Annotated in this window: 48 protein-coding genes (2 of these 48 only partly in view); 17 read left to right on the top strand and 31 right to left on the bottom strand. The window is 35.5% G+C overall.

The annotated features are described in order from the left end of the window. The 5 genes from gldG to kbl all read right to left on the bottom strand — a co-directional run. Positions 1 to 1,282, bottom strand: partial view of a gliding motility-associated ABC transporter substrate-binding protein GldG gene (gene gldG, locus CJF12_RS07585; RefSeq protein ID WP_034681572.1) — the 5' portion only. Its footprint begins 386 nt before the window's first position; the window shows 1,282 of its 1,668 coding nt (coding positions 1–1,282); the start codon lies at positions 1,280 to 1,282; its stop codon lies off the left edge, out of view. A 4-nt stretch (positions 1,283 to 1,286) separates the two neighbouring features. Continuing rightward, complete coding sequence (locus CJF12_RS07590; protein WP_034681574.1) at positions 1,287 to 2,015, bottom strand: ABC transporter permease; 729 nt, start codon at positions 2,013 to 2,015, stop codon at positions 1,287 to 1,289. Between the two features lie 97 nt (positions 2,016 to 2,112). Continuing rightward, a complete protein-coding gene (locus tag CJF12_RS07595) occupies positions 2,113 to 2,667 on the bottom strand; it encodes a CopD family protein (protein ID WP_034681576.1) in 555 nt (184 codons plus the stop codon). A gap of 11 nt (positions 2,668 to 2,678) precedes the next feature. Further along, positions 2,679 to 3,056, bottom strand: a complete 378-nt coding sequence (locus CJF12_RS07600; RefSeq protein WP_051887172.1) for a hypothetical protein — start codon at positions 3,054 to 3,056, stop codon at positions 2,679 to 2,681. A 179-nt stretch (positions 3,057 to 3,235) separates the two neighbouring features. Then, entirely contained in the window at positions 3,236 to 4,432 is a 1,197-nt protein-coding gene (gene kbl, locus CJF12_RS07605; protein ID WP_034681578.1) for a glycine C-acetyltransferase, read from the bottom strand. 158 nt (positions 4,433 to 4,590) lie between these two features. Between kbl and CJF12_RS07610 the strand changes: the two genes are divergently transcribed. Further along, the gene (locus CJF12_RS07610) at positions 4,591 to 5,460 is read left to right on the top strand and encodes a cupin-like domain-containing protein (protein ID WP_034681580.1); all 870 of its coding nucleotides are present in this window, start codon (positions 4,591 to 4,593) and stop codon (positions 5,458 to 5,460) included. Between the two features lie 139 nt (positions 5,461 to 5,599). On the opposite strand, the gene CJF12_RS07615 is transcribed toward CJF12_RS07610, so the two are convergent. The 3 genes from CJF12_RS07615 to priA form a co-directional block, all read right to left on the bottom strand. Further along, positions 5,600 to 7,453: a M1 family metallopeptidase gene (locus CJF12_RS07615; protein ID WP_228379055.1), complete on the bottom strand. Its 1,854-nt coding sequence runs from the start codon at positions 7,451 to 7,453 to the stop codon at positions 5,600 to 5,602. A gap of 157 nt (positions 7,454 to 7,610) precedes the next feature. After that, a complete protein-coding gene (dacB, locus tag CJF12_RS07620) occupies positions 7,611 to 9,083 on the bottom strand; it encodes a D-alanyl-D-alanine carboxypeptidase/D-alanyl-D-alanine endopeptidase (RefSeq protein WP_051887173.1) in 1,473 nt (490 codons plus the stop codon). Between the two features lie 161 nt (positions 9,084 to 9,244). Further along, entirely contained in the window at positions 9,245 to 11,692 is a 2,448-nt protein-coding gene (gene priA / locus CJF12_RS07625; RefSeq protein ID WP_034681582.1) for a replication restart helicase PriA, read from the bottom strand. Positions 11,693 to 11,796: 104 nt separating this feature from the next. Here priA and CJF12_RS07630 point away from each other — a divergent pair, with 104 nt between their 5' ends. Beyond that, positions 11,797 to 12,546: a sulfite exporter TauE/SafE family protein gene (locus CJF12_RS07630; RefSeq protein ID WP_034681583.1), complete on the top strand. Its 750-nt coding sequence runs from the start codon at positions 11,797 to 11,799 to the stop codon at positions 12,544 to 12,546. A 35-nt stretch (positions 12,547 to 12,581) separates the two neighbouring features. On the opposite strand, the gene CJF12_RS07635 is transcribed toward CJF12_RS07630, so the two are convergent. Continuing rightward, positions 12,582 to 13,490: an AEC family transporter gene (locus CJF12_RS07635; RefSeq protein WP_034681584.1), complete on the bottom strand. Its 909-nt coding sequence runs from the start codon at positions 13,488 to 13,490 to the stop codon at positions 12,582 to 12,584. 694 nt (positions 13,491 to 14,184) lie between these two features. Between CJF12_RS07635 and CJF12_RS07640 the strand changes: the two genes are divergently transcribed. After that, positions 14,185 to 15,186: an IS110 family RNA-guided transposase gene (locus CJF12_RS07640; RefSeq protein ID WP_034683537.1), complete on the top strand. Its 1,002-nt coding sequence runs from the start codon at positions 14,185 to 14,187 to the stop codon at positions 15,184 to 15,186. A gap of 81 nt (positions 15,187 to 15,267) precedes the next feature. Here the strand turns inward: CJF12_RS07640 and CJF12_RS07645 are convergent, their stop codons facing one another. From CJF12_RS07645 to CJF12_RS07665, 5 genes are all read right to left on the bottom strand, one after another. Beyond that, positions 15,268 to 17,748 (bottom strand): beta-mannosidase, encoded by a 2,481-nt coding sequence (locus CJF12_RS07645; protein ID WP_034688194.1) that lies wholly within the window; start codon positions 17,746 to 17,748, stop codon positions 15,268 to 15,270. Beyond that, positions 17,741 to 18,127, bottom strand: a complete 387-nt coding sequence (locus CJF12_RS07650; protein WP_034688191.1) for a GxxExxY protein — start codon at positions 18,125 to 18,127, stop codon at positions 17,741 to 17,743. Before CJF12_RS07650 ends, CJF12_RS07645 begins: the two co-directional genes overlap by 8 nt. Positions 18,128 to 18,451: 324 nt before the next feature. Then, positions 18,452 to 19,114: a copper homeostasis protein CutC gene (locus CJF12_RS07655; protein ID WP_034688187.1), complete on the bottom strand. Its 663-nt coding sequence runs from the start codon at positions 19,112 to 19,114 to the stop codon at positions 18,452 to 18,454. A gap of 94 nt (positions 19,115 to 19,208) precedes the next feature. Continuing rightward, complete coding sequence (locus tag CJF12_RS07660) at positions 19,209 to 20,201, bottom strand: isoaspartyl peptidase/L-asparaginase family protein (protein WP_034688184.1); 993 nt, start codon at positions 20,199 to 20,201, stop codon at positions 19,209 to 19,211. A gap of 39 nt (positions 20,202 to 20,240) precedes the next feature. Further along, positions 20,241 to 22,427: a glycoside hydrolase family 20 protein gene (locus CJF12_RS07665; protein ID WP_394336997.1), complete on the bottom strand. Its 2,187-nt coding sequence runs from the start codon at positions 22,425 to 22,427 to the stop codon at positions 20,241 to 20,243. Between the two features lie 172 nt (positions 22,428 to 22,599). Here CJF12_RS07665 and CJF12_RS07670 point away from each other — a divergent pair, with 172 nt between their 5' ends. Both CJF12_RS07670 and CJF12_RS07675 read left to right on the top strand, forming a co-directional pair. After that, positions 22,600 to 23,409, top strand: a complete 810-nt coding sequence (locus tag CJF12_RS07670; protein WP_034688179.1) for a DUF4197 domain-containing protein — start codon at positions 22,600 to 22,602, stop codon at positions 23,407 to 23,409. A gap of 394 nt (positions 23,410 to 23,803) precedes the next feature. Continuing rightward, positions 23,804 to 24,778 carry an IS110 family RNA-guided transposase gene (locus CJF12_RS07675; protein WP_051887338.1) on the top strand — a complete coding sequence of 325 codons (975 nt, stop codon included), beginning with the start codon at positions 23,804 to 23,806 and terminating at the stop codon, positions 24,776 to 24,778. Between the two features lie 169 nt (positions 24,779 to 24,947). On the opposite strand, the gene CJF12_RS07680 is transcribed toward CJF12_RS07675, so the two are convergent. Next, positions 24,948 to 25,601 carry a CoA transferase subunit B gene (locus tag CJF12_RS07680; protein ID WP_034686666.1) on the bottom strand — a complete coding sequence of 218 codons (654 nt, stop codon included), beginning with the start codon at positions 25,599 to 25,601 and terminating at the stop codon, positions 24,948 to 24,950. Positions 25,602 to 25,722: 121 nt separating this feature from the next. Between CJF12_RS07680 and CJF12_RS07685 the strand changes: the two genes are divergently transcribed. Next, positions 25,723 to 27,525 (top strand): ABC transporter ATP-binding protein, encoded by a 1,803-nt coding sequence (locus tag CJF12_RS07685; RefSeq protein WP_034686665.1) that lies wholly within the window; start codon positions 25,723 to 25,725, stop codon positions 27,523 to 27,525. Positions 27,526 to 27,590: 65 nt separating this feature from the next. On the opposite strand, the gene CJF12_RS07690 is transcribed toward CJF12_RS07685, so the two are convergent. After that, on the bottom strand, positions 27,591 to 28,292 hold the full coding sequence (locus tag CJF12_RS07690; protein ID WP_034686663.1) for a CoA transferase subunit A: 702 nt from the start codon (positions 28,290 to 28,292) through the stop codon (positions 27,591 to 27,593). 168 nt (positions 28,293 to 28,460) lie between these two features. Next, a complete protein-coding gene (locus tag CJF12_RS07695; RefSeq protein ID WP_099668551.1) occupies positions 28,461 to 29,069 on the bottom strand; it encodes a hypothetical protein in 609 nt (202 codons plus the stop codon). 307 nt (positions 29,070 to 29,376) lie between these two features. Between CJF12_RS07695 and CJF12_RS20390 the strand changes: the two genes are divergently transcribed. Genes CJF12_RS20390 through CJF12_RS07705 form a run of 3 tightly spaced genes read left to right on the top strand, consistent with a single transcriptional unit; the run spans position 29,377 to position 30,263 of the window. Further along, positions 29,377 to 29,544 carry a DoxX family protein gene (locus tag CJF12_RS20390; RefSeq protein WP_316930830.1) on the top strand — a complete coding sequence of 56 codons (168 nt, stop codon included), beginning with the start codon at positions 29,377 to 29,379 and terminating at the stop codon, positions 29,542 to 29,544. Positions 29,545 to 29,585: 41 nt separating this feature from the next. Beyond that, positions 29,586 to 29,753: a DoxX family protein gene (locus CJF12_RS20395; RefSeq protein WP_316930829.1), complete on the top strand. Its 168-nt coding sequence runs from the start codon at positions 29,586 to 29,588 to the stop codon at positions 29,751 to 29,753. Positions 29,754 to 29,771: 18 nt separating this feature from the next. Further along, on the top strand, positions 29,772 to 30,263 hold the full coding sequence (locus CJF12_RS07705) for a DoxX family membrane protein (RefSeq protein ID WP_034686661.1): 492 nt from the start codon (positions 29,772 to 29,774) through the stop codon (positions 30,261 to 30,263). A 55-nt stretch (positions 30,264 to 30,318) separates the two neighbouring features. Here the strand turns inward: CJF12_RS07705 and CJF12_RS07710 are convergent, their stop codons facing one another. Next, positions 30,319 to 33,054, bottom strand: a complete 2,736-nt coding sequence (locus tag CJF12_RS07710) for a fibronectin type III domain-containing protein (RefSeq protein ID WP_034686660.1) — start codon at positions 33,052 to 33,054, stop codon at positions 30,319 to 30,321. Between the two features lie 299 nt (positions 33,055 to 33,353). Here CJF12_RS07710 and rplS point away from each other — a divergent pair, with 299 nt between their 5' ends. Next, the gene (gene rplS / locus CJF12_RS07715) at positions 33,354 to 33,710 is read left to right on the top strand and encodes a 50S ribosomal protein L19 (protein ID WP_034686658.1); all 357 of its coding nucleotides are present in this window, start codon (positions 33,354 to 33,356) and stop codon (positions 33,708 to 33,710) included. Between the two features lie 57 nt (positions 33,711 to 33,767). On the opposite strand, the gene CJF12_RS07720 is transcribed toward rplS, so the two are convergent. Further along, positions 33,768 to 34,550 (bottom strand): AraC family transcriptional regulator, encoded by a 783-nt coding sequence (locus CJF12_RS07720; RefSeq protein ID WP_034686656.1) that lies wholly within the window; start codon positions 34,548 to 34,550, stop codon positions 33,768 to 33,770. A gap of 79 nt (positions 34,551 to 34,629) precedes the next feature. On the opposite strand from CJF12_RS07720, the gene CJF12_RS07725 reads away from it, so the two are divergent. Then, positions 34,630 to 35,775, top strand: coding sequence for an MFS transporter (locus CJF12_RS07725; protein WP_034686654.1), 1,146 nt, complete (start codon positions 34,630 to 34,632; stop codon positions 35,773 to 35,775). Between the two features lie 18 nt (positions 35,776 to 35,793). On the opposite strand, the gene CJF12_RS07730 is transcribed toward CJF12_RS07725, so the two are convergent. The 4 genes from CJF12_RS07730 to rpsA all read right to left on the bottom strand — a co-directional run bounded on the left by CJF12_RS07730 (position 35,794) and on the right by rpsA (position 42,620). Then, on the bottom strand, positions 35,794 to 36,789 hold the full coding sequence (locus tag CJF12_RS07730; RefSeq protein WP_034686653.1) for an alpha/beta fold hydrolase: 996 nt from the start codon (positions 36,787 to 36,789) through the stop codon (positions 35,794 to 35,796). Between the two features lie 80 nt (positions 36,790 to 36,869). After that, entirely contained in the window at positions 36,870 to 37,850 is a 981-nt protein-coding gene (locus CJF12_RS07735) for an EamA family transporter (protein ID WP_034686652.1), read from the bottom strand. A gap of 124 nt (positions 37,851 to 37,974) precedes the next feature. Further along, positions 37,975 to 40,581 carry a T9SS-dependent M36 family metallopeptidase gene (locus CJF12_RS07740; RefSeq protein WP_228379113.1) on the bottom strand — a complete coding sequence of 869 codons (2,607 nt, stop codon included), beginning with the start codon at positions 40,579 to 40,581 and terminating at the stop codon, positions 37,975 to 37,977. 245 nt (positions 40,582 to 40,826) lie between these two features. Further along, entirely contained in the window at positions 40,827 to 42,620 is a 1,794-nt protein-coding gene (rpsA, locus tag CJF12_RS07745) for a 30S ribosomal protein S1 (RefSeq protein ID WP_034686649.1), read from the bottom strand. Positions 42,621 to 43,314: 694 nt separating this feature from the next. Between rpsA and CJF12_RS07750 the strand changes: the two genes are divergently transcribed. After that, entirely contained in the window at positions 43,315 to 44,622 is a 1,308-nt protein-coding gene (locus tag CJF12_RS07750) for a DEAD/DEAH box helicase (protein ID WP_034686648.1), read from the top strand. Positions 44,623 to 44,738: 116 nt separating this feature from the next. On the opposite strand, the gene CJF12_RS07755 is transcribed toward CJF12_RS07750, so the two are convergent. Next, positions 44,739 to 45,632, bottom strand: coding sequence for an SMP-30/gluconolactonase/LRE family protein (locus CJF12_RS07755; protein WP_034686671.1), 894 nt, complete (start codon positions 45,630 to 45,632; stop codon positions 44,739 to 44,741). A 285-nt stretch (positions 45,633 to 45,917) separates the two neighbouring features. Here CJF12_RS07755 and ccoG point away from each other — a divergent pair, with 285 nt between their 5' ends. After that, on the top strand, positions 45,918 to 47,366 hold the full coding sequence (gene ccoG / locus CJF12_RS07760) for a cytochrome c oxidase accessory protein CcoG (protein ID WP_051887366.1): 1,449 nt from the start codon (positions 45,918 to 45,920) through the stop codon (positions 47,364 to 47,366). Positions 47,367 to 47,368: 2 nt separating this feature from the next. On the opposite strand, the gene CJF12_RS07765 is transcribed toward ccoG, so the two are convergent. Further along, the gene (locus CJF12_RS07765) at positions 47,369 to 48,250 is read right to left on the bottom strand and encodes a helix-turn-helix domain-containing protein (protein WP_034686647.1); all 882 of its coding nucleotides are present in this window, start codon (positions 48,248 to 48,250) and stop codon (positions 47,369 to 47,371) included. Positions 48,251 to 48,418: 168 nt separating this feature from the next. Between CJF12_RS07765 and CJF12_RS07770 the strand changes: the two genes are divergently transcribed. From CJF12_RS07770 to CJF12_RS07780, 3 genes are all read left to right on the top strand, one after another. After that, positions 48,419 to 48,763 carry a MerR family transcriptional regulator gene (locus tag CJF12_RS07770; protein WP_034686646.1) on the top strand — a complete coding sequence of 115 codons (345 nt, stop codon included), beginning with the start codon at positions 48,419 to 48,421 and terminating at the stop codon, positions 48,761 to 48,763. 182 nt (positions 48,764 to 48,945) lie between these two features. After that, positions 48,946 to 49,365, top strand: a complete 420-nt coding sequence (locus tag CJF12_RS07775) for a copper resistance protein NlpE N-terminal domain-containing protein (protein ID WP_034686644.1) — start codon at positions 48,946 to 48,948, stop codon at positions 49,363 to 49,365. A 241-nt stretch (positions 49,366 to 49,606) separates the two neighbouring features. After that, positions 49,607 to 50,875 (top strand): helix-hairpin-helix domain-containing protein, encoded by a 1,269-nt coding sequence (locus CJF12_RS07780; protein WP_316930828.1) that lies wholly within the window; start codon positions 49,607 to 49,609, stop codon positions 50,873 to 50,875. Between the two features lie 220 nt (positions 50,876 to 51,095). Here CJF12_RS07780 and rluF read toward each other — a convergent pair whose 3' ends face one another. The 5 genes from rluF to CJF12_RS07805 form a co-directional block, all read right to left on the bottom strand. Beyond that, on the bottom strand, positions 51,096 to 51,818 hold the full coding sequence (gene rluF, locus CJF12_RS07785) for a 23S rRNA pseudouridine(2604) synthase RluF (protein ID WP_034686643.1): 723 nt from the start codon (positions 51,816 to 51,818) through the stop codon (positions 51,096 to 51,098). Next, positions 51,818 to 52,552, bottom strand: coding sequence for a tRNA pseudouridine(55) synthase TruB (truB, locus tag CJF12_RS07790; protein ID WP_034686642.1), 735 nt, complete (start codon positions 52,550 to 52,552; stop codon positions 51,818 to 51,820). Before truB ends, rluF begins: the two co-directional genes overlap by 1 nt. 23 nt (positions 52,553 to 52,575) lie before the next feature. Further along, complete coding sequence (locus CJF12_RS07795) at positions 52,576 to 53,394, bottom strand: undecaprenyl-diphosphate phosphatase (RefSeq protein ID WP_034686641.1); 819 nt, start codon at positions 53,392 to 53,394, stop codon at positions 52,576 to 52,578. Positions 53,395 to 53,474: 80 nt separating this feature from the next. Further along, complete coding sequence (locus CJF12_RS07800) at positions 53,475 to 53,771, bottom strand: DUF3098 domain-containing protein (RefSeq protein WP_034686639.1); 297 nt, start codon at positions 53,769 to 53,771, stop codon at positions 53,475 to 53,477. Between the two features lie 4 nt (positions 53,772 to 53,775). Further along, on the bottom strand, positions 53,776 to 54,675 hold the full coding sequence (locus CJF12_RS07805) for a cell division protein FtsX (RefSeq protein ID WP_034686637.1): 900 nt from the start codon (positions 54,673 to 54,675) through the stop codon (positions 53,776 to 53,778). Between the two features lie 91 nt (positions 54,676 to 54,766). Here CJF12_RS07805 and rsmA point away from each other — a divergent pair, with 91 nt between their 5' ends. Beyond that, entirely contained in the window at positions 54,767 to 55,537 is a 771-nt protein-coding gene (gene rsmA, locus CJF12_RS07810; protein WP_034686635.1) for a 16S rRNA (adenine(1518)-N(6)/adenine(1519)-N(6))-dimethyltransferase RsmA, read from the top strand. Positions 55,538 to 55,602: 65 nt separating this feature from the next. Here rsmA and CJF12_RS07815 read toward each other — a convergent pair whose 3' ends face one another. Beyond that, positions 55,603 to 57,671 carry the 3' portion of a T9SS C-terminal target domain-containing protein gene (locus tag CJF12_RS07815; RefSeq protein ID WP_034686634.1) on the bottom strand. 304 nt of this gene lie beyond the right edge of the window, so only the last 2,069 of its 2,373 coding nucleotides appear in the window; its start codon lies beyond the right edge, outside the window; it ends in the stop codon at positions 55,603 to 55,605.

Raw genomic sequence — 57,671 nt, forward strand, 5'->3', positions numbered from 1 at the left:
TAAATTTACCTTCTAAGGCTACCGCAAAGATTTTCGGAGTACTTGGTTTTTCCATCTGTCCAAGACTGTCAACACTTGAAATCTCCTTCAGGTCAACATAGTTAGGAACTTGCTTCAGTAAAGTTCTTTCGCTTGATTCAAAAAGAACCTGGGTTTTAATATTTTTTCTTCCTAAAGTATCAATCGATGTCGGAAATTCAAACTTCACCGGATTGATATTTTTAGTAATCGGATTATCTTTTTCAGCAATTCCCAATGGAAAATACGGCCACGGCAGACTGGTATATTGTGGATTACCACTCACCTCACCTGTTACGAGCCTTAGCAAGGCAAATTTCTTTACATCCTTTACCAAAGCAGGATTAATCCGGATCCCGTAATTGAAGAAGAAATCCGTCATATTGATATCTACAGGGAAAGGCATTACTTTTTTAGATCTTGTCAAAGTATCCATTTCAGCATTTACGGCATCGATCATCCATAAGGTTTTCCCGCCATTCATAATATACTGATCCAGGATTACCTTTTCTCCATCGGTAAATGCTTTTCTTGGTTTTGCAATAACTAAAGCGCTCATTTGTTTCAGTAAAGGAACATCGGCTATGCTTAGCTCAGTTTGATTTTTAGGAATAATAGGTCCTGCATCATAACTTTCCAACGCCAGATGCATAAATCCCTGGAACTGTTCAGGACTCAATTCATCCTGATTCACCAGAATTCCTATTTTTTTTCTCTTATCGGTTGCAATATTTTTGATATTGGAAACAAGATTGTATTCTAAATTTTCAATAGACCTGGTCAGCTGCTCATCTGCACTGATATTAGCCTGCTGTACAACCAACGGAATAGAAGCGCCTCCTTTGTTGTACTTCAGTACTGCATACGGAAACAAAACAATCTGTGACACTTTACCATCTTTTACATCCGGAAGAACCGAAGGCTGCATTCCCATAGCCATCAATGTGTCCTGAGACATTTTGGTTTTAATGGGATCAATAAATTTAAAATCTATTTTTGGATTGATTTTCCTGAACTCTTCCAGCATAAATTTTGTTTCACTCTGCAGCTGCTTGAAACTTGCCGGAAAATCGCCCTCCAGATAAACCTCAACGGTTAAAGGCTTTTTTACCGATTCCAGAACTTTAATGGTATTATCTGAAAGGGTATATCTTTTTTCTTTGGTTAAATCCAACCTGATTCCGGAAACTGCGAGGATAATCACCAACGGCAGAATTACAAACAGTAAAATTCCTAATGGAGATTTAAAAGGGATCTTCTTCATAATTCTACTTCTTTTTATTGATAAAATGGTTGGACAATACTAACGAAACACTTATGATTAAAACAAAATAAGCTACATCTTTAAAGTCAATCAGTCCTCTTGTAAATCCAAGAAAGTGCTGATAAAAGCCAAGATTCTGTAAAATAAAATCGGCTCCGCCTAATAGTTTATAACTTGCCAGCTGCTCAATCCCGAAATACATGATGAAACACATAAAAACCCCAAGCAAATAAGCCATAATCTGATTCTGAGAAAGAGAAGACGCTAAAATTCCAACCCCGGAAAAAGCTGCAATAAGCATAATCAGCCCTATATAACTTCCCAATGTCATTCCCAAGTCAATATTCCCGGCAGGAACGCCCAGAACATACACTGTATAAAGATAAATCAGAGAAGGAATCAGGCACAGGATCCCGACCACCCAAACGGAAAGAAACTTTCCTAATACCAGATCAGAAACCTTTAAAGGTTGTGAAAAAAGCCAGTTTAAAGTTCCGGTCTGCTGTTCTTCTGCAAATGTTTTCATGGAAAGTGCAGGAATGATAAACATCAATAACCAGGGAACCAATACAAAATAGCTCTGTAAAGAAGCCATCCCGATCTCAAAGATATTGGAATCATTATCGAAAAAAAACAAAAAAAGAGTCGCTATCAGACTGAAGGCCTCGATGATGATCCACGCACTCCAGTTCCCGAAGTAACTCCAAAGTTCTTTTTTAAAAATTGCAAGCATGTTTTTTAGTTATGAATTATGAGTTTTTAGTTATGAGTTGAATGGTATTGATCGTTTAATCGAAGTTGCTCTTGTCTCAACCTAACTTATCACTCTTCTATTTATTTCTTTTTTTGTTTTTATTGACGAGTTTTACCGTCATCATGATTAAAAATACAAGAACGAAAAATCCGGTAATTAATTGCCACCAATATTCAATTACTGCAGATTTTAAAATAACCGTGAAGACTACCAGAAATAAAATAAACGTGGCAATTTCATTCGCCTGTCTTAATTTAATATTAGCAGTTTCTAATCTATTTCCGTTAAGCGCTTTTAGTTGAAGTACTTTTTTCCAACACCAGTAATGGTAAATGGCAAGGCAAACCAGGAAAGTCAGCTTCAAATGAAACCACGGGGTTTTCATTAATCCAGTATTCAGAAAGATCATGACCAATCCGCAAATCGTCATAATAACACCTGCAGGAACCGTAATAATATTCCACAGCCTTCTGGCCATAAAAGTATATTGCTCTCTTAAGATATTCTTTTTGTCTTCAGCAAATTCATCGGTATCTTTATAGTAAACAAATATTCTAACGAGATAAAAAATTCCCGCAAAATAACTGACCATAAAAATAATGTGCAGTGCTTTGATTATTGTGTAAAGCATGGTAAACTTATCTATTTTTTATAGGAAATGCTGTCAATCTTTTTTCCATCATGGTATTTTTTCACATACAAAAGTCTTCCTTTTTCATCATAATATTTCCAGTCTCCCACATAATACCAATGGCGCTCATTTTCAGAAATATCTAATTGGGTCTGCCCTCGCTCCATGATCTTCCCATTGGGAAAATACCTTTTCGTTTTGGTGAGATTTTTTCTGATCCGTTCTTTCTGATACAACTTGTCTTCAAAAGTAGTTTTCCAGATTCCTTTTCTCTCCCCCATTTTATATTTCCCAATAGCAACAAGAGTTCCTTCATTAGAGGAATATTCCTCTTTCCATTTACCATTTCTCTTATTGGTATTATTCTGATCTTTTACATATTGATTCATTTTAGTTTGACATGAAACTAAAAACACACAATACAAAATCAAAATGAACCTTTTCATATAGTATAGTGGAATCTATTTTCATCTTTGAAACGATTTTGGGATCATCAGCTATAAAAATAGCTGAACAATCCCAAATTCTTTCAATTCCTTATTTTCTTTAATATATGTAAGATATTCTTTTAAGAAATCACATTAAGCTCTTTCCCCACTTTTTCAAAAGCGGCAATAGCCTTATCCAATTGTTCTCTGGTATGAGCTGCAGAAAGCTGAACTCTGATTCTCGCTTTTCCTTTAGGAACTACCGGATAGAAGAAACCAATTACATAAATTCCTTCATCCATCAGTTTTTCCGCCATCTTCTGAGCTAATGGTGCATCATAAAGCATTACCGGAACGATTGCGGCATCACCATCAGGAATATCAAAGCCTTTAGCTTTCATCTCTGTTCTGAAGTATTCCGCATTTTCCATTACCTGATCACGAAGTGAAGTATCATCAGAGATCATATCCAATACTTTCAAAGCTGCTCCTACAATTCCCGGAGCCAATGAGTTTGAAAATAAGTACGGACGTGAACGCTGTCTCAACATATCAATGATTTCCTTTTTACCGGAAGTAAATCCTCCCAATGCTCCTCCTAAAGCTTTTCCTAAAGTAGAAGTAATGATATCTACTCTACCCATAACGTCACTCGCTTCATGCGTTCCACGACCTGTTTTCCCAATGAAACCAGTAGCGTGAGAATCATCCACCATAACCAGAGCATCATATTTATCTGCTAAATCACATACTCCTTTCAGATCAGCAACAATACCATCCATAGAGAAAACCCCATCTGTAACAATGATTTTGAAACGGTGATTTTTTTCAGAAGCCGCTTTCAGCTGAGCCTCCAAATCTTCCATATTGTTATTTTTATAACGGTATCTTGCCGCTTTACAAAGACGAACACCGTCAATAATTGAAGCGTGATTCAATTCATCCGAAATAATAGCATCATCTTCTGTAAACAATGGCTCGAAAACTCCTCCGTTAGCATCAAAACATGCTGCATACAGAATCGTATCCTCCAATCCTAAAAATTGAGCGATCTTTGCTTCCAGTTCCTTATGAATATCCTGAGTTCCACAGATAAAACGAACGGATGACATTCCGTAGCCATGAGATTGAATCATATCCTGAGAAGCTTTCATCACTTCCGGATTGTTTGATAATCCCAAATAATTGTTCGCACAAAAGTTTAACAGCTTTTTGCCGTTGGCTTCAATTTCCGCACTTTGCTGAGAAGTAATAATTCTTTCTCTCTTATAAAGTCCGTCGTTTTCGATACTTTGAAGCTCGTTCTGTAAGTTTTGAAGATATTTTCCAGAGATCATTTTAGTAAATTTTTAGATGCGCTAATTTAGTAAAAAGGCAGTAAAGTATAGTCTTTTATGACTATGAATCTAAAAGATTGAATTAAAAAACTCATTTTAACGATTAGTCTACTAATTTAGTAGGATAATAATTTATATTTGTCCTTTAAATTCTGAAAATGAAACTATCATCAGTACCAAAAGTTAGAAAAATATCATCCAGAAATTTCCAGAATCAGTATATGAAGCTTCGCCTACCCGTTATATTAGAAGATTTTGTAGATCCTAACAGTCCTGCTTTCCAAAAATGGAATTACGATTATTTTAAAGAGATTGCAGGAAATCACAAAGTCAATATTTACGGCAGCGATCTGGAATCTCTAGACCGGGTAGCCAGCAAGCCCATCGCTCACACTCATTTTTCCGAATACCTGGATCTTATCAGCACCCAGCCTACAGAACAAAGACTTTTCCTTTTTAATTTATTAAGCATTAAACCGGAGCTCAAGAATGACCTCTATTACAATGATGTCACCAATGGAAAAATTTTAAAATGGCTTCCTTTTATGTTTTTTGGAGGTAAAGGATCAATTACCCGAAATCATATTGACATTGATATGTCACACGTATTCATCACCCAGTTTCAGGGCATCAAAAAAATATGGCTATTTCCATGGGAACAATCCGACCTGATGTACAAATTACCCTACAACTTTCACAGCTTAGCTAATATCAAAGAACCGGATTATAATGAGTATCCCGCGTTAAAATATGTAAAGGGTTATGAAGCTATTATCCATCCCGGAGAAACCCTTTATATCCCTTCCGGATGGTGGCATTACATCCAATACGAAACAGAAGGATATTCCGTATCCATAAGGGCCCTACCCTCCAGTCTGCTTGAAAAATGGCGCGGTTTTAAAAATCTTGTGATGATCAGGCATTTCGATAATGCCATGCGGAACCTGTTTAAAGAAAAATGGTTTCATTTTAAGGTCACGAAAGCACATAGAAAGGCTAAAAGGGGAATGGTAAGGATTAGTAAGTAATTCAAAAGCCTTCGTAATGAAGGCTTTTGAATTGAGTTTCAATGTAACTCAAACTATATTTTGGAATTTAAAAATATTTTTAAGGATTGTATGGATTGTATGAATACAATATATCTATATGATTATAAAATCAGAAAATTCACTCTTTCACAAACTTAATATTTCTGTCTTTTATTTTGAATACATATACTCCCGGAATGAGCTCAGAGATATTGATAGATGAATTCGGCTGATAAATTCCGGCTTTCACTAATTTTCCATCTGTAAAATAAATGGTATAATCGGCAGTTTTATCTAACCCTCTCAGATATAATTCATTTTTTGCCGGGCTTGGATACAATGCAAAGCTATTTTTTTCTACATCCTCAGTGCTTAAGGTTGTATCTTTTGTTACCGTAGAGTTCTTTTCCAACACTTGATATTCATAATTGAACTCTACACTGACAACAGGAAATGGTACTGATTGTACAAAATATTGATTATTTGAGGTGTTATTCAACGTAAAATATGCCACCTGTCCTGATGTACCGTTTACCTTGATAGGCAAAGGCATTTCATAAAAACTTACTGAAGGATGGCTTTGGGTTTGAGCAATTTTAAAAGTAATGGTCTGATTCGAAGATTCCCGCCACCTGATATCATATGTGGGATATCCTTCCCCATAAACCCAGTTATTAAAGAATTCAGTGAAATCTTTCCCGGTCGACTGTAGTAAAGAAGCATTTAAATCTGCTGTTTTCGCATAGCTGTAGGCTAAATTTGGTCTTGAGTGATACTCTTTAATGGCCTGATAAAAGGCAGTATCACCTAAAATCCATTTAAGCATTCTGACAATATATCCTCCTTTGGCATAAGATAATCTTCCGCTGAAGATTGCTCCCTGATTCCCCAGATTGGCATCAGCAACATAGGTACTTCCTCCCGGAGAGCTTGTAATATAATTTTTCTGATCCTGAAGATAGCTCATAAACTGAGCCTGGGTCATCAGTAATTTTTCATTGGCCAGATGCTCTCCAAATGTCGCAAATCCTTCATTCAACCAGATATCGTTCCATGCGCCACAAGTTACCTTATCACCAAACCATTGATGAGCCAGTTCATGAGCAATAACCGATTTTCCCCAACTGCTCATCGAAGACATGGTCTGATGTTCCATACATACCCCTCCATATTGAAACTCCATATGGCCATACTTTTCATTACGGAAAGGATAAGCTCCAAAATAGGTTTCAAAAGTATTCATGATCTGTTTTGTCCATTCGATATTAGACATAACAGCCGTGTTATTTACTGTTGTTGGATATACATAATTCACAAAGGGAAAAGGCGGATTTCCCATCGTGTCATTCAGTTTAACAAAATTGGTAATCACAAGAGCTATCAGGTAAGCACTCGTAGGATACATCGTTCTCCAGAAAGTCAGCTTCTTATTGTTGGAAAGAAGAGTTTCTGACATCAGCTTTCCGTTGGCAGCTACACTATACTGGTTCGGTGTGGTAATTTTAAAATCAAACCTATCGATTTTATCATTTAAACTTTGCTTTGTAGGAAACCAGTCTTGAGCTCCGTAAGGTTCACTTAGTGTGGAAAGAATAAACTCTCCGTTCTGAGATCCTGTAGAAAATGCATTATTATTTATTGCAGGTGGCCCCGAATATTGTATCGTTAAAGAATCAAGGACATTCGCTGCAATAGAAGCCGGAAAATCAATTTTCACTTCTTTCGTTGCCAATTGCTGAAAATTTAGATTAACTCCATGATACTTAACCTGAGAAACCGTTAGACTGTTAGCCAAATCAAAATAGATACTGCTCATCGTCTGATTCGGCTTAAAATGCGAAGTTACTGAGCCGGAAATATTATACACCGCAGGATCTAAACTGACATCCATTCGCTGATATTGTAAATCATAATTTAATGTATTAGGATTGATATTTGGAGCAGTCATCTTTTGCATAAAAGACTTCATCTCTTTTGCTATTAATCCTTTCATTTCAATATTTTGATTTTGACTATGCAACGATCCAAATAAAACAGTGCATAAAATTAACGGATAGAGTTTTTTCATTTTAAATTTTATAATACGCTCAAAGATAAAAAAACCTTCTAATCATTGATTAAAAGGTTTTCACATATTGAATTAATATCTTTTAAAGATCCAGAGCCGGCTCAAGAAGTTTTTCCATTCTTTTCTTCACCATATCTACAGATCCTGCGTAATTGTTTACCATTAAAGAGAAAACCAATGTTTTTCCCGAATTGGTTTTCATATAACCTGCTAATGTTTTTACTTTATTTAAAGTACCCGTTTTAGCAAATATCTGCCCGTTTCCAGTTCCAAGGAACATTCTTTTCAAAGTTCCCGATTGTCCGCCAACAGGTAATGAAGTTAAATAAGTTTTATAATACTTTTCTTCCATTAAAGAAGTTAAAAACTTAGCCTGAGAAATCGGAGTCACCGAATTGCTTCTTGAAAGGCCACTTCCGTCCATATAGCTTAGACCATTGATATCAAAAGCATTTTCTCTTAAGTGACTTGTCACTACTATCCTGCCTGATTCCGAAGTCTGGTCTCCCAGTTTCTGGAATCCTACTGTTTTCAATAAGGCTTCAGCCAGAGAATTATCACTGTGCTGGTTGGTGTAATAAATAATATCACCTAATGTCGGAGATTTATAAGAAGAGATCATTTTTCTGCTCTCCGGTGTCGGGTCTGTCATTTTAGGACTTACTTTACCTGTAACACCAATTCCGTTTTTTACCATTGTTGCTCTTAAAGTATTGGCAAGATACGCAGGTGCATCCGGAAGCTTAGTGGTCAGAAATCCTTCACCATCATACTTTTCAGCATACACCATTTGATTGGCGTAAGGAGAAACATAAAAATATTTTTTCTCATTTGAAAAACTACTTGCTTTCTTTACGATAAGCTTTTCATTAGCAGGATTGATCTCACGTGTGGTTCCAACCGGCAAATAATAATTATTGTTTTCTAGCCACACAACATTTTCCGGAAGTCTTGAAATATTACCTTTGAAAAGCGCTGTCTGAATAATAATATCACCATTTACCTTTTTGATTCCCTCATGTGAAATTCCGCTCATGAAGTCTGAAATGATTTCTCTATAGGATAAAGCCCCTCCTTTATTGGTTCCAAGAGACGGATCTCCACTTCCTATAACATAAAGATTACCATTTAAAACTCCATTTTCATCAATACTTCCTGAATATTCCAGCTGAGTCATCCAACGATAATTTTCCCCTAACAGGTTTAATGCTGTTTCTGTGGTTAATAATTTCGTGGTAGAAGCCGGAACCAAAGGCGTATTTTCGTTATACGAAGAAATAATTTTCTTTGTTTTCGGGTCGTACACTACAAATCCCCAGGTTGCATTTTTAAGCACGGGATCTGACACCATTGTGTTTACATTAATATCTACGAGCTCTTTGGCAGACAGAACGGTTCTCTCCACAACCGAAGTTACTGGAGCAGGTAAGTTTAAATTGGTTCTTTGATTGTCGTAAGCCTGAGAATAGAGAACGGTAGAAACGGTAGATTGAGCAAGGAAAAACCCAGAAGCCAATACCGCTGCACTTGAAATATATTTTCTGAAATTTACCATCTATCTTAGTATTTGTTTTTATGTTTGTCTCATAAAAAACGATTGGTTACAATCATTCAATAAGAGCGCCAAACATTTAATCAACGACCAAAAGTAGAGATTATTGTTAGAAATCAGACTATTATAGTCTTATAAAAGGCTATAAATTTTGTTAAAAATTGTTAAAAATCGACAAAAACGTCTTTTTTGATGCTCTGATAAGCAGTAATTTCATCAAAATCTTTCAAACTTAGCAAAACCATACTCTTATACTTTTCATAGTTTTTACCTCGTGGTAATTTTAATAAAATCTGAAACTGATAGAGATTATTAATCCGGGCAATCTGAGACTTTTCAGGTCCCAGGACACACTCTTCAGGAAGGTACTTTCTCAATACAGATCCTAAAAACTGAGAAGCACGGTTAACCTTGTCTTCTTTCCTGTGTTTCAGCTCTATCATAATGAGCTTTGTGAAGGGTGGATAATGGAATTTCTGACGTTCTTTCAGAAAATAATAATAGATTTTTGAGACCTGATTCATTTTAATCAACTGGAAGACAGAATGATCTGGATTAAAAGTCTGAATTAAAATCTTTCCTTTTCCGGATACCCTTCCTGCTCTTCCTGAAACCTGAGTGATCAATTGATATGCTCTTTCTTCAGCTCTGAAATCCTGAACATACAACAAGGAATCGGCCTTAGGAATGGCCACAAGCTCAATGTGATCAAAATCCAGCCCTTTGGAAATCATTTGAGTTCCTACAACAATATCGGTTTCACGGTCCTCTATCTTTTCATATAATTTTTCATAGGCAAATTTCTTTCGCATGGAATCCACATCCATTCTGTCTACCTCATTATCAGGAAACAGTTTCGACACTTCTTCGTGAATTTGTTCCACACCAACTCCCCTTTCATTAAGATTTTCAGAATGACATTTCGGACATGTTCTCGGTTTAGAAGCACGTTGGCCACAATAATGGCACTTCATTTCATTGGCAGATTTGTGATACGTCATCACCACATCACAATTGGAGCAGTAGTTGACATAACCGCAAGATTCACATTCCAGAACATTGGCATAGCCACGCCGGTTATGAAGAATGATCGCCTGATTTCTTTCTTCAAGCGTCCTTTTAATCTCATCGAGAAGCTGCAAAGAGAAGTTTCCTGAAACTTTTTTAGAATCCTGGGCTTCCTTAAAATTGATCAGTTCATATTCCGGCAGCTGCACATTTCCAAATCTTTCATTCAGAAAAATATATTTCATTTTTTCTTTACGGGCCAGATAGTAGCTCTCAACCGAAGGTGTCGCAGAACCCAAAATAACCCGGGCATCATAAAAACTGCCAAATACTAATGCTGAATCTTTTGCATTAAAATAAGGAGATACTTCTCTTGCTTTATAAGCAGAATCATGTTCTTCATCTACAATAACCAATCCTAAATTCTGATAAGGTAAAAACAAAGCATTTCTTGTTCCTACAAGAATCTGGATATCATTATTTTTAATTCTTCTCCAAACTTCCACCTTTTCAAAATCAGTTAGTTTTTGATGGTAGAACCCTAGTTTTCTGCCGTATTTTTTTTCTAATCGCTGTGTAATCTGCTTGGTTAAAGAAATCTCAGGAAGTAAAAAAAGTACATTTTTACCTTCATTCACACATTCTTCGATTTTCTCTAAATAGATATGGGTCTTTCCTGACGAAGTAATCCCGTGAAGCAAGACATTTTTCTTTTCATCAAAAGCTTCATCAATATCTATTTTCGCTTTTTTCTGAGATTCGGAAAGTTCTTCTATTTCTTCAATTTCACCTTCATAACTTTCCAGACGGTCTTTTTGAAGATAATATTCTTCAACAAAATTTTTGTCAGCCAGCGGCTTGAAATGAGAATGTCCAAAAGTCCCGTCTTCAAAAAGATCTGATTTTTTTATAAAAGCATCAGGGTTTTCTGTCTGCTTAGATAGTATAAGGAGAAAAAGATCTTTTTGTTTAGGTGCTTTATTAAGCTTTGCCAGAATTGCCGTAAGGCTTTCATTATCTAAAAGACTGTTATTAATCTTGACATAAGCCACTTCTTTAGCTTTGTACTTTTCTCCAATCTTTTCGTCAATTTCAATATATTGAAGATCAATCAGCGAATTGATGGTTTTAATAATATCCTTTTTAGGAATAAATGCTTCAAGGTCCGTAAGGTTAATTAGCTGCCTTACTTCCAGCGCCTGAATAAGATACATCTCATTGACATCCAGATTTTCAAAATCCACCGTTACATTTGGTTTCAGCTTCAAATAAGTTTCACTTTCCAGTTTTAAAGAGGAAGGAAATGCAAAACGATAAATCTCCCCCAGATTGCATAAATAATACCCGGAAAGCCAGTTCCAGAAATTGATTTGTTCCTGTGGCAGAATCGGGAGCTCATCCAGAATGCTGATCACTTCCCTTGGGACAAAATTTTCAGGTTCAATGTCATGAATTTCAAAAACAATTCCCGTATAAATCTTTTTTCCACGAAATGGAACCAGAACCCTCATTCCTGTCCGGATAACCGGCATAAGTTCATCGGGCACTTTATACGTAAAAGAACCTTTTAAATTTAAGGGTAAAACAATTTGGACGTATCGCAAGAGAACTAATTAAAGTGTAAAATTAAATCTTTCTTTACAGAACTGCAATTTTTATTAACGATTGATTTTTTTCTGACTTATATTTGCTTTATAATTTCTTGTTCATGGAAAATTATATCTTGTTATTTTTTATTGGACTATTAGCCGGGGCTATTAATGCCGCTGCAGGAGGAGGTTCATTTATTACTTTTCCAGCGCTCATTTATGCCGGAGTTCCTCCTATCCAGGCTAACGCATCAAGTACAGTTGCCTTATTTCCGGGAAGTCTTGCCAGTGCCTGGAAATTCAGGGAATACATTCGTCCGTTTCCCAATATTTCAATTACGACCATGATTATCCTGACTTTATTAGGCGGATGTGCGGGCGGATTATTACTACTTTATACCCCATCTACCGGCTTTAAATTGGTGGTTCCATGGTTATTACTGATAGGCTCATTAGCATTCGCATTTGGCAAGCAGGCCGGTAACTGGCTTAGAAAAAAGATTAATATCGGTTCGGGGCTGGTATTAGGAGCCCAGTTTGTTCTAGGAATATATGGTGGTTATTTTGGTGGAGCTGTTGGTATTATGATGATGGCCGTATGGGCATTATTCGGATTGTCGGACATTAAAGTGATCAATGCCAATAAAACACTTTTTACCGGGATCGCTAATGCGGTTGCCGTAATCTTATTTATTGCAGCAGGAAAAGTCTATTGGCCGGAAACCTGTACCATGATGGTAGCAACCATTTTAGGAGGTTATTATGGTGCACATTTCACCAAGAAGCTCAACCCGGTGAAATTACGTATGGGAATCGTCATTTTTAATTTTGTTATCACTACCGTATTCTTTATCAAAACTTATTTTTAATCCATTACGGCATCCCCATTCCTACAGAAAGTCTACTAAAAAATAAGCTCCGTAATCTGATACCAGACGGCTGAAGTCAAAAACCCAACCAGAATACTGAAACCTATCGTTAAATTGGTAAGCTTGGTGTTCAGACGAAACTGTTCTGCAATGATACTAGAAGTGACCAGCGTCGGCATTGCAGCCTCAAAAATGGTAATCTTTGCAACATCTCCTTTTATTCCTACCAAAAGTGCCAATCCTAAAACCAAAGCCGGTGCTAATATCAGCTTATAAAGCATGGATACGGACATCTGCGGAATCAGTTTTTTCCAGCCATTGAATTTCAGTTGTAATCCAACAGAAAATAAAGCGAGCGGACTTACCGTTGCTGCCAGCTTATCAAATAAAGGTTCTGCAACGGTAAAATCAATAAATTGAGAAAGCACCAATGCACTGATACATCCTACTAACGGTGGAAATGTGATCAGTCTTTTTAAAATAAAGTGGGCGCTTACTTTCCCTGATCTGCTCCCTCCTTTTACTGCTGCAATAATTCCCAAAGTCGAAAGACTGAAAAACATGGTCTGATCACATATAATAGCAATACTTAAAAGACTTTCTCCATAAAAAGCACTGATTAAAGGAAAGCCGATAAAGGAAGTATTACTATAGCCGCTAATCAGCTCCATAGTACTTTGCGAGCGCCTTGAATACCCTTTTTTCTTACTGTACAACGACATAAATATAAAGCTGAAAACAGCGATAAGAAAAGTAGCAACAATCGGAAAAAGCATTTCCATTGTCCATTGAACTTTCGGCAGGTACTTAAAAGATACCGCAGGCAGAGCCAGATAAAGAATCCAGGTATTGATGCCTTTATGGGCATCGGGGTGGATGGATTTTGTTGCTTTGAATACCATTCCCGCCAGGATACATATCCCTATCAAAACAAAATTCACCATAATTGTATCAAAATATAATGCAAATTTAAGCTTGATTTTTTACTAAGTAATGAAAATTTTTATTTTTTTGAAACAGAACTGGAATTTAATGTAAAAAATATGGAAAGGAGTTTCCTCAAAATCTCATAGATCATGCAGATTGAGCAGATTTATTTAATTGTCTTAATGTAATAATTAATGCGATTACCTTGCTGAGTGGAACGCCTTTGCGTCTTAAAAACGTATTGGTTTTAAAACTCTTTGCGTCTTTGCGATTAACTACTTCAATATTTTTTTTAACGCAAAGATGAATAATAATGCTATAAATTTAGGGTTAGCAAAAAAATAGCCTCACTGATGAAGCTAGCAATATAAAGACAGAATCGCTGATTTGTCATTTCAGCAGCAGAAGAAATCTCTTAATGTTTTTTTTAGGTCTTAAGTGTTTTAAAAACTTTTATGGTTTAGTTTTTTACCACAGATTACCTTTAGATTTACACAATGAATTAGTATTAAATTAGATAATAATTATATTCTGAAGAACCAGAGAAAATAAAGTGAACTAAACAGATTTCCAGAACAGAACTATTCTGAGTATCAGACTTTATTTTCTCTTTTGAATATCTGCCATTTAGAATGTTAAGCATTAAGGCTTATTAAAGGTTTTAGCATTATTCAAAATGGTTCATTCAGGATAAATCCTAAATCCAAAGTTATGAAAAGTTATTTTATAGGAATTGATATTTCCAAAGATACCTTGGATGTTTGTATCATGAGTGATTCTGAAGAGAAAGACATTTTTTTTAAAGTTGAAAATACTCTATCAGGAATTGAAAGTATGATTTCAAGAAACATCCCAGAGAATGCTCAATTGTGGTATTGCTTTGAAAATACAGGAAATTATGGGCTGCTCCTTGCCAGGATATTGGAAAGCCAAGAAATAAGCTATTATCAGGTCCCGGCTCTCGAAATAAAATTAAGTCAGGGAATACAAAGAGGAAAGAATGATCGAGTTGATGCCTGGAGGATTGCCAAGTATGCAAAAACATATTGCAAAGAACTTAAACCTTATCTCCTTCCCAGTAAAGAACTGCTTAAGATAAAAAATCTTCTTACCTACAGAAATCATTTGATAAAGGTAAGAACACAGTTCAAGAATGAGATAAAAGCTTTTTATCAGATCAATAAAATAGCTGATGTAAGTTTTGAAATTAATGATATTATGGGCCATATACAGCAACTGGATAAAAATATAGCATTAGTTGAAGAAAAAATAAAACAGGAAATCCATAATCAACAACACCTCAACCGAAACTTTGAAAAAATAACCAAAGTGAAAGGGGTTGGATTCCTCACAGCAGCTTATATGATTGTATTAACGAATAATTTTACAAGTTTTCAAAACCCAAGGAAATTCAACTGTTATGCAGGGATTGCTCCTTTTGAGCATACATCAGGAACAAGTGTTCAAGGCAAAACTAAAACAAGTAAACTTAGAAATAAAAGAATTAAAACGATTCTTTTTAATGGTGCTAATTCTGCCGTAATTTATGATGAAGAATTAAAATCTTATTACCAAAGAAAAAAACAACAGGGAAAAGCACATAATTCTATTATCAATGCTGTATGCTGTAAAATTGTATATAGAATATTTGCTGTCGTAAAAAGGGAAGAACCTTTTGTAAATTTAACAAGATATAATTTGCATATGTCTTAGAATACTCAGATTTACAAAGATGCATTATTTTCAACTTTTGAGATTTCTCGCTTTGTTCGAAATGACAGGTGGATCAAAAGTTTAATCTTGCATAGTATCCCACAGACTCAATACCTCAACTTTCTTCAAAGGCTTTGACAATGTAATTCTTTTTGATGTTCCAGGAAGTAAATCAAAAAAGTTATCACTGAAATGTATATCTCCCATTAAGTATATATCCTTTGCCAGGGTATCTGTAGAAAGCTCAATTTCAACTGCGGAAATTTTCCTTATTTTAATTGTAGGCTTGGTCAGTTTCAAATCTTTCGGTCTGCCAAAAAAGTAATTATTCTCAGCAAGTATTTTTCCTTTGTTATCCTTGAGAAATAATTTCAAATACACTTCATTTTTATCTACTCCTTTGATAAGATCATCAATTTTTACAGGATCAAATTCTACACTTCCCTCCAATACCTTACCACTGGACCGGATTGTATTGAGTATTTTTCCATTCAACCGGACAGCCTGAATTTCAGTTACAACATTCTGAAATACATTCAAACCATCATTAATAGCATGCAAGTGTATAGAGCCCTCTTTTTCTTCAGCCAGAATCACCTGCTGTTCAAAGCTTCTTTTGATCTGATAATGCAGCGCTTTCCAATTCCCCAAATAATCCAAAGAAGACCATGAAACTACCGGCCAGCAATCATTCAGCTGCCAATACAAAGTTCCCATATTATAGGGTTTTGCACGACGGTGAGCCTCAATAGCAATCCGCATTCCTCTTGCCTGAAGCAATTGAGAGATATAATTGAACTTTATAAAATCAGCAGGAACATGATAGTCCCGCTTCATATATTCATTAATAATTTCCCAGCCTCTCGCATGTTTTTCGTGAGCTTTAATCGTAGGATCTTGCAGACTCAACACTGGATTTCCAGAAAACATGGCTTTAGTTGTTTCTAAAGTCGGCATTCCCTGAAAGCCATATTCTGACATAAACCGCCCTACTTTTTCGTTATAAATTTCAAAAGGTTGCTCTCCCCACCAGACTCCCCAATAATGAGAGTCTCCTTCGGTCAGGCTTTCTTTATGCCCCCACCCGATGGATGGAGAACTTGGCCAATATATGTTTTTATCCGATGTTAAAGTCTCTTTCAAAGTATTGGGAATAACTTCATGAAAGACTTTTTTATAATCCTTCCATACCTGTAAAGAATCTTCTTTTGAATACTTAAACTGTTTCTGATAGCCCCAATTGACAATGGCTTCGTCCACCTCATTATTTCCGCACCATAAAGCTATGGAAGCATGATTCTGTAAACGGTTGACCTGATCTGTAACTTCTTCTTTCACATTATTCAAAAAGTCTGCATCAGACGGATAAAAACTTCCGGCAAACATAAAATCCTGCCATACCAAAATTCCATTTTCATCACAGGCCTTGTAAAATTCATCGTCTTCATAAATTCCTCCGCCCCAAATACGAATCATATTCATATTAGCCTCTTTGGAATCTTTGATCAGTTTCCTATATTTTTCTTTGGTAATTCTTGGTGAAAAGCTATCCGCAGGAATCCAGTTAGTCCCTTTGATATACAAGGGTTTTCCATTTACCTTAAAATAAAAAGATTTTCCTTTGGAATCTTTTTCCTGAATTAATTCTATCGTTCTTAATCCAATTCTAACCACCTCATTAGATAGGATGGTTGAGTTTTTTTTCAGAGATATGCTAATATCGTATAAATTAGGATCTCCCCATCCATTGGGTTGCCATAATTTAGGGTTTTCTATAACAAAAGGAATCTGAATTCGATTGATCCCTTCCTGTAATTGGATTGTATGAAGTTTGTTATTGATAAGAGTCTCGTAAGTTCCTTTTTTATCTGCAAAAATCTCAAGGTGAATATTCAAATCTGCCTTTTGCTGAGTGAGAAGTTTTTGTTCAATTTTTACATATTTCAGTTTTGCCTGATTCCATAAGCATAATTTTACATCTTTCCAGATTCCTGCTGTTACTAACCTTGGCCCCCAATCCCATCCGAACTGATATTGAGCTTTTCTTATAAAGCTCCTCGGACTCTCAGGGACAGTAAAGAGAACTTTTTGTGCAAGCTCTTTTCCTGTATTTACTGCTGATTTCAATTTAACCTTAAGAATATTATCACCCGTTTTCAAATATTGCTTTACCGGAATCTCCCATTTTCTGAACATATTATCCGTCTTCTTTACCATTTCTCCATTGAGATAAACCTCAGCAAATGTATCCAGCCCTTCAAACACCAGATCAATATTTTTATTTTCTAATTCAGTAGTTGAAACCTTGAAGCTCGTTTGATAATCCCAGTCTTCATTTTCTATCCATTGAACTTTTTTTTCATTTTCATCCTGATAAGGATCCGGAATCAGTTTGTTACCCATTAAATCCAAATGAACCGTTCCGGGTACTTTTGCTGTCAGCCATTCTTTTTCTTTAGCATTTTTAAACTGCCATGATTCAGAAGATAAGCTTCGCTCGGATAGCTGTGCAAAAAGGAATTTTTGGACAAAAAAGAATACAAAAAGGAGAGTTTTATTCATCAATCAATTTATTTACAATTCTATGAATTCCATCTTTAATAAGAGGACTATTAAAATTAATAAGCAATCCCAGCTTAATATTGGTCAGTTTTAGATAAGTTAATACCTGAGAATAAAAAACTGGGTGTAACTCTAGTACTGACTTTACTTCGATTATTATCTTATTATCAACAATCAGGTCTACTCTGAATGAATCTTCAATTGTTATTTCCTTATACTTTAATGGTAAACAAATTTGTCGTTCCACACTTAGACCCAACTTTGTTAACTCATAAGCCATTGCAGTCTCATAGGCATGCTCTAACAGGCCAACTCCCATATTTTTATGAACTTCCAAAGCAGCTCCTATAACTTTATAGGACAATTCATTTTCTGTCATTTGTTTGGGTTTTTATTTATTTTTCAACGCAAAGTTTTATTTCTTTGACTTTACATTTCAAGTTGGCAAAGATTATAATCAATTAAAATTGATTTGATGAAGCTTGCTTTATGCGCTTCGCTTCTTAAGCGACTTTGTCGCATTTCTTTGCTTACTTAAAATAATACCTCACACGATTAAACCTTTGCGTCTAATAAAATATTCAATCATACTTGCCATTGACTAAATCTAATCTTCGATTTCTGAAATAAAAGAATCTTATATAGTTTAATAGACATTACTTTGTTCCCCTGAATGACAAACTAACCGTTCGTTTTAGACGGTTTACTTATTTTTCAAAGCAACCACTTCATCCGCGCTTGCAAACTGTCCACCATCCGTAATGGCCGATGAATGGAAATATCCGGCTTTGGTAAAATCTCTCAAATCCTGGATATTGGAAGAACGAAGTCCACCTCCTACCAGAATTTCTATTTTTCCACCAGCAAGCTCAACAAGCTTTTTCAGATTTTCTTTTCCTTCAGCCACATTAGGTTTTTGCCCGGAAGTAAGAATCGTTTTAAAACCACAGTCAATTACTTTTTCTAAAGAAGACTCCAATCCATTGGCTCTGTCAAAAGCACGATGAAAAGTACAAGGCAGCGGAGCGGCTAATTCAACCAGGGTCTTGTTCTGTTCCATATTAACCTCATCATATTCATCTAAAATTCCGAAAACGAAGCCATCAATATTCAAAGATTTCAGTTGCTTCAAATCTTCTTTCATCGTCTCAAATTCCTTTTCAGAATAGGTAAAGTTTCCACCACGGGGACGAATCATCACAAAAATTGGAATATTTATTTTTTCGCGAAGTTGTTGTGCTGTTTTAAAATCCGGAGTTGTTCCTCCTTCACTTAGTCCGTCGCATAATTCGATTCTATCCGCCCCATTTTCAAAAGCAATCATTGCAGATTGGGGATTAAAACAAGCTATTTCTATTTTTGACATTGTTCAGATATTGATTTTTATATTTTGGCTAAAGCCAATGATTATTAAAACTTTTGAGAATGGGCTAAAGCCCATTCCTATTGATTTTTCATTATTATTTCAAAGCAAACTCAGGTGTTTCTAAACGGTTTCCTTTTTGATCGTGAACCGCAAAATTAAATCCATCCTGAATACAATAAGACCCATATTCTCCTTGTTTATTCAAGGCAATAAAGCCTACCTGGATATCTTTTAAATTTTTGTTTCTTCGTTGTGCAATTTTCACAATTCTTTCTACTGCCTCTTTACAAGCTTGTTGTGGATTTTTCCCCTGTCTCATCAATTCAACTACCAGATGGGTTCCTACTGTTCTTATTACTTCTTCTCCATGCCCGGTAGCTGTTGCCGCTCCCACTTCATTATCCACAAATAAGCCAGCTCCTATAATAGGTGAGTCCCCGACTCTGCCATGCATTTTATAAGCCATCCCACTGGTGGTACATGCCCCGGAAAGATTTCCTTGAGCATCCAGTGCTATCATTCCTATGGTATCATGGTTTTCTATATTCACAATCGGTTGGTATTTGCTATTTTTCAGCCATTCTTTCCATTCTTTTTCAGACTCGGGTGTTAGTAAATTTTCTTTTTTGAAACCTTGTGAGATGGCAAACTGAAAAGCTCCGTCTCCTACCAACATAACATGAGGTGTTTTTTCCATAACTGCCCTTGCAACAGAAATAGGATTTTTAATATTTTCTATACAGGCTACAGATCCTATATTATAGTTTTCATCCATAATACAGGCATCTAACGTTACCCTTCCATCCCTGTCCGGACGTCCGCCATACCCTACACTCCTTTCACTTGGATCAAGCTCTACCAAACGAACTCCTTTTTCAACAGCATCTAATGCTCTTCGGTTTTTACCAAGAATAGTCCATGCTTCTTCATTAGCTTTCAATCCAAAATTCCATGTGGAGAGAACAATCGGCTTATTGACAATTCCATTGTTTCCAGGCAATTCTTTCGCAATTAAATCTAATGGATTCAACAATAATGCAGAAGATGCCAGTGCTGTATTTTTTATAAATTTTCGTCTTGAGTTCATATTTTTTCAGGTATTAGATGACAGGATTTAAATATTAGACTACAGCGCCCCTATTTCATCAACAAAAAGCCACGCTTTTGAATCTGCTCCCGGATTTCCGGCTGGAATAATTCCTGCATTTTCTATTTTAATTTTAATATATTTTGAATTTTGATTCTCTACATTCAATCTTATTTTTCCTTTCGCATTCTGAATTTCATCTTTTCCAATTTCTTTAATCATTTTAAAATTGGTATTATCATCAGAAACAAAAACCTGTGCTGATTTAGCCAGATGAATCCAGCTTCCTTTATTTTCCAGAGTATTGAAATAAATTTCCGAAAATTGAGTTTTCTGTCCTAAATCTATGATCGCTATCACATCTTTTCCCTGAAAGCCCAGCCATGTTTTCCCCAGTTGTTTTTGATTTCCAATAATCCCGTCTACCAGAGTAAAAGCACCTCCGAAAGAATAATTTTCACTGGGTTGCTGCTCCAGAGTAATATTCTTACCGGTAGTTTTAGATGGAGTAAACTGCTGTGAAGAAACAGCACTTTTCAGCTGCCCCTGTTCAAAATAAGCAGATTTGATTGTCATTGGTTTTGAAACAGGAATGGCACCCCGGTAAGACATTGAGTTCATTGCTGGATCCGTTCCGTCTGTTGTATATTTTATCCCATCCGGATTTTGTGATGTTGACAATTCATAAGCTACACCGTTACTGGCATGGATTACTTTCCCTGATATATTATAAATGCTTCTGGCATAATTCACTTTCATCTGATCCAGTATTTTAAACTGCTGAATCACTCTATTTTCAAAGTTCTTATATCCTTTGGGATCAGAAGTTCCCCAACCTACTTCCGAAAGAGCCATCAGTCTCGGAAAAATCATATACTGAACTTGTTTGAAGTCCAGAATATACTCAGTCCATAAATTACCCTGAACGCCTAAGATATATTTCGCCTGCTCTGCATTGAGTTCTGCAGGAACAGGGCTATATGAATATACTTTATCTAATGGTGTATATCCACCAAAAGCATTGGGTTCAGACTGTGGGTCTCCCTGATAATGGTCAAAATAACAAAAAGCACCGGGAGTCATCACTGCAAAATGTTTTGTTTTAGCGGCTTCAATTCCCCCGCTTACTCCTGTCCAGCTCATAACAGCTGCGTTAGGAGCCAGGCCGCCTTCAAGGATTTCATCCCATCCGATAATTTTCCGGCCTTTGCTGTTGACATATTTTTCGATTCTGTGAATAAAATAACTTTGCAGACCATGTTCGTCTTTTAAATTGTTCTTTTTAATCAATTCCTGGCAATGTGCACATTCTTTCCATCTTGTTTTAGGACATTCATCCCCTCCAATATGAATATACTGAGAAGGAAAGAGCTGAATCACTTCATCCAGAACATTTTCTAAAAACGTAAAGGTTTCCTCCTTTGGACAAAATACATCATCAAATACGCCCCACTTGGTAGCAGCTTCAAAAGGACCTTTTGTACAAGCCAGCTGAGGATAAGCAGATAATGCAGCCAAAGCATGACCCGGCATTTCAATTTCCGGAACCACCGTAATGTGTCGCTGTTGAGCATATTTAACAACATCTTTAATTTGCTCCTGCGTATAAAAATACGGACCATAAGGCTTCCCGTCAAATGTATTGTCAACATAAGCCCCGATCATCGATTCTTTTCTTTTCGAACCTATTTCGGTCAGCTTAGGATATTTTTTAATCTCAATTCTCCATCCCTGGTCATCTGTTAAATGCCAGTGAAATGTATTCAGTTTATACATTGCCAGATAATCAATATACTGCTTCACTTCATCTACAGTGAAAAAATGACGGCAAACATCCAGATGCATTCCACGCCATGCAAACTTAGGCTCATCTTCTATTTTCAAAGCGGGAATTTTTTGATCTGCCTTATACTCCTGAAATAACTGGATCAGCGTCTGTAAAGCCAGAAAATAGCCCTGTTGGGTATAAGATTGTATCTGAATTTGTTTAGGTGAAATTTCCAGGGTATAAAATTCATCTGTATGCTTTGTACCAGCTGGTTTCTTCAACTGAGAGTAGACCAAATGCGCAGCTGACGCGTCAACATTACTGAATTTCAAATTTGAATTCAGACGGTTTTTAAAATATTCCGTTTCTTCTTTAGGTAGATTCTTATCCAGCAATAAAGTAGCAGGAACGATAAACTCACCACTTAAGGTATTGATTTTTTGGGGATATGGTATCAAATTTAATTGGGTTTGTGAGAAAAACACATTAGAACATAAAAGTGAAAAGACCAGTAAAAAACGCATTATTGTATGTGATTTAGATTTAAGCGAATATAATTATTTTCTGAAAAATTCATTGAATAATTTAACCTATTAAAGTATAAAAGATCTAATTTTGCAAAAATATATAATGAGAAAAACAGTTTTTTTAGCCGCCGGATTATTATTTTCAGTTTCCGCTCAGGCACAATTTCTAGATGCGATTAAATCCACTATTAAGAACAAAACAGGTGTTGATCTGAATAACACTACAAAGGCTAAAAGCACAACTTCTGTGACTCCACAGACGACATCAATCAACAAGCCTGCTACTTCTTCCCTGAATAATTTAACCTCAACACAGGTTTCATCGGGATTAAAAGAAGCCCTAAATTCCGGGGTTACGGAAGGTGTGAAAAAATTAGGGGTTACGGATGGTTTTTATAAAAATGAAATGGTAAAAATCTTAATGCCTGAAAAATTAAGAGCCATTGACACCCAACTCCGTGCAATAGGTCTAGGAAGCCTTGCAGATGAGGGTGTAAAGTTATTGAACAGAGCCGCTGAAGATGCAGTAACCGAAGCCGCTCCTATCTTTACCAGTGCGATCACTTCAATGACGATCACAGATGCAAAAAATATTTTACTGGGAAATAATAATGCAGCTACTACCTACTTACAGGACAAAACCCAAAACCAGCTGTTTACAGCTTTTCAGCCAAAGGTAAAAGCTTCATTAGGAAAAGTAGGTGCTGATACGGTATGGAAAAACTTAATTTCGAAATACAACACATTTACAGGGCAGTCTGTGACCACAGACCTTAACCAATATGTAACTACAGAAACCATTAACGGAATGTTTAAAATGGTTGCAGACAAAGAAAATGGAATCCGTAATAATCCCGCTATGAGAACGACGAGTGTTTTGCAGAAAGTTTTCGGAGCACAGGATGGAAAATAAAAAATAAGAAGTTAGAAATGAGAGGTTAGAAATTAGATTGACAAACTAATCATTTTAAAATAATATATAAAGGCTGTTTCATTAAAGAAATGGCCTTTTTGTTTTTTAAGAAAACAGCACACGCAGATAAAAAAATAAACATTTAAGATTCGAATCACTCATTAAGAGATTTCTCCTATCGTCCTTTAGATTTGTAAATAGTTAAATTTATAGAATTAAAGAAGAGAAAAGTGTTTAAGTAAACTAACCCTGTCTTAGAGTAAAACTCATATTTCGATTAAGACTTAAACACTTTCTTATCACAATCTCAGATAGAAATTCGGGCTAATGACCCATTATCAAGGAGTTGAGTTAATGATAAGATCTCTTCTTATTAATATGCAAAAACAAATTTATGAAAAATGTAATTATTGGCATTGATGTGAGCAAGCTTACTCTCGATATTAGTGTACTTATTGATTCTACCTTTCAGTTTTTTACGATAGAAAACACGGTAAAAGCATTAAAAAAGTTTTTTAAAGAATTTAAAGAACACCAAGTGATGATAGCTATGGAGAATACTGGCCGTTATAATTATCACCTTTATGAAGTTTTACCCCTTTTTGAATTTAAGGTTTATGTTATTAATCCACTTCATATAAAGAGAAGTATAGGCCTGGTAAGAGGTAAGAATGACAAAATAGACAGTAAAAGAATCGCTTTATTCTTAGAAAAACACCATATTGATCTACGTATCTGGAGTCCTTGCAGTAAAACACTACAAAAAATCAAACTCTTAAATACTGAGAGAAGACTCCGTGTTAAAATAAGAGCAGCTTTACTCACCCAGTTAGCAGACCAGTCGCTTCTAAAAGGAATGCAGGATAAAGACCTTTTAAAACTCAATAAGGACTTCATTGCCTTATTAGACAAACAGATTTCATTCATTGAAGATAAAATCCTCTATCTTATTGAAAATGACGAAGTCTTGAAAGATCAATATCATCGAATTCAAACGATACCAGGTGTAGGCAAAGTTTTGGCTGCTAACATGCTTATTAAAACCAACGGCTTTACCGAGATACAATCTGCCAGAGAAATGTCCTGCTATGCTGGTGTAGCGCCATTTGAGTATCAATCTGGTACTTCATTGAAGTACAAATCAAAAGTATCCCCCCTGGCAGATAAGGAATTAAAAAAAATTCTTCATCTCGCTGCAATGAGCGCTATTCGGTTTAAAAATGATTTGGCTGTCTACTATCTAAGAAAAGTGTCAGAAGGTAAAAATAAAATGTCTGTTTTAAATGCGGTACGAAACAAAATTATACACCGAATTTATTCGTTAATTAAAAACAAAACTTTTTATCAAAATCAATTGGAAATGTCATAGAAATCGAAATGACAAACTCTCGTGAAATTCACCATTTTACAAATCAGCGATTTTGCCTTTGCATTGGTTTGTGATTGATCAGTTAACTTAGTCAGCGAAGCTCATCTTTGCCAGCTCAAATATTTGAGATCATAAAAAAACCTTGCCAGTGACAAGGTTTTTATTTTATTTAGAATTGCATTTCAGGAATTTCTCCTTCAATGATCAAGTCTGCCTCTGTAGATTTGATAATATGTTCTACCAAAACTCCGGGCGCTCTTTCAACAAGCTTAAAACCAGCAGGAGTTACATCTAATACAGCTAGCTCAGTCACCACTCTTTTTACACAGTTGACTCCGGTTAACGGAAGGGTACATTTCTTTAAGATTTTACTTTCTCCAGCTTTATTTACGTGCATCATCGCAACAATAATATTTTCTGCAGAAGCTACAAGATCCATCGCTCCCCCCATCCCTTTTACCATCTTCCCGGGAATTTTCCAATTGGCAATGTCTCCGTTTTCCGAAACTTCCATCGCTCCCAGAATTGTTAAATCTACTTTCTGGCCACGGATCATTCCGAAGCTGAATGCAGAATCAAAGAATGATCCTCCAGGTAGTATAGTAATGGTTTGCTTTCCGGCATTGATAATATCAGCATCTTCTTCTCCTTCAAAAGGAAAAGGTCCCATTCCGAGGACTCCGTTTTCACTCTGGAATTCTACATCAATACCATCTGGAACATAGTTCGCAACCAAAGTAGGGATGCCTATTCCCAGGTTGACGTAGTAACGATCCTTCAGTTCTTTTGAAATTCTTTTGGCAATTTGTTCTTTTGTGAGCATAATAAAAACTTAGACTGCAATTTAAATATTTTCAATCGAATACAAAAGGGCTTTATTATTCAAAATTAATAGCACCATAAGTCAAAATAATATCTCTAATTTTGCAACATTATTTATTAGAATGAAAATACTTTTAAGATACCTCAAACCTTACCAATGGCTGATTGCTCTTTCACTGTTATTGGCAACCATTAATCAGGTTTTTTCTTTATTTGCTCCCGCTATTACAGGGAATATACTCGATCAGTTGGTCACTCACCCCAATTTTTTTGATAAGGCAAAGCTCTTACCCAGAAATCTGAACCAATATTTATATGGTGATGGCATATACCACGGAGTATTTTATTTTTTATCCCTGCTTATCGGAACCGCTATGGTCAGCCGAATTGCCAAAGCTTTTCAGGATTATGCAGTAAGTGTTATTACTCAAAAGTTCGGTGCTAAAATCTTTACCGACGGCTTAAAGCATTCTATGGCCCTTCCTTTTCAGGAATTTGAAGACCAGAGAAGTGGTGAAACATTGTCGATTCTAACTAAAGTAAGAGAAGATACTGTAAAGTTTATCACCAATTTTGTTAATATTTTCTTTGGAATTTTAGTCAGTATTATTTTCGTTTCCGTGTACGCGATTCGTTTACATTGGTCGATTATGCCCGTGTACATCTGTGGAATTTTTCTGATTGCATTTATTACGAATTTATTAAGTAAAAGAATCAAAAGCATTCAGAAAAATATTGTTTCGGAAACTACGGCTCTGGCTGGAAGTACTACAGAAAGCTTACGTAATATAGAAATTGTTAAAAGTTTAGGATTAACCAATCAGGAGGTTATTCGCCTAAATAATAACACATACAAAATCCTTGGACTTGAACTTAGAAAAGTAAAAAGCATTCGCTCTTTAAGTTTTATTCAGGGAACTATGGTCAATTTTCTCCAACAGATGATTACCATGACCCTACTCCTTTTAATTTTTAAAAACATCGTTACTCCCGGACAGTATTTATCTCTGATGTTTTATGGCTTTTTTATTTTCGGACCGATGCAGGAAATAGGAAATATCATTATTTCATACCGTGAAGCAGAGGCGTCTCTTAATAATTTTGACCGATTAATGAAAAAAGAGGTAGAAGAAAAGCCTCTTCACCCAAAACAAATTGGAGCCATAGAAGAACTGGAATTTAAGCATGTTTCTTTCAAACACCAGTCAGCCCAGTATAAAGCTTTAAACAACATCTCTTTTAATGTTAAAAATGGAGAAACTATTGCTTTTGTAGGACCCAGCGGTTCAGGAAAAAGTACATTGGTAAAGTTACTTGTTGGTCTTTACAGACCTCAGGAAGGAAATATTTTTTATAATGGTATTAACGGAAAGGAATTTGATTTTGATGAATTGAGAAATCAAATTGGTTTTGTAACTCAGGATACGCAGCTTTTTGCAGGAACCATCAAAGAAAATCTTCTTTTTGTAAATCCTAAGGCTACAGAATCGGATCTACAGGTCGCTTTACAGAAATCAAGTTGTACGGCCCTACTGGAAAGAGCCGAAAAAGGTATTGAAACTGTCATCGGTGAGGGTGGCCTAAAATTAAGCGGTGGAGAAAAACAAAGAATTGCCATTGCAAGAGCACTTTTAAGGAAGCCTCATTTATTAATTTTTGATGAGGCAACTTCAGCTTTAGATAGCATTACCGAAGAAGAAATAACCTCTACCATTAAAGATATCTCGAAAGAAAAAGAGCAAATTACAGTACTCATTGCCCATCGTTTAAGCACGATTATGCATGCAGATCAAATTTATGTACTTGAACGCGGACAAATAGTAGAAACCAGATCTCATGATCACTTGATTGCAGAAAAAGGACTATACTATGCCATGTGGCGACAACAGATTGGTGAACGAAAAATGCTTATATCGGAAGAATAAACAAAAAGCGCTGAATGAAGTATTCAGCGCTTTTATTTTTTGTTCAAGATATTTTTTCCGTGAATTTATTCTTTGCTTCTCACGGTTCTTTGTTCAATTCTCTTTTCAAATTTCTCTCCCTGGAAGATTCGCTGAATCATAATACTCGGAATATGAATCTCATTAGGATCTAATTCCCCAGGCTCCACCAACTCTTCTACTTCAGCAATCGTAATTTTTCCAGCACCGGCCATTGGATGATTGAAGTTTCTTGCAGATCCTTTAAATATTAAATTTCCTGCATAATCTCCTTTCCAGGCTTTTACGATAGAATAATCAGCTTTATAAGCATGTTCCAGAATATGGGGCTTCCCATCAAAATCTTTCACCTCTTTACCTTCGGCGATCTCTGTTCCGTATCCTGCAGGTGTATAGAAAGCTGGAATTCCAGCCTGAGCTGCTCTGCATTTTTCCGCCAGAGTTCCTTGTGGAGTAAGCTCAACTTCAAGTTCTCCGGAAAGCATCTGTCTTTCAAATTCAGCATTCTCTCCTACATAAGAAGAAATCATTTTTTTTATTTGTCTCTTATGAAGCAGTAATCCCAATCCGAAATCATCAACTCCTGCATTGTTGGAAATACAGGTCAAATCTTTCACATCGCTTTCCACTAAAGCATTAATGGAGTTTTCAGGTATTCCGCAAAGACCAAATCCGCCCAGCATTAAAGTCATTCCATCCTGAATTCCTTCGATGGCCTCCTTTGCATTTTTTACTCTTTTATCTATCATGAAATATTTAGATTTTTCTGTTGGTTAAATTTAATAAATTTTCTCATATTTCCGGTATAGAGGATTTTTATTTGACATGTTTTAGGCCTAAAACAGAGAAAACAGCAAATTATCTATTGCTGTTTTTTTATTTTTAAAAGGTAAATATAAAATCAAATTCTATGTTACTCAAAAATCAAGCAACCCATCTGAGAGTGCTTTCCATTGAATTTTTGAAATTCCCATCATTCCTCCCACAGCAACCAATACATTTCTGATTTTATCTATCCATTGAGCATCATAATTCGGTACCTCGTTCCTCCCATAAATAGCAGCTTTTATTTCATTGGCAGTTTTTGATATCATGAATGTAGAGCTCGCCTGGTTTCCATAAAAGTGTGCTATATAATCGTTATCAGAATTTCCCGGAACTTTTGAAGGCCGACAGGTCATCAGAAAGTATTCAAACTGATCGGAAAGCTGATGAGACTTATTAATGACCTCTACCCAATCAAATCCATTGGCTTCTTTCTCACCTGGTCCTGGTATATCAATCCGTATAAAATCCCCTATTTCAGGAGATCGATCAATAGGATTTCCCTTAAAATCATAAAGTCTGAAATCTGCTGAATTTTTGCCGGTGTACTCCTGCCATTGGTTGACTGAGAAAAACCGCTGTCTTAGTATCTCAAATTTTTGTCCGGTTATTATCGGATTTTCAAATTGTTTTTGGCTTTCAGTGTCATGAAATCCACCTTTTATTTGAGCTGGAACTCCGAGAATTTGTTTGGGTTTCATAGCTTTTAGTTTTAAAATTGAACATGCCCTACCAATAACCATGATCCGGCAATATGCAGACCAATCTTGTTATGACAAGAAAAATAAACAAACACGAAAGCTCAGTTGCATTAAACATATACTACTGATTATCAAATTTTATTAAAATTAAAAAGCATATTTTAAATAAAACACTATAGATTTTTGAAACCTAGGAGGTTATACTGCTTTCAGATATTATTTACTAAGCTAAAGAAGTACGCTTTTTGCTAATGGTCTGGATTTTGGTGTTTTTTAAATCATACCAACACACCAAATCAATACTATTATGGAAACAAAAGACCTATCAAGAATAGCGCTTGGCGCCTTTCTTATTACAGCAGGAATCGGCCATCTTACCTTTGCCAGAAAAGAGTTTCAGGCTCAGGTTCCGGATTGGGTGCCCCAAAAAAAGATGATACAGTTGTTTATTCAGGAATTGCCGAAATACTTTTAGGAACAGCCACCATTGTTACCCCAAAAAAGTATCGCGCAAGTATGGGGAAAGTAGTCGCTGGTTTTTTTGCAGCTGTCCTTCCCGGAAATATTGCCCAATACCAAAATAGAAGAGATTCTTTTGGTCTGAATACGGATAATCAAAGATTAGCAAGATTATTTATACAGGCTCCCTTAATTGCCTGGGCATTAAAATCAACACAGGATTAAGATCTTTATAAACCACCAATGAAAAAAGAAAATTTAGACAAAATAGGTAATGTATTTTATGTAATCTGTAGAATAAGCATTGGCCTGTTCTTTTTCATAACCGGATATAATAAATTATTTCATCCGGTTTTTCAAGGTTATATGTTGAATACCATCACCAAACTTGGGTTCCCCAATCCTCAGTTGATGGCTAACTTTGTAGCTTTTAATGAAGCATTCTGGGGATTGCTTTTATTATTAGGGCTGTTGACCAGATTGAGTTCTTTATCATTAATTGTCATCATGCTCGTTGCATTGATTTCAAAAGATCTTCACGCTATTCCTACAGAGTTGATTCCTGTTGACCCTAAAACAGGTATCTATCCTATGGATCAGTTTACATGGTTAACCTATTTCTTTTTCTTACCTCAGGTATTATATATAATGCTGTTGGGTTTATTTTCGCTCTATGGATATAAAGCATTGGGTTTAGATCATTTCTTAAGAAGAAAAAAAGATCAATATTTATAAATTAAAAAAACCTGGAAATGATTCCCGGTTTTTTTATTATTGTATTCTATAATTTTTATTGTACAATAAGTTTCAATGTAAATAATTTCCTTGTATGAACTTTTACAAAATAAACGCCCTTAGGCAGATTTTCATTGACTAATGAGAATCGCTGATTATGTACATTTTTAGATTCATAGAGTAAATCTCCTGAAGCTGATAACAGCTCAATTTTTTCAATAGGATAATCACTTTTAATAAGGGTAGGTTCTCCGGGTTTTGTAGGATTCGGATATAAAATCACATTTTTCTCAGTACTTCTTTCCACCTCACCCGTTTTTAATGTTGATGAAGTCACCTGAAATTGCATTCTGTTTGATACTTCCGTATATGAATCATTGGTAAACATCACCATATAATAATTCCCCGGAGTGGTTGGCAATGCAGCGCCTTGCAATGACTTTGTTCCTTGTGTAATGCCGTCAAAATAAGTATAGGACACAAAATTATCATCAGGAGTCTGGATATTTTGCGGATAAATACCCAGCCAGTCTTTGATAATTCCCGGAGAGTCTGTCCATGAAGCAGTAATACTCTCACCTAATGTATACACCGGCTTGTTGATCCATAGCTCTGTAACAATATCTCCCACTTTAAAGAACACTTTTTCTCCAATCGCCGTATAGCCATCTTCCAGGAAATACTGTGCAAAATAATATCCTTTGGAAAGACCTGTAAAATCCAGCGTTCCGGATGGTGTTGTTACATATTTATAAGTCGAAGAGGTATTCGTTCCCGGAGTTTGTCCCATTTTATAAATACCAATCCAGTCTTTTACAAGGTTCGGTCCGTTGGTAAAGTTAATTTTTACAGTTCCTCCTACAGGATAAGCATCTGCGGTTGCCTGTAGTTGTACTTTAGGTCCTACGTAGAAATTTTTTCTGGGTGTAATTTCCGTATACCCATCATTTGCAAAAAATCCGGCAAAATACTGTCCTTTACTTGCAAAGCCATTATTAAAGGTAGCTGTTCCTGCTGTCTGTCCGTTGGTATAAAGATATGCCTGAGAAGTGACAGCTCCGGGAACCTGGCCTTTTTTATAAATACCAACCCAATCTTTTAAGTTTCCCGGTCCTCCCGTATAGGTAGCTTTTACCGGCGTATTCTGTTGATATTCGGAAGCATCTAATACGAAGGTGGGATTAGAAACCACACTTCCTGTAATTACAAATTGCTTCACATCGCTCCAGTCACTCCATTCCAGGTTTCTGTCTCTGTAACGTGTTTTTACGTAATACGTTCCGTTCGATATTGAATTGGCTGGGAAAGTGACTTTGGTAATATCAACTCCAGCATTGAGATTTTTAGCTTTATCTGGTGCTCCATCTTTTCCAAACCAGTTTTCATAGTCTCTATAAAATTCTTTTTCAATAACAGAAAAATCTGCAGCTTTGCTTATTAAAAACTGTGTTGTATTTAAAAGCTCATTATTAGGTGATGCAAAAGCACTTCCATTCAGAGTTAACGGTAATGTTACTGGAGCTGAAAAAGTATTGGTAATTATTGGTTTAGCCGGTTTTGGCTGGTTTTTATATCTATGAAATGAATCGACCAGCTCATTATATTTTTTAGTGTAAATTCCTCCGATAGAATAGCATTCCACATCTACTTTTCCGTTGGTAACATCCACCTCTACGATTTGGTAGGTCCAGTCTGTCAATGTTTTCTGAACATCATCAAAATCCTGTTCGGTAGACATTCCCCAGTACTGATCCCAAGCAGTTCCGCCGGAGATAATCTGATAATTAGGAGTATTTTTTAATTGTCCTCTGTGGTATAAGTGATGATGTGCCCCGACATGCATCAGGTATTTACCGGATGTTGTCAAAAGCGGAACGGCATTGTTTCTTACCCATGTCGAAATATCCCCTACATATTGTTCTGCCTGATAAGGTCTGTGGCTTAATGAAATAATCCAATCTACTGTCGGATCATTATTCGCTTCATTTAAAATTTGCTGTAGCCAGGTTTGTTGTGCTGATCCTGTATGTTCAGAACTTAAACTCACAAACAAAACATTTCCTGCCTGCTGTGCATAATAATTTTCATTTCCGGAACTGATATTTTTATATTTAATTTCATCAATATAAAAATGGGCATAGTAAGAATTCATTCCCAATGTCCCGTAAGTTTCATGATTTCCTACTGTCGTCTGAATAGGAAGGTAAGGAGATAGTTTAATATTCTTTTTAAAATGAACATTTTCATAATGATCCAGGGTTCCTACATCCACCTGATCTCCTACCATAAATGTAAGCGCAACATTATCCGAAGGATCTGTTCCTGCTCCGAATTTCTGTTTTAATTTTTTATAGGCATTCAGAGTCAGTGTATCATATCTTGGTTCTGCTTTGATCTGATTATCGCCCATAATCAGGAAACGTATTTTACCATCAGCAGTGACAGGCTGACCTGGTAATGGCAGCGTTCTGAAGTTATATACTGCAGATTCGCTTGTTCCTGTTTTAATTTTATAATAGTATTTTGTATTAGGCTGCAAATTGGTGATTTTCGCCGTATGATAATAATAGTTATTATTGTAGCCTGTATCGGAAAAAATATTAGTGGTTCCGGTTACGGTAACATTCAAATTCGTGGGTGAATTCCCATACAATACGGTGGTTTCATTATTGGAAGATGTCTTCCAGTTAACGATCATCGAATTAGGTGTCGGATTTTGTAAGTAAGGGAATAAAGTTTGTCCGAATGCAATCTGGACGACAAAACAAAAAAAGAGTAAAAAAAATCTCATAATTAATTAATTTTTAAGTGATGATGTTTTAGAGTTTTTAAATTGTGTATCAGTAATTTAAAAAAATATTTTTAAATTTTTATTTCGGGCAAAAGTAAAACTCCCATATAAACTGAGTCTCACGGGTAGGTGAAGAAACCGTTAAGTTTTCAGATCAAAAACTGATTGAAAATATCTTATTCAATAACATAAATTTATTTGGTATATTCAAAACTAATTTTGTACATTTGCAACCTGTTATTCAACCTCTGACGAAAAACGTGTAAGTTGCTTAGCCTTAACATTTTATTTTATTAATAATGGATTTATTAAAGTACGTACAAGACAAGTACATTACAAAAAAAGAATTTCCTGAATTCAAAGCAGGTGATACAATTACTGTGTATTACGAAATTAAGGAAGGACAAAAAACAAGAACTCAGTTCTTCAAGGGAACAGTTATCCAGTTAAGAGGTACAGGTTCTACAAAAACTTTCACAATCAGAAAAATGAGTGGTGATATTGGTGTAGAAAGAGTATTCCCTATCAACATGCCAGCTCTTCAGAAAATTGAAGTTGACAGAAGAGGTAGAGTTAGAAGATCTAGAATTTATTACTTCAGAGATCTTAGAGGTAAGAAAGCTAGAATCAAAGACGCTGCTTACAAAAAGAAATAATTCAGACAACAATACATACAAAAAGAGGTTTTCTATATTTAGAAAACCTCTTTTTATTTATCCGTTTTTCATCAGGTACTGCAAAGGGGTGAATCCGGTCTGCTTCTTAAAAAATTCTATAAAAGCACTATCTGAAGAAAATTCAAGATCATAAGAAGTATCCCCTATAGAGTTCCCATCAACCAAAAGCTCAACAGCCCTGTGAAGACGCCATTGCTGTCTCCATTCCTGGTAGGATAATCGGGTTTCTTTCACAAAGATCCTGCTAATTGTTTTTTCACTTGCCCCCACTCTCTCAGAAAGATCTTTCAACCTGGGAGGTAATGATTTCCTTAATGTCCACTCTTCCGTTATTTTTTTAAGTCGTACATCGCCAGGCATTGTCAGCCTTAAATTTTCTTCAGGTGAAGAATTGATTTCATCCCAGAAAACTTTCAAAATTCTTTCCTGAGCAGTACTGAGACCAGTATGCTCCCAAAAACAGATCCTTTCAATAATTTCTTTGAGCAAAGGATTTACATGCAGCACCTTTAATTTTTCCTTAAAGTATTTCTGGGCATAATCTTCATCAAAATAAATAGACCGATAAGCTACAATATTACGAAAATTCACTCTATGTGGCTCCTTGGCAGGAATCCAAAGCATTCTGAATGGAGGTAAGATAAACTGTTGATCAGAAGTAGTAACCGTCATACACCCTGAAGGAGCATATAGTAACTGTGATTTAGTATGATGAAAGTGAAGTCCTGAGTCATGCTCCACCATATCAGAAGCAATACCTATTACCTTTTCTGAAATGCCATCGGCATTAAAATCATCACTTTGCGCTAGTAAAGCCATGTCTTATTTTTGATATTTTTTGTTTTTATATCATTATAAATATACGTCGAAATTTTCAAATCTTTGCAAAAAAAAAGTAATGAAAAAGACAAATCCGATTGGATTGCTCATGCTGTTATTAATGCTGCCTCAATTTGTTGAAACCATTTACAGTCCCGTATTACCTTCTGTACAGCAGCACTTCCATATTAAAGAAGAATCAGTCGCATTAACCATAAGTTTATACTTTATTGCATTTGCTTTGGGGGTTGCATTCTGGGGTATACAATGCGACAGAATAGGGAGAAAGAAATCGCTGGAATACGGGTTGATGACCTACGCCATCGGTTCGCTCATAGCCATTTTTGCGCCTAATTTTATCATTCTCCTTATTTCGAGAATATTATCTGCTTTTGGAATAGCGGTAGGCTCCATCGTCACTCAGACAATTCTACGGGACACCTATGATCAGACACAGATTGCAAAAGTATTTTCGTGGATTGGTATAGGATTATCCATCAGTCCGGTCATCGGGATGATTACAGGCTCTATATTCGCTTCTTCAATAGGATATTGGGGTGTCTTCTGTATTGTATTTATTTTAGCGGTTTTATTTTTAATCTTATCAAAACTGAAGATTTCTGAAACCCATCATACAGGACGAAAAATTGATTTTAAATCCTTAGCTCACCTTTCAAAAAGGATGCTATCAGATGTTGAAATAATAAAAAGCTGCCTTTTAATTATGGGGTTTAATGTGATGCTTTTTTCCTATTATTCATTAGCTCCCTTCATATTTAGGCAAAACGGTTTTACTTCCTATGAGTTTGGATACAGCAGTATTATTTTAGCAGCGGGAACCTTTACAGGAGCCCATATTAATCGATTTTTACTACAAAAAAATATTTCTTCTTCAACTTTGGTCAGACTTGGAGTCTACATTTCTTTTACTGCTTCTATCTTTATTTGGATTGCCGGAGAGCGCATGCTATTTCTCATTCCGTTTTGCTTTATCGTTATGGCATTTGGCATCTCCATACCTAATATCTTAAGTACTGTTTTAATTCGATATAATAATGAAAAAGGAAGTGCCGGAGCCGTTTTAGGATTAATCTACTATACCCTCATAGGAGTCGGGTTAGTAGCGGTTGGCTTTATACAGCAACTAGGCATATCATGTCTTATTTTTTCCGGAATAGGAATGTTCGTCATACTGACCATGAAAAGAAATGAAGCTGCTTTATAAAACAGCTTCATTTCTTTTTTATTTAATAAAATTGTACAAAGCATCAAAAAATTTAGGATATACTTCAATATGTGGAAGATGTCCTACGTTTTCAAGTTCTACCAATTTTGACCCTGCAATCTCTCTCTGGGTCTTCTTGCCCAGTTCCTGATATTGTCCCATTCGGGATTGAATATCCTTAAGTGCCCTATCCTTCCCTATTGCTGTTCTGTCTCTTGTTCCGATGATCAATAATGTCGGAACTTTTATATTTTTAAACTCATATACCACAGGTTGATTAAAAACCATATCCGTTGTCAATGCCGCATTCCACGCCACCTGTGGATAATCCTTATTGAGAGTCCAACCGGCTAATAGGTCCAGCCACCGATCGTATTCAGGCTTCCATTGATTATCATAATAGAATTTTAGTTGATAGTTTTTATAGCTTTCATAGCTGTTTTTGAGTTCAGACTGATAAGCATCATCAATTGTCTGATATTTTGTCAAAACTTTATAATCTTCTAGCCCGATAGGGTTTTCAAGAATCAATTGATTGACCATTTCCGGGTACATTAATGTAAATCTCGTGGCTAGCATTCCTCCCATCGAATGTCCCAAAACAATAAGTTTATTAATTTTAAGCTCATTTAAAACAGCTTTGGTATTCACCGCGAGCTGAGCAAATGAAAACTGATAATTTTGAGGTTTTGAAGATTTTCCAAATCCAATCTGATCCGGAATAATAACCTTAAACCCTTTATCTGATAAATCTTTCGCTGTTTGCTCCCAATACGCTCCATTAAAGTTTTTTCCATGAAGAAGCATAATTATTTTTCCGTTTGGCGTTTTAGGTTGTACATCCATATAAGCCATTTTCAATTCCTGTTTTTGAGACTTTAAGTTAAGGAAATGAACTTCATATGGATACTGATAATTGCTCAGCATCGCATCCAAAGACTTGAGTTGAGAAAATAACAAAACCGGCATTAATACAAGCACCAGGATTGTTATGGTATTCTTGAAATATTTCATGAATTTTATTTAGATATTAAAATTAAAAAAACCGTTTCAAAAGAAACGGTTTTTATTATACTTATTTTTTATCGTTATTTTTAAGCTACTTCTGCTATTTCCAATTCTTTTTTAGAAGGAAGGTTCATAAGCACAATTGCTAATAAAATCAAGACTATTCCAGCCCATTGAATTAAAAGTACTTTTTCTCCTAATAAAATGTAAGCCATCGTTACAGAAACCGGAAGCTCCAAAGATGAAATAATACTCCCAAGGCCCAATCCTGTATTCGGAAATCCCAAATTAAATAAAATCGGAGGAATAATAGTCCCGAACAAAGCAAGCACAAAACCATAAGTCCAGAATATAGAATAATCGAAAGAATGGATGTGCTGTGTGTTATCCGTAAAATTTAAATAAACGGATTTTAGTCCATCAAAATACAAAGGTCCTATCTGCGCGAAAAATAAAAAAGCAAGCACAACAACAGAACCTCCTGCCAGCATTACGATACTTTTTCTAAATGCCGGTAAATGAGTCGCCAATGTATTGGACGTAAACATCGTTAATGTATAAGATGAAGCAGCCATCAATCCCCAGAAAACACCATGCCAGTCCAACTCTATATCAACATTGATCAGATTGGTTGCCAAAACAGTTCCCAGCAAAACAACAACGGTCGCTACTATTTTACGGGCATTGGGAAATTTCTTGGTTAAAAAGCTTTCTACAACCACACTGAACCAAACCGACTGCATCAATAATACAATAGCTATAGAAACATTAATATACTGAACAGCGATATAATAAAACAAACTTGTACAACCTAATGAAGTACCCGCCAGCATAAGCATTTTAATTTCTTTGCGATTAGGCGCCGGTAGCTTTGTTTTTGAAGTAATTGTCTGAATAAAATTCAGGATTAAAAGTCCTATTAATCCTAACATAAACTGAGATGTTGTAACCTCAGATGTAGTGTATCCCTCATGGTAAGACATCTTAACAAATGTGGCTAACATACCGTATACACTAGCCCCGATACCTACAAATAAAACCCCTTTTAGTAAATTTTTCTTCTTCATAATCTTTTTACAGCCTGCAAAGGTACAATATAATAATTTAATTACCTGAGGAGCGATGCCTCTATAGATAAATAAAATCACCCCAGGTTTTACCTGGGGTGATGAATATAAAGATATAAATTACCTATTTTTTAACGATAACTTTAGATACCGCATCGAAGCCTAAGCCTTTTACTTTTACCATATAAGTTCCGTTGATCATTCTGTCTGTAGAAATTGCTTTTTTAGCATCCGGAGAAATTTTATCCTCGGAAGCTACCAACTTTCCTGACATATCATAAATTTCAACACTTACCTTACCCATTGTATTGCTTGGGAAGTTGATGTAAAATTCATTTTTAGCCGGATTAGGGTAGATCGAAATAGTATTACTCTTTACAGATTTTACTTCATCCGTTGCCAACAAAGGGCATTCAGCCGGGATAGAGAAATCTTCAACCTGATCATTAATATTGGTTTTAGATCCCGCACTTGCATTGACACCAAGGCCTCTTTTTGCAAAAGTTTTCCAGATCATACATCTGTCTTGTCCTTGGGTGGTAGCCTGCTCTGCTGCTAATATCGCATTTCTTCCATCAATAAATGTAGGATTACATGCCTGAAGTTTTAATGCATTCGTTACAAGCTGTAACACTCTTGAGCTACCATTAGTTGCATTCGCCGTTACATCTGAAGAATAACCGTATTTCGCAACATACTGCCAATGCAGATCCCACAACATACTTGCCCATATAAACCCTATAGAGTGCACATCCGGAACCAGATTTCCACTCTGATTGGTATATTCCATACCATTGGTATCTCCATAAGTAAAATTATTAATTGTAAAATCAGGAGAATATTTTGCAGGACGTATTCCTTGCCCATCCGTAAGCTCTCCTGATGCATAAGTTCCCATTCCTCTAGGAACTGAAGCATTATCTCCAGCCTTATTGGTTAACATCACAGCAAAGAAATCCGACCATCCTTCTCCCATCTGTTCTTTATCAGCTGAAGAACTCAAGCACCCATATCCGGTTCCTGTTAATCGGTTAGAAATTCCATGACCATATTCATGGATCACAATACCATTATCAAAGCTTCCATCCGGAGTAACACTTGTTGCCGGATCATTTTTCAACGTAACATTCACTGTTGCAGCAGCTGAAAGCTGTGTTTTAATATATTCACCCTCTCCATTTGCAATTAAAACGGAAGGAATGGTAATCGTGGTATCAACTCCCGACATATTACCGATAGTAGCTCCATTAACTGCATTATTATAGATAATAGCAGCAGTTGCGCCGGCATCTTGCAGATTTTTCGTTTTAATAACGAAAGAACAAGTTCCTCTTTCAACCAATCCTATTTTCCCGGTAAGTGAGCCTGCAGGTAAAGCCGAACATCCATCCAATACAGATAACAGCTGTACATTTCCTGTAACTCCTGTAGCATTTAATGCCGGACCAAATTGTGCAAATCCAGCTCCTGGCTGACGCTGAACTGCACTGGTAGGAGTATTATAAAAGAAAAGCCTGTTTTTTGCAGACCATAAATACATCTGCATTCTCGGATTATAGTTATCCGGCGGGCTTGAAAAATTGGCATTATTTGTACCACCGCCATCTTGTGCTTCAGCATATACAGAATCATCATCAAGACCGCCTAGTCCATAATTATTTTGCTGGAAATTCCTGGCAGATTCAGTAAAACCGAATTTATAGAAAACATCATGAACTCTATTACTGATATAAAATAAATTGGTAATAGCAGCACTTCGATTCGCTGTCGGACTACCATTAATACTGAAAGGAAAGTTAAAATTTCTGGAAGCTCCCCCGTCAGGAGAAAATCCCGGAGCATTTGTATTAGCGGTATCTTCATAAGCATACACGTTATTCCCTCTTGTAATGGTATAATTTGTTGTCCCATCTGAATGCCATCCGTCCGGCGACGATGCTATTATCCATGGATTAGAAATAACAGACCTTGAACCAAATGTTGGTGCTTCTATCGGAGTCGGAAATACATTGTAACTTGCCGGATCAGCCGCCAAAACAAAATTTTGTGATTGATGATTTTCAGGACCAACCCACGCATTACTCTTTATAGCCTCGGCATCGGAAACATACGCATCCGGTTTGAAGTTACAAGACAGTGTTAAATTATTTTTCTCAATAATATTTCCGTTATGGGCATCTACCAAAATATTCCAATAATTTGAAGATTTAGGCTCCATCACGATGTACTCATATGCTAAACGTAAATCTCCATGAGCATCATTAGCATAGACCAGCCTTTGTTTTGCTGTCTTTTTATTATCAGTACTTTTTTCAAAAAATCCCTGAATCTTAAAATCAGCAATATCAGGATTTCTAAGTTCGCTTGCCAATTTTTGTAAAGCAGCAGCTTTATTAATCTGCGCAGAATTAGAAGTAGACTGAGTATAGTTCTTTACAAAGTTATCTGTATAATATACAATCTTATCATTTTTGATCAATGCTGTTCCTACAGAGCTGTAAACAGGAAGCCCGTTATACGTTTGCTGGAACTTGACTACATCCCCATTCAAGGAGCCTGAAGTATCGACATTATCAATAATGAAATTATTAAGGTCCGACTTTTTATATTCTCTTATTTTATTTTGAGAAATATAATCCTTAATAAGTCTTTCTTTATCTTGAGAAAATAAATCGGAAGACTGAAATACTGCGAATACAGCAAAAAAAACAGATAGAGTTATCTTTTTCATATACATTAATAAAGTCGCTAATTTACAATTATTTACTATTCAAAATCTATTTTAGATAATTTAATTATAAAAAATAAACTAAATAAGTAAAAACATACTATTCAAAGCAATTTAACAACTTCACAACACACCTGTTTATTGATTAAAATATCAATTCACATTGTTTATTTGTATTGAAAAAGTGATAATACAAATAAAAAAAGCCACTCTTTCGAGTGGCTTCATGTATTCATAATGAATGAAGATTATTTACCTTCTTCCATTTTTCTTTTTAATTCTGCTAATGCATCAATATCTCCAAGAGTTGATCTTTCTTCGTTAGAAGAAGATGAAGATGCAGAAGATCTATTGCTAGATTCTTTTACATTTTTCTTTTCTTCATCTCTGAAGATTCCAGTGTGAGATACTACTACTCTCTTGAATTCTTTGTTGAATTCAATTACTTTGAATTGAGCTTCTTCACCTTTTTTGATTTTAGATCCATCTTCTTTCTCTAATAATCTTGAAGGACAGAAAGCTTCAACCTCAGCATCTTCGAATTGTACAGAAGCTCCTTTATCGTGAACTTCTACAGCTTTACCAGCGTGAATAGTTCCTTCAGCATATTTAGTTTCGAATTTATCCCAAGGGTTTTCAGTCAATTGCTTGTGACCTAGAGATAATCTTCTAGCCTGGATATCTAATTCAAGAACGATAACATCTAATTTATCACCTACTGCACAGAATTCAGATGGGTGCTTGATTTTCTTAGTCCAAGAAAGATCAGAGATGTAGATTAAACCGTCGATACCTTCTTCTAACTCTACGAATACACCAAAGTTAGTGAAGTTTCTTACAGTTCCTACGTGCTGAGATCCTACAGGGTACTTAGTTTCGATATTTTCCCATGGATCTTTAGACAATTGCTTGATACCAAGTGAAATTTTTCTTTCTTCTCTATCTAAAGTTAATACTTCAGCTTCTACTTCATCACCTACTTTTACAAAATCACCAGCAGATCTTAAGTGAGTAGACCAAGACATTTCAGAAACGTGGATCAATCCTTCTACACCTGGAGCGATTTCTACAAATGCACCATAATCAGCAAGAACTACTACTTTTCCTTTTACTTTGTCTCCAACTTTCATGTCAGCAGAAAGAGCATCCCAAGGATGAGCTTCTAATTGCTTCATACCTAATTGGATTCTTGTTTTCTCATCATCGAAATCAAGGATAACAACTTTTACAGTTTGTCCATCTTCTAAGATTTCAGATGGGTGGTTCACTCTAGACCAAGAAAGGTCTGTAATGTGGATCAATCCATCTACACCACCTAAGTCAATGAATACACCGTAAGAAGTAATGTTCTTAACAGTTCCTTCAAGAACCTGACCTTTTTCAAGCTGAGCGATGATTTCTTTTTTCTGACCTTCGATATCTGCTTCGATCAATGCTTTGTGAGATACTACTACGTTTTTGAACTCAGGGTTGATTTTCACAACTTTGAACTCCATAGTTTTACCTACAAACTGATCGTAATCTTTAATTGGCTTAACGTCAATTTGAGAACCAGGTAAGAATGCTTCGATTCCGTGTACGTCAACGATCATACCTCCTTTAGTTCTTGATTTCACAAAACCGTTAACGATTTCTCCAGTTTCGTGAAGTTCGTTTACTCTATCCCAAGCCTTAAGCGTTCTTGCTTTTCTGTGAGATAATTGTAATTGTCCAGTTTTGTCTTCTCTTCTGTCAACCATTACTTCTACCTCATCACCTACTTGTAACCCTTGGTTGTAACGGAATTCGTTAAGAGAAATAACACCTTCTGATTTGAAGTTGATGTCTACGATAGCTTCTTTATCAGTTAATCTAACTACTCTACCCACTAAAACGTCATTATCGTTTAGGCTGTTTAGAGATCCGTTGTAGATTTCTTCTAAATCACTTTTTTCTTTTCTCGCATCTGCATCAAGACCTGATTCGAAAGAATCCCAATCAAATTGTTCTGGTGCTACGTTTTGGTTTAATAAAACCTCTGCTGAATTTGTCTCTTTTGACATTTTCTAATAAAATTTGTATTCCTTCTTTTTTAATGGTTTGAATAAATGTGGATTTAAAAAATACGGAAGTAATTAATTTTTAATATTTTACCTTTTCAAACCTTGACCACAAAAAGTGGGTGCAAATATACGAAGTTTTTTTCACATAACCAATACTTTTACTCTATACAATATCAGACCTAAATAACTGGCTGTCAAATCTATTATAAAAGATTAAAGGATTTAAAAATTGAAAGATTGGAATATCTTCACACAACTTCTAACATCCATTTTCTAACTTCCTTTCTTTTGGGAGCTGCTTCCCGCTATCCGCTCATACTCCTTGTGCTGAGCATTTCCAGTGCTCGCTGTGAGGTTACTGCTTCTGTATGGTTTTAACAACTCCATCTGTTGCGTAAGGTTTTAATGTGATTGTTTCTTCGCTGAGCTCCTCGCAATGACAGAGCTATTAGGTCTAGCCCCGATTGCAGTGGAAATCCTTTTTTGAAAAAAAAGATTGCAACGAAAAGCGGGAAACAGCTCCAAAAAAACAAACAATAAATAATTGGTAATAATATATATGCTTCACTTCCTCCAGAAGTCGAAGATTAGACCTAGTCAATAACAATAGTATCCATCCAACCTTAATCCCGACACTCCAAACTCGAATCCCGAAACTCGAAAACCTGCCACCTAAAATCATTATCTTTGCAACATGGAATTAGAATCAATTTACCAAAAACTGCAGATTCAGGATATGAATCAGATGCAGAAATCTACTTATAAAACCACTGAAAACAATACTGACGTTGTTTTACTTTCTCCTACTGGATCAGGAAAGACACTGGCTTTTTTATTTCCCGTTCTTAGAAATCTTAAAAAAGATGCTTCCGGAGTTCAGGCATTAATCCTGGTTCCTGCAAGAGAATTAGCTTTACAGATAGAACAGGTTTTCAAGTCGATGGGAACTGATTTCAAAGTTTCTGTCTGCTATGGAGGGCATGATAAAAAAATTGAAATCAATAATCTAATTGAAGCTCCGGCAGTCTTAATAGGAACTCCAGGGAGAGTTGCCTACCATCTTAGAAATAAAAACTTTACCGCTAAGACGATCCAGACATTGGTCCTGGACGAATTTGATAAAGCATTGGAATTAGGCTTTCATGATGACATGGAATATATTATTAATTCTCAAGTAGCCCTTTCGCAGCGTATTTTAACTTCAGCCACAGCAATGGATGAAATCCCTGATTTTACGGGCTTGAAAAATGAAAAGGTAATTGATTTTTTAAAATTAGCCGAAGCAAAACCTGATATTCAATTAAGAAAAGTAATGACCATTTCTGAGGAAAAACTGGATACTCTTTTTAATTTGATTTGTAAAATAGGGAATAAAAGAACATTGATTTTCTGTAATCACCGTGAAGCAGTAGACCGTATTTCAGACCTTTTACATGAAAAAGGAATTGACAGAGAAACTTTCCATGGTGGAATGGAACAGGATGAAAGAGAACGAGCATTGTTAAAGTTCAGAAATGATTCTGCAAGAATTTTAATCACTACCGATTTGGCGTCCCGCGGATTGGATGTTCCTGAAGTAGAATCTATTGTTCATTATCAACTTCCTTCACAAGAAGATGCCTTCATCCACAGAAATGGACGTACTGCGAGAATGAATGCTAAAGGTTTCGCTTATTTGATTATGACTGCGGAAGAAAAATTTCCTTTCATCAAAAACAATACGCCTGAAGAAAGTGTTTCCGGATACGACAAAGTTCCTGAAAAAACACCTTTTCAAACGGTATACATCAGCGCAGGAAAGAAAGATAAAGTGAATAAGGTGGATATCGTCGGATACCTGATCAAAAAGGGCGAACTTCAAAAAGAAGACATTGGTCTAATCGAAGTAAAAGACACCACTTCCTACGTTGCGGTTTCAAGAAAAAAAGTAAGTTCCTTATTGAAAAAATTAGCGAACGAAAAGCTAAAAGGCAAGAAAGTTAAAATGGAAGTAGCTTACTAATACATAATAACGTTACAAGTTACAACGAAGCCATCTCAGTTTAAAAATTCTATGAATTGATTATTCTGAGATGGCTTCATCACTTTAATCCTCATAATGAGTTTTAAAAGTTTTCTTTATTTTGTCCCTTTTACTCTGGTTGGCAAGATATATACTGATTCTGATGCAGTAATAAATAAGACATGGTTATTTTTTCCTCCAAAGGTTACATTCGACGTCCATTTTTCAGGAATGGGAATCTGGTATATCTTTTTCCCGTCCCTATTAAAAACACTGACTCCATTACCGGTTAAATACAGATTACCATGTTTATCCAGGGTCATTCCATCAGAACCCATTTCACAAAACAACCTCTTTTCAGAAAGTTGTCCCTCCCCTAAAATATCATAAACATATGTTTTTCCGGCATCTATATCCGAAACATATAGTTTTTTATACTTCTCACTTCCTGCAATCCCGTTAGGCTGTGTAAACGTATCAAGTTTAGTAACTTTCCCCTCTTTACTTCTATAATACAGACTTTTATGGGGTATTTCCTGTTCGAACCCTATCCAATAATCTCTTTCATACAAAGGATCAGTAAAATACATTCCACCAAAAGAATCTCCCCAAAGATCATTGGGACCGTTAAGCCTTTTTCCTTCGAAACCTTTCAATATAATCTGTATTTTTTTGTCCTTGGAAATCTTCCAGATCTCACCCTGATCATCAGAACAGGTAATCAGGTTATCGTCTTTATCGAAATGTGTTCCGTTAGCTCTTCCCGTTTTATGTAAAAATTCTTTAATCTCATTGGTTTTCCAGTTCCAAAAGTAAATTTTATCATTAGGCTGATCCGTAAAATAAACATTCCCTTCCTTGTCCGAAGATGGTCCCTCTGTAAAACTGAATTTACCAGAGACCTTTTCTGGCCTTACATCACCATAAAACATATTAGTATAATTTACTGATTTGCAATTTAGTAATACTAAAACCAAACCAATCCAACTTATTTTAAAGAGATTTTTCATTCTATCTTTTTTAAAGCATGCAATGTACAACATGAAAACTAAGATTCAAATGATATTCTCTCAATTTGATACATTAATATATATATATCAATTTTCTCTAATAAAGCCCTGGGCTTTTCATCATCAAAACTTATAAAATGTCCTAATTATCCTATTCTATAAGTAGATAATATTAGTTCCGGAAGCTTTTAATCAAGAGCTTTGCATGAAGAAAACCATGGGAAACTTTTTATTATACAGGATTCAAAATAAGACATTATTTAAGTTGATATTTAAACAGAAGCAATGAATACAGAAACCAATTCTACACCTATTCCTGTTCCTTCCATAGAAAATGAAGCTTTCCGAAATTCAGTAGGAACAATGGACGATACCGGAAAAAGAAAATGGGTATTCCCGAGAAAGCCAAAAGGAAAATATACCAATTACAGAAATTACACAAGCTATGTGCTGCTTATCTTATTCTTCGGTTTACCATTTGTAAAAATTAATAATAATCCGTTTTTGCTGATTAATGTAATTGACAGAAAATTTTTCATTCTGGGACAACCTTTTTACCTTCAGGATTTTTTCATCTTAGCCTTGGGAGCGGTTACTTCAGTTATTTTCGTTATGCTCTTTACGGTAGTATTTGGAAGGATTTTTTGTGGATGGCTTTGTCCGCAAACCCTTTTTATGGAAATGGTTTTCAGAAAAATTGAATACTGGATTGAGGGAGACCGAAATAAACAGATGAAACTGGAAAGACAGGATTGGGACGCTGAAAAGATCAGAAAAAGGGTAACAAAATGGGGCCTATTTATATTGATTTCATTGCTTATCACTCATTTTATGTTTATGTATATTGTTGGTTACGATGACGTTTTCCTAATCATGAGTGAAGGACCTGCGGAACATTCATTAAAGTTTATAGTGATGCTTTCATTTACAGCCATTTTTTATTTTACATTCGCATGGCTTCGGGAACAGGTCTGTACTTTAGTCTGTCCTTACGGAAGATTACAAGGAGTTCTGATTGACAAACAAACCATCAATGTATATTATGACTTCAAAAGAGGGGAAAATCGTTCTAAGTGGAGAAATGGTGAGGACAGAAAAGCTGAAGGAAAAGGAGATTGTATAGATTGCCAGCAATGTGTTGTCGTATGCCCTACAGGTATTGATATAAGAAATGGTCAACAACTGGAATGTATCAATTGTACGGCGTGTATTGACGCTTGTGATGAAATCATGGAAAAAGTAGGTCTTCCAAAAGGATTGGTGCGCTATGCCACTGAGGCAGAAATTGAAAACCGGACTCCTTTTACTTTTACTTCAAGAATGAAAGTAACCACCGTCTTCCTCGCTTTACTGATTGGGTTTCTTGGATTTTTAATGTATGACCGTGGTTCTATGGAAGCTAAATTCATTAAACCTGCCGGTTCTACTTTCTTTACTAAAAACGGAAAAATAACCAATACTTTCATTTATACGTTCCTGAATAAGACAAATGAAAATAAAGTACTGACCATTAAAGTCATCAGCCCTCAGAATGGAGAGATCACTTTCTTTGGTTCGGATAAAATTATTTTAAAAGGAGATCAGATCCTGAAGGGCAATATCAATATTACATTTCCTGAAGAAGAAATGCGATTCTCCAAACAAAATATTGTTATTGCTGTAATTGATCAAAACGGAAAAGTTGTGGACTCTTATGAAACGACTTTTGAAGGACCTTTTAAACTGATGCTGTAATATTAAACCTTGTATTTCTTTATAAATTGTGTGGGAGTCATTCCGGAGCTTTTCCGGAATACTCTTACAAAATAAGAATACTCTTCATATCCCAATCTGAAAGCAATATCAACTAAGCTTTCATCAAGATACATCAACATTCTTTTTGCTTCAAGAATCACTCTTTCAGTAATAACCTCTGTAGCTGTTTTTTGAACTACAGTCTGGGTAATCCTGTTTAAATGCTTAGAGGAAATATCAAGCATATCAGCATAATAAGAAATCGATTTTTCTTTTGTATAATATTCTTCAAGCAGATTTTCAAACTCCTGATAATGTTTAAAATAAGAAACAGTTGCCCCCGAACTCAGGGTATCATAATTTTTCGAAAACAATCGGGAAGCATGAATGTATACCTTAGTAATCAGCGAGAGTATCAATCCTTCTTTCATCAGGTTCTGGGTATTATATTCTTCCTGAATTTCTTCAAATTCCGTAATCATTTTTTGTAATTCCAAAGTTTCCAACTGAAGTTTTCGGGAAGAGACGATAGAATTGAAAAAAGGAAAATTACGAAGGTGTTGATTCACATAATGCATATCATAATATTCCTGAGAGAAAAAAAAGATATATCCGTCTGTATCATCTGAAAGTTCCCAACTGTGTACCTGACCCGGTGACAGAAAGAAAAGACTTCCTTCAGAAACATCGTATTTCTGGAAATCGATCTCGTGGATTCCTTTTCCTTTTGTAAAAAGAACAGTAGCGTAAAAGTCATGACGATGGGGTTTCTCAATATGTTTATGACTGGAAACCAGGTGATCTTTCATCGTATTGAAATAAAAATCGGAAGAATTCTTACCTGCCTGAAAAAGATCAATATGAAGTACCGATATAGAACTCATCCTTATTTTAATTTACCCCAAAAGTAAAAAAAGTGTTTTATTTAATCGCATTAAATATACCTGAGAAATGAAAGTAATAAAAAAATAAAAATGGTTTAAAACTTATTTAGAGCCTATACTTGTAATACATTTTAAAAAATTTTATCTTTGAACTCTAGGATTCGTAAAATGAAGATAAATTTACCTGATAAACTGTATTATTCAATAGGAGAAGTTGCAAGAGCATTTGATGTAAATACTTCACTGATACGTTATTGGGAACAGGAATTCCCTATCATAAAACCTAAAAAGAATAAAAAGGGAAACCGGTACTTTACTCCTGAAGATATTAAAAATCTTCAAATCATCTATCATTTGGTTAAAGAGAAAGGATACACTCTGGATGGAGCGCGAATTGCTTTGACCACCAACAGCAAAATTTCTGAAACCGTAACCATTATTGACCGGCTTGAATTTGTAAAAGCTGAACTTTTAAAGCTTAAAGATTCTCTTACGGAAAAAGATACAGAATAGTTCCCCTGCTCTGATCCATTTAAAAATTACATCATTTTTCTTTTAAATAAAAAGAATCTGAGGATGATTATAAATTAGCACGGAATATCAATCACTTAATGTATGAATGGGTTACTTTCATTAGGTTTCACCAGTTTTGGCATTGTTTTAGCAGTAGGATAATTTATAATTAAAACCTCATTATGAAAAAATTATTGTTAGCAGCTAGCTGCGTATCATTAATCGGATTAACTACTTCTTGTGCCACTATGAAAAAGCAAAAAGATGCAATCGTTACAGCAGTTACAAGCTCTACATTTAATACAGGAACATACAAAGGAATGATTCCTACAGGAAGTTCAAAGCAAAATGTTGAAGTTACTTTCAACGCAGACAATACATTTACATTAGCTGAAACATTCCCAGGAAGTTCAGAGCCAATGTCAAGTACAGGAACGTGGAAATATGATAAAAGCTCTAATAAAGTGATTTTGATTTATAAAAATATCGCTGATAGAGTAACAACGTTTTCAATCGTTAATGATAAGACTATCCAAATGCACAGCGGTAGTGCATGGACTAAAGAAACTTCAGGAACTGAATACAATTTGGTACGTCAATAAGAAAGTTTACAATTAAATTACAAAATACAATCCTCAAAACTAATTTTGAGGATTTTTTTATGCCTTTTTATAAAGGATAAGGGTATTAAGTGCCCTTTTACACATTAAAATAATTTATCATAAGCTCTTTTCAAGTTTATTTTTAAAAAGAAAAAATGAGTAAAAAAACAATTCCGACATTGTTAATCAATTTTTCACCTTTTTATTATTAAACATTTTATTTTATGATTAAGTTTATCTTATGATGAAAAAAAGCTATTACCAAAAGGTGGCATTCTTAGGTATATTGCTGCTGATTTTGTTTATCTTCCAGAAATACACCAGTCGGGAAAAAGAAAATTTTCCTGTAACATTTATTGCTGAACGTGCCAATACCATCCCATTATCAGATTTTAATCCTAATGAACTTAATGATCAACAATGGAAGAATCTAGGGTTTTCAGAAAAACAGGTTTTGACCATCCTGAATTACAAAAAAATTATTGGGGGACACTTCACTTCAAAAGAACAGATAAAAAAATGCTATGCCATTTCGAAAGACAAATTTCTGGAACTGGAACCTTATATTTTACTTCCGGCGAATAATCAGGAAGCTAAAGCTTATTCTTTCCGGGCTCCGGAAAAAAAATCAATTATCATATCTAAAAGATTCAACCCGGATCATCTGTCAGCGAATGACTGGATGCAAATCGGCTTTAGTGATAAACAGGCATCAGCCATTTTAAAATATAAAGCATATTTAGGAGGCAGCTTCATCAGCAAAGAAAAATTCAGAGAATGTTTTATCATCAATGAAAAGAATTATCAGATATTAGCCCCCTATCTAATTTTACCTGAAAAAACACCTGCTCAACATACTGAACACAAATTAAAAGCTAAACTTCAGCCGTTTGATCCCAATACGTTAGATGTGAATGGCTGGCTATCTTTAGGGTTTTCACAGAAGCAAGCTCAGGTTATTGTTCAGTATCGGAACAAAAATTTAAATGGCTATTTTAAAAATTCTGAGGACCTCAAAAAGTGCTTTGTGATATCAACTGAAAAATTTGAAGAACTAAAACCCTACATTAGAATAAATCCGGTAAACAGCACTGAAAACAAATCGAGAATCAATCAGGAAAAAACAGATTTTTCTATAGTTGATTTAAACTCCATTACTTTTAAACAACTTCTGGAGTTCGGATTGGATGAGAAAAGTGCGGGTTCAATTATAGGCTTTAGAAAAAAGCTAGGTGGTTTTGTCAATAAACAACAAATCCTTGAAACGTACAATATTGATAAGGATCAGGTTCAAAAGCTCATTACAACATGTCCGTTAAATGCTACAGGCATTGCCAAATACACATTGGTTACAGCCCCGGAAGAATGGTTAAAAGGCCACCCCTATTTCAAATACTCTGCGGATAAAATTATTTTCTACCGCATCAGTCATCCCGATGATAAAAAAATATGGAGCCTTCTTAAAGTAAAACCGGAATATGAAGCGAGAATGAAATTGTATTTGAAATAGCTTTATTTGTACAACGTAATTTGTTTGTACAATGTAAAAAGTATTAATGTATTTATGATTATATAATCCTTTTGTTAGTCAATATAGTTGAATCTATATTAAATGTCATTCCGAGGAATCTCATAGATTCTTTCACGAGATATAAAAACATATGTCAGAAAAACGCCATAGGTTTTAAAATCTATGGCGTTTGTATTCTTATTAACTTCTGAAGATATATTTAATCTATCGTTTTACTGGAGTCTTCAAGCAATGTATTCAAAGTTGAGAGCTCATCATCCGTTAAATCTCTCCATTTTCCAACCGGCAGGTCTAATTTAATATTCATGATACGAATTCTCTTAAGCTTTTTTACCTCATAACCAAGATATTCACACATTCTTCGAATCTGTCTGTTAAGTCCCTGGGTTAAGATAATCCTAAAGGTCATATCATCAATTTTCTCAACCTCGCATTTTTTGGTTACCGTATCCAGAATAGGAACTCCATTCCTCATCTTTTCCAAAAATCTAGGCGCAATAGGCTTATCTACCCTTACCAGGTATTCCTTTTCGTGATTATTTCTGGCTCTTAAGATTTTATTGACAATATCCCCGTCACTAGTTAGCAGAATCAGACCTTCACTCGGTTTGTCCAATCTACCGATAGGAAAAATTCTTTTAGGATGATTAATATAATCTACAATATTGTTTTGTTCTCTTTTTGTATCCGTTGTACATACAATGCCAACGGGTTTATTGAAGGCAATATAAATAGGTTTTTCTTCCGATTCTCTGATCGGCTTCCCATCCACTTCCACAACATCCTCATCAGAGATTTTCGTTCCTAATTCAGGAATCTTTCCATTGATTTTTATTCTTCCTTCCTCCAAAAGTTTATCCGCTGCTCTTCTTGAGCAGAAACCAACTTCTGATAAATACTTATTGATACGTGTTTTTTCCATTAATCCTCTCCGTAACCTATGTCGTTCTTAATTACTTCAATATTTTCAAACCTGAAATCATTTTCCAGAAACTGTCCTGTTGCGTCTTCAATCTTGTAGTCTCCGATCTTAGTTCTTCGCAGTTGGGTCAGGTAAGCTCCTACTCCCAGTTCCTGCCCAATATCATGAGCCAGACTCCGGATATAAGTTCCTTTTGAGCATCCCACCATAAAACTAATTAATGGAAAATTGATTTCTATATCTTTGATGTAGAAAATAGTCGTTTTACGGGATTTCATTTCTACCTCTTCTCCTGCTCTTGCTAAGTTGTACGCCCTATTTCCATCAATTTTAATGGCAGAAAAAACCGGAGGTTTTTGATCTATTTCTCCTACGAATTTTTCCAGGGCACTTCGCACCTGCTCTTCGGAAATACCGGAAATATCCTGATGAAGTATTTCAGGTTTTTCAGTATCATATGACTCCGTCTGAACTCCTATCTTAATTTCTGTCCAATACTCCTTCGGTGCATCTTGTATTTCAGGAATTTTTTTGGTGAACTTTCCACTGCATACAATAAGAAGCCCCGTTGCCCTGGGATCCAAAGTCCCGGCATGGCCAATTTTAAATTTTTTAGGCAGATTAAACTCTCGTTTGAGTTTATATTTCATTTTATTAACCGCTTGAAAAGAGGTCCAATCTAAAGGTTTATCAAGTAAAAATATGTGACCTTCCAATATGTTTTCCGCAGTCATAATTACAAATGATGAGATGGCTGTTATTTAAAAAAGTAAAAATAAATCAGTAAAGCGACTCCAACGAAAATACGATACCAGCCCCAAGGTTTGAAACCGTATTTGTTTAAGACTCCGATAAAAGCTTTAATAGCAATTAATGCAACAATAAATGCTACGACATTACCCACCACAAAAACAGTAATATGTTCCTGAGAAGAAAGGATCATTTCATATCCTTTTTGCGGCGTTGCCGTTTCTTTCCCCCAAGTTTTCAGAAAAATAGAATATACTGTAACGGCAAGCATTGTAGGTACTGCTAAAAAGAAAGAAAACTCAGCAGCAGCCTTTCGGGTCAGTCCCTGAGTCATACCTCCGATAATAGAAGCTGCACTCCTACTTGTTCCCGGCATCATCGCAAGACATTGCCAAAAACCTATCGTTACCGCTTTTTTTATTGTAATCCCTTTTTCATCATCAATTTTAGGATTTTTAAACCATTGATCGGCAAATAATAACACGACCCCGCCCAAGACTAAAACTGATGAAATTGCAATCTGATTTCCCAGAACAGCTTCTATTTTATCATCAAACAAATAGCCTAAAATTAAAGCAGGTACTACTGCATAGGCAAGCTTAAAGTAAAACTGAATATTATTAAAATCAAAGAATTTCTTCCAATATGCCACTACCACAGATAAAATAGCTCCAAACTGAATGGAAACCTGAAACATTTTTAAAAATTCGTCTTCTTCTAATCCCAGTAAGTTGGCTGTAAATCCCATATGCGCAGTAGAAGAGATCGGTAAATACTCTGTAAGTCCTTCTACAATGGCAATAATGATTGCTTTGATTAAATCCATATATATAAAATTAAAAGATTAAGATGTTTTGAAATCAGGAAAATCCAAATTTCAAAACATCTTAATCTCATATAAAAAAATTATTTCCGTTTTAAAATCGCGTAAACTTCTATCACAAAGCCGATCACCACAAACAAGGGAGCTATTCTGATTCTGCGAATAGAAAAGATTCCATCATTCCACGAGTTGGGATCGTACTTTCCATCTACCGTATTGGCATCAGCACCCATCATTAAAAGAAAACCAACCACAATAAATGCCAATCCTATCAGCATCCATTTAAAGTTCTGTTGTCCAAAATAAAAAGTGTTTTCCTGTGGAGCTTTAGTATCGGTACCAAATTCTGCGGCGGAAAATTTATTTGTTTTTTTGCTCATTTTTTTAAGAGTAATATAAATCGTCAACGTTTGTTCTTAAGAATCTCCAGGTTGCTATAATGGTACTCAAAACAGTGATAAAAATCCCTACTCCAAATATCAGCAATACTAACCAGAAATATTGTTGATTATCCTGTACAAAGGTAGTCCCTATCTGGCTGGTAAAATAATACCATACTCCAAACAATGCCAACAGCCCGATAAGAGAGCCAATACATCCAAGTACAATCGCTTCAATAATAAATGGCTTGAGAATAAATCTTCTTTTTGCCCCTACCAGCTGCATGGTTTTAATAATAAACCTTTTAGAGAATATCTTCAAACGAATTGAGTTGTTAATAAGCACAACAGCTAAAACAAGAAATAAAACAGAGAATCCTAAAATCCATTTTAAAATCCGGTTCAGGTTATTGTAAACATCTACCATTAGGGTACTGTTGTTTTTTACATCAACAATTCCGGGAACAGATTTTAGTGTTTTAATTGCTTCATCAATTTTTGCCGGATCTACATATTCAGGTTTTAAAGCAACCTCTATGGAGGATGGGAAGATATTTTCTTCAAAAAGTGCATCACTATCAATTCCCATACTTGCCTTTGCCTCTTTACCAGCCATCTCTCTTGAGATATACGTTGCTCTTTTCACAGGAGCTAAAGTCTGTACTTTTTTAAAAGTTTCTTCTTCCAGTTTCGCAATTCTTACAGAGTCTTTAGCATCATAGTTTTCATCAAAGTAGGCATTCACAACCAATTGTTCCTTGATATAGTCAGAATACTTCTGGGCATTAATTAAAATTAGCCCCATTAATCCTAACAAAAATAACACTAAGGCAATACTTATTACTACTGTAATATTACTAGACCTAAGCCTTTTCTTATTAAACTCATCTACAGATTTCGCCATTAATATTAAAATTTTTGGCTAAATTAGAAAAAATCTTCCGAAATTTGGGACGAAAAAGAGAAAATCATTGTTAACAAAATCATAAAAAACTTTGAGTGTAAAAGCAAAAAAACATCTTGGTCAACACTTCCTGACAGATGAAAATATCGCAAGAAAAATTGTAGAGGGCTTAAGCTTTGACAACTACAATACTATTATGGAAGTCGGACCGGGAATGGGAGTTCTCACCAAGTACCTTTTAGAAAAAGAACAATATATTTATCTCGCTGAGATCGATACAGAGTCTATAGACTATTTAAAAAAACATTATCCAAAAGTTACAGAGAAAAACTTTGTAGGAGATTTCCTGAAACAGGATTTTGCTGTTATCAATAATGAGCAGGTTGCTGTTATTGGTAATTTTCCATACAACATATCTTCACAAATCTTATTTAAAATCATAGATCACTATGAGCTGGTTCCGGAAATGGTTGGAATGTTCCAAAAAGAAGTTGCAGAAAGAACTGCTGCTGTTCCAAGGACAAAAGATTATGGAATCTTATCTGTTTTAATCCAGGCCTATTATGATGTTTCCTACATGTTTACTGTACATGAAAATGTCTTTAATCCACCTCCCAAAGTAAAATCCGGAGTTATTAAACTTACAAGGAATCCTAAAGAAGGCTTGGTTGGTAATGAAGTCCTTTTTAAGCAGATTGTCAAAGCCGGCTTCAATCAGAGGAGAAAAAAGCTATCCAATTCCCTCAAGGTTTTAAATATTCCTGAGGAGCTGAAAACTCATGAGTTTTTAGACAAAAGAGCCGAAGAACTGAGTGTGTCCGATTTTATCTCTTTCACTAAACTTTGGAAAGAAAATCAATAACCTGACAGTATTCATACCATCATAAAAAAGCCTTTCAAATGATTTGAAAGGCTTTTTTATGTATTTTATTTGTTTTTAAGCAGTATCCAACCGGACCAATTCATCTGTGCCTTGGATTTTGGATATTGGAAGTTAAACTTATACCAATAGGTAGCGGTAGATAATCTCTTCCCTCCTACGGTTCCATCCCAAATTGGAGTTTGTTTTGAGAACCTGAACATTTCTACACCATATCTGTCATATATGGATCCTGTAAAGTTATTAAAGTTACCAAATGAAGTCAAATCAAGAACATCATTGATACCGTCCTGATTAGGGGTAATGATATTGGTAATTTTAAATGTAAAAAAGTCAAGTATTCCTACACAACTTGTTCCCTGTACCCTCACCTGAAGATGATACGTCGTATTATCCAGTAAATTAGGGAATACATTGGAAGTCTGCCATGTAACTCCATCATCAACTGAATATTCTAATATTCCGGTAATATTATTGATAGGTGGATTTACAGCGGTAATCGTTAATGTATTATTGTTGTTATAATCCAGTCCGCTTATAAACGGTAATGCAGCTCCCATTACTTTAGAGGTGAAAACTTTAGTACAATATCCATTGTCAATGGTTACGGAATAAATTCCCAATTGATCAACGAAAATAGTTTGAGTAGTCTCTCCGGTACTCCATAAGTATTTATAGTTAGGCCCTGTACCTGCATCCAGCATTAGTCTATCACCCATACACATTTCAACATCAGCTAACGGAGAGGTAATTTCAGGAACTACTTCCACAGTTAACGTTGCAGGCTGTAGAGATTTACATCCTTTTTCACCCAGAGCGTACACTGTGAAGGTTGTGGTATTATATAAAGTCACTGTTTGGGTATTTCCTGTACCTGCGAAATTATCCCACATATAAGTAACCCCTCCGGTTGCGGTTAAATCTACAGAATCTCCGGGACATATTTTCAATTTTGAAGAAACAAGATGTGCAACAGGTCTGGCCTCTTTCAGCAGTTTTAATTCAATCATTCTGCTACAGAAACCTCCGTTGGAAACAACCACATATAGTATCTGACCGTCATTCCCATTATAGTTTAACGGATTGGTAATATAATTTCCGTTTTGAGCGATTGCATCTGCCTGATTTACGTAAAAATGAAACACCGCCCCAGGAGTTGTACTTATCGAAGGTGTTGCAGATGTTAAATCAAATGTTGTTATATCAGGAGTTGTACACAATAACAATGTTGCATCATTTGCAGCAGGAGTTGTTCCTCCGTGAATTTGAATTGATGCCTTTCCCGGACAAGGATTACCTGGAAAGCTTACTTCAATCGTATAGGTTCCCGGTTGAGTAGCTGTAATACTATTAGTTGTTGCTCCCTGTACTATAACACCGTTATAATACCACTGATAAGCCATATTAGGATCACTTACTGATGCTGTTAAGACCTGTGGAACATTATCACATACATTAATATCAGACGGCAATGTAGCGCCGCTAGGATCTAGTAATTCAACTCCGATATTGAAAGAACCTCCTTCTAAAAAAACAGCGGAATCATAATTGGTATCAATAGCGTCCGCAAGAACCATTTTAAAATGATAAGTCTGCCCAGGAGTAACCGTTGCAGTTGCTGTAAGAGGAATCGTTCTTCCGTTAAAATTGGTTTCAATATTAGCTGTGTTATATCCTCCGAAAAAAGTAGGATTGGTAGCACCACAATATAATGGACTGCCATCGAATTGAGTATCCGGATGAATATTGGTTACACTCACAGGCCCGGCTCCAGAAGGCAATACAGCCATATTAATATAAGGTGCCGTACTTCCTACAGGCTTCAATAATAATGCAAATGCATCTGAATAGCTGCAAGGAAATGAAGTGGTATATTCTTCGGAAGCAAACAAATAATTAAACTTTACCTGTGAAGAAGTAGGTACGAAATCAAACTCCAGTACTACGGCATCTCTTAACTGAACCGAAGGATTGGTAGCCGCTACAAGGTCGGGATCACTCCCGGTACCCACAAGGTCACTTAATGGGCTTAAAACATCTACGTAAGTGTTTCCTGTTCTGTTAGCCTTTCCAGTCACTAAAACAATTCCATCTTTAAATGGGAAATTGGTTGTTC

The sequence above is a fragment of the Chryseobacterium piperi genome, from assembly GCF_002285635.2.
GTDB classification, from domain to species: Bacteria; Bacteroidota; Bacteroidia; order Flavobacteriales; family Weeksellaceae; genus Chryseobacterium; species Chryseobacterium piperi.

Coding starts and splice junctions, on each gene's coding strand:
- CJF12_RS20395 (WP_316930829.1), top strand. CDS start 29,586: ATGGGGAAAGTAGTCGCTGGTTTTTTTGCAGCTGTCCTTCCCGGAAAT.
- CJF12_RS07800 (WP_034686639.1), bottom strand. CDS start 53,771: ATGAGCAAAAAAACAAATAAATTTTCCGCCGCAGAATTTGGTACCGAT.
- CJF12_RS07670 (WP_034688179.1), top strand. CDS start 22,600: ATGAGAAAAACAGTTTTTTTAGCCGCCGGATTATTATTTTCAGTTTCC.
- CJF12_RS07750 (WP_034686648.1), top strand. CDS start 43,315: ATGGAATTAGAATCAATTTACCAAAAACTGCAGATTCAGGATATGAAT.
- truB (WP_034686642.1), bottom strand. CDS start 52,552: ATGACTGCGGAAAACATATTGGAAGGTCACATATTTTTACTTGATAAA.
- CJF12_RS07720 (WP_034686656.1), bottom strand. CDS start 34,550: ATGGCTTTACTAGCGCAAAGTGATGATTTTAATGCCGATGGCATTTCA.
- CJF12_RS07805 (WP_034686637.1), bottom strand. CDS start 54,675: ATGGCGAAATCTGTAGATGAGTTTAATAAGAAAAGGCTTAGGTCTAGT.
- rplS (WP_034686658.1), top strand. CDS start 33,354: ATGGATTTATTAAAGTACGTACAAGACAAGTACATTACAAAAAAAGAA.
- CJF12_RS07685 (WP_034686665.1), top strand. CDS start 25,723: ATGAAAATACTTTTAAGATACCTCAAACCTTACCAATGGCTGATTGCT.
- dacB (WP_051887173.1), bottom strand. CDS start 9,083: ATGGTAAATTTCAGAAAATATATTTCAAGTGCAGCGGTATTGGCTTCT.
- CJF12_RS07755 (WP_034686671.1), bottom strand. CDS start 45,632: ATGAAAAATCTCTTTAAAATAAGTTGGATTGGTTTGGTTTTAGTATTA.
- CJF12_RS07780 (WP_316930828.1), top strand. CDS start 49,607: ATGATGAAAAAAAGCTATTACCAAAAGGTGGCATTCTTAGGTATATTG.
- CJF12_RS07615 (WP_228379055.1), bottom strand. CDS start 7,453: ATGAAAGGATTAATAGCAAAAGAGATGAAGTCTTTTATGCAAAAGATG.
- CJF12_RS07675 (WP_051887338.1), top strand. CDS start 23,804: ATGAAAAATGTAATTATTGGCATTGATGTGAGCAAGCTTACTCTCGAT.
- CJF12_RS07710 (WP_034686660.1), bottom strand. CDS start 33,054: ATGAGATTTTTTTTACTCTTTTTTTGTTTTGTCGTCCAGATTGCATTC.
- CJF12_RS07635 (WP_034681584.1), bottom strand. CDS start 13,490: ATGGTGAATTTTGTTTTGATAGGGATATGTATCCTGGCGGGAATGGTA.
- CJF12_RS07690 (WP_034686663.1), bottom strand. CDS start 28,292: ATGATAGATAAAAGAGTAAAAAATGCAAAGGAGGCCATCGAAGGAATT.
- CJF12_RS07680 (WP_034686666.1), bottom strand. CDS start 25,601: ATGCTCACAAAAGAACAAATTGCCAAAAGAATTTCAAAAGAACTGAAG.
- CJF12_RS07650 (WP_034688191.1), bottom strand. CDS start 18,127: ATGACAGAAAATGAATTGTCCTATAAAGTTATAGGAGCTGCTTTGGAA.
- CJF12_RS07730 (WP_034686653.1), bottom strand. CDS start 36,789: ATGAAATATTTCAAGAATACCATAACAATCCTGGTGCTTGTATTAATG.
- CJF12_RS07660 (WP_034688184.1), bottom strand. CDS start 20,201: ATGAACTCAAGACGAAAATTTATAAAAAATACAGCACTGGCATCTTCT.
- CJF12_RS07655 (WP_034688187.1), bottom strand. CDS start 19,114: ATGTCAAAAATAGAAATAGCTTGTTTTAATCCCCAATCTGCAATGATT.
- CJF12_RS07795 (WP_034686641.1), bottom strand. CDS start 53,394: ATGGATTTAATCAAAGCAATCATTATTGCCATTGTAGAAGGACTTACA.
- CJF12_RS07725 (WP_034686654.1), top strand. CDS start 34,630: ATGAAAAAGACAAATCCGATTGGATTGCTCATGCTGTTATTAATGCTG.
- CJF12_RS07630 (WP_034681583.1), top strand. CDS start 11,797: ATGGAAAATTATATCTTGTTATTTTTTATTGGACTATTAGCCGGGGCT.
- ccoG (WP_051887366.1), top strand. CDS start 45,918: ATGAATACAGAAACCAATTCTACACCTATTCCTGTTCCTTCCATAGAA.
- CJF12_RS07595 (WP_034681576.1), bottom strand. CDS start 2,667: ATGCTTTACACAATAATCAAAGCACTGCACATTATTTTTATGGTCAGT.
- CJF12_RS07610 (WP_034681580.1), top strand. CDS start 4,591: ATGAAACTATCATCAGTACCAAAAGTTAGAAAAATATCATCCAGAAAT.
- CJF12_RS07705 (WP_034686661.1), top strand. CDS start 29,772: ATGAAAAAAGAAAATTTAGACAAAATAGGTAATGTATTTTATGTAATC.
- kbl (WP_034681578.1), bottom strand. CDS start 4,432: ATGATCTCTGGAAAATATCTTCAAAACTTACAGAACGAGCTTCAAAGT.
- CJF12_RS07740 (WP_228379113.1), bottom strand. CDS start 40,581: ATGAAAAAGATAACTCTATCTGTTTTTTTTGCTGTATTCGCAGTATTT.
- CJF12_RS07600 (WP_051887172.1), bottom strand. CDS start 3,056: ATGAATCAATATGTAAAAGATCAGAATAATACCAATAAGAGAAATGGT.
- CJF12_RS07775 (WP_034686644.1), top strand. CDS start 48,946: ATGAAAAAATTATTGTTAGCAGCTAGCTGCGTATCATTAATCGGATTA.
- CJF12_RS07590 (WP_034681574.1), bottom strand. CDS start 2,015: ATGCTTGCAATTTTTAAAAAAGAACTTTGGAGTTACTTCGGGAACTGG.
- rluF (WP_034686643.1), bottom strand. CDS start 51,818: ATGGAAAAAACACGTATCAATAAGTATTTATCAGAAGTTGGTTTCTGC.
- rpsA (WP_034686649.1), bottom strand. CDS start 42,620: ATGTCAAAAGAGACAAATTCAGCAGAGGTTTTATTAAACCAAAACGTA.
- CJF12_RS20390 (WP_316930830.1), top strand. CDS start 29,377: ATGGAAACAAAAGACCTATCAAGAATAGCGCTTGGCGCCTTTCTTATT.
- CJF12_RS07770 (WP_034686646.1), top strand. CDS start 48,419: ATGAAGATAAATTTACCTGATAAACTGTATTATTCAATAGGAGAAGTT.
- CJF12_RS07735 (WP_034686652.1), bottom strand. CDS start 37,850: ATGAAGAAGAAAAATTTACTAAAAGGGGTTTTATTTGTAGGTATCGGG.
- CJF12_RS07645 (WP_034688194.1), bottom strand. CDS start 17,748: ATGAATAAAACTCTCCTTTTTGTATTCTTTTTTGTCCAAAAATTCCTT.
- CJF12_RS07765 (WP_034686647.1), bottom strand. CDS start 48,250: ATGAGTTCTATATCGGTACTTCATATTGATCTTTTTCAGGCAGGTAAG.
- CJF12_RS07640 (WP_034683537.1), top strand. CDS start 14,185: ATGAAAAGTTATTTTATAGGAATTGATATTTCCAAAGATACCTTGGAT.
- CJF12_RS07695 (WP_099668551.1), bottom strand. CDS start 29,069: ATGAAACCCAAACAAATTCTCGGAGTTCCAGCTCAAATAAAAGGTGGA.